This window comes from Aeromonas sp. 600282 (genome assembly GCF_049175755.1).
Taxonomy (GTDB): domain Bacteria; phylum Pseudomonadota; class Gammaproteobacteria; order Enterobacterales; family Aeromonadaceae; genus Aeromonas; species Aeromonas veronii_A.
In genome coordinates this window covers 57,672-115,342 of sequence record NZ_JAAKVR010000009.1, presented here as the reverse complement: position 1 = coordinate 115,342, position 57,671 = coordinate 57,672, and the positions used below count along the sequence as shown (strand labels likewise).

At 58.9% G+C, this 57,671-nt stretch carries 51 protein-coding genes, 1 tRNA gene and 1 pseudogene (2 of these 53 cut by a window edge); 25 read left to right on the top strand and 28 right to left on the bottom strand.

Annotation, left to right across the window (positions count from 1 at the left end):
- Both G5137_RS10565 and G5137_RS10560 read right to left on the bottom strand, forming a co-directional pair.
- A protein-coding gene (locus G5137_RS10565) for a chromophore lyase CpcT/CpeT (protein ID WP_421255351.1) crosses the window boundary here: on the bottom strand, positions 1-76 show its start. Its footprint begins 575 nt before the window's first position; the window shows 76 of its 651 coding nt (coding positions 1-76); its start codon is at positions 74-76; its stop codon lies off the left edge, out of view.
- Between the two features lie 122 nt (positions 77-198).
- Positions 199-2,052 carry a methyl-accepting chemotaxis protein gene (locus G5137_RS10560; RefSeq protein WP_270905941.1) on the bottom strand — a complete coding sequence of 618 codons (1,854 nt, stop codon included), beginning with the start codon at positions 2,050-2,052 and terminating at the stop codon, positions 199-201.
- A 146-nt stretch (positions 2,053-2,198) separates the two neighbouring features.
- Between G5137_RS10560 and rraA the strand changes: the two genes are divergently transcribed.
- Positions 2,199-2,684: a ribonuclease E activity regulator RraA gene (rraA, locus tag G5137_RS10555; protein WP_005340678.1), complete on the top strand. Its 486-nt coding sequence runs from the start codon at positions 2,199-2,201 to the stop codon at positions 2,682-2,684.
- 270 nt (positions 2,685-2,954) lie between these two features.
- Here rraA and G5137_RS10550 read toward each other — a convergent pair whose 3' ends face one another.
- The 3 genes from G5137_RS10550 to G5137_RS10540 all read right to left on the bottom strand — a co-directional run bounded on the left by G5137_RS10550 (position 2,955) and on the right by G5137_RS10540 (position 5,514).
- Positions 2,955-3,629, bottom strand: a complete 675-nt coding sequence (locus G5137_RS10550) for a 7-cyano-7-deazaguanine/7-aminomethyl-7-deazaguanine transporter (protein ID WP_005340680.1) — start codon at positions 3,627-3,629, stop codon at positions 2,955-2,957.
- Positions 3,630-3,788: 159 nt separating this feature from the next.
- Complete coding sequence (locus G5137_RS10545; protein WP_139399965.1) at positions 3,789-4,076, bottom strand: DUF3630 family protein; 288 nt, start codon at positions 4,074-4,076, stop codon at positions 3,789-3,791.
- A 10-nt stretch (positions 4,077-4,086) separates the two neighbouring features.
- Positions 4,087-5,514: a protein adenylyltransferase SelO gene (locus tag G5137_RS10540; RefSeq protein ID WP_421255350.1), complete on the bottom strand. Its 1,428-nt coding sequence runs from the start codon at positions 5,512-5,514 to the stop codon at positions 4,087-4,089.
- A 105-nt stretch (positions 5,515-5,619) separates the two neighbouring features.
- Between G5137_RS10540 and G5137_RS10535 the strand changes: the two genes are divergently transcribed.
- A complete protein-coding gene (locus G5137_RS10535; protein WP_236342032.1) occupies positions 5,620-5,922 on the top strand; it encodes a c-type cytochrome in 303 nt (100 codons plus the stop codon).
- 67 nt (positions 5,923-5,989) lie between these two features.
- Here the strand turns inward: G5137_RS10535 and recQ are convergent, their stop codons facing one another.
- Positions 5,990-7,825, bottom strand: a complete 1,836-nt coding sequence (gene recQ / locus G5137_RS10530) for an ATP-dependent DNA helicase RecQ (protein ID WP_216949968.1) — start codon at positions 7,823-7,825, stop codon at positions 5,990-5,992.
- A 133-nt stretch (positions 7,826-7,958) separates the two neighbouring features.
- On the opposite strand from recQ, the gene G5137_RS10525 reads away from it, so the two are divergent.
- Complete coding sequence (locus G5137_RS10525; RefSeq protein WP_005355465.1) at positions 7,959-8,423, top strand: thioesterase family protein; 465 nt, start codon at positions 7,959-7,961, stop codon at positions 8,421-8,423.
- A gap of 124 nt (positions 8,424-8,547) precedes the next feature.
- Positions 8,548-9,075: a hypothetical protein gene (locus G5137_RS10520; RefSeq protein ID WP_005342628.1), complete on the top strand. Its 528-nt coding sequence runs from the start codon at positions 8,548-8,550 to the stop codon at positions 9,073-9,075.
- Positions 9,076-9,283: 208 nt separating this feature from the next.
- Here the strand turns inward: G5137_RS10520 and G5137_RS10515 are convergent, their stop codons facing one another.
- The 10 genes from G5137_RS10515 to G5137_RS10470 all read right to left on the bottom strand — a co-directional run bounded on the left by G5137_RS10515 (position 9,284) and on the right by G5137_RS10470 (position 21,005).
- Entirely contained in the window at positions 9,284-11,437 is a 2,154-nt protein-coding gene (locus G5137_RS10515) for a nuclease-related domain-containing protein (protein ID WP_421206252.1), read from the bottom strand.
- A gap of 262 nt (positions 11,438-11,699) precedes the next feature.
- Positions 11,700-11,776 (bottom strand) — tRNA-Pro (locus G5137_RS10510).
- 155 nt (positions 11,777-11,931) lie between these two features.
- The gene (locus G5137_RS10505) at positions 11,932-12,636 is read right to left on the bottom strand and encodes an MOSC domain-containing protein (RefSeq protein WP_201990884.1); all 705 of its coding nucleotides are present in this window, start codon (positions 12,634-12,636) and stop codon (positions 11,932-11,934) included.
- Between the two features lie 49 nt (positions 12,637-12,685).
- On the bottom strand, positions 12,686-13,531 hold the full coding sequence (locus G5137_RS10500) for an ABC transporter permease subunit (RefSeq protein ID WP_374995764.1): 846 nt from the start codon (positions 13,529-13,531) through the stop codon (positions 12,686-12,688).
- Positions 13,528-14,433, bottom strand: a complete 906-nt coding sequence (locus G5137_RS10495) for an ABC transporter permease subunit (protein ID WP_216952653.1) — start codon at positions 14,431-14,433, stop codon at positions 13,528-13,530. The genes G5137_RS10500 and G5137_RS10495 overlap by 4 nt, the downstream gene beginning before the upstream one ends.
- Entirely contained in the window at positions 14,430-15,584 is a 1,155-nt protein-coding gene (potA, locus tag G5137_RS10490; protein WP_216952652.1) for a polyamine ABC transporter ATP-binding protein, read from the bottom strand. The genes G5137_RS10495 and potA overlap by 4 nt, the downstream gene beginning before the upstream one ends.
- Positions 15,585-15,662: 78 nt before the next feature.
- Positions 15,663-16,748, bottom strand: coding sequence for a polyamine ABC transporter substrate-binding protein (locus tag G5137_RS10485; RefSeq protein WP_201937656.1), 1,086 nt, complete (start codon positions 16,746-16,748; stop codon positions 15,663-15,665).
- A 118-nt stretch (positions 16,749-16,866) separates the two neighbouring features.
- Positions 16,867-17,964, bottom strand: coding sequence for an extracellular solute-binding protein (locus G5137_RS10480; RefSeq protein WP_201937706.1), 1,098 nt, complete (start codon positions 17,962-17,964; stop codon positions 16,867-16,869).
- Between the two features lie 53 nt (positions 17,965-18,017).
- Positions 18,018-19,379, bottom strand: coding sequence for an aspartate aminotransferase family protein (locus G5137_RS10475; RefSeq protein WP_421209216.1), 1,362 nt, complete (start codon positions 19,377-19,379; stop codon positions 18,018-18,020).
- 294 nt (positions 19,380-19,673) lie between these two features.
- Positions 19,674-21,005, bottom strand: a complete 1,332-nt coding sequence (locus G5137_RS10470; RefSeq protein WP_005342613.1) for a glutamine synthetase family protein — start codon at positions 21,003-21,005, stop codon at positions 19,674-19,676.
- 467 nt (positions 21,006-21,472) lie between these two features.
- Between G5137_RS10470 and G5137_RS10465 the strand changes: the two genes are divergently transcribed.
- The 9 genes from G5137_RS10465 (at position 21,473) to malZ (ending at position 29,744) form a co-directional block, all read left to right on the top strand.
- Complete coding sequence (locus tag G5137_RS10465; RefSeq protein ID WP_216952650.1) at positions 21,473-21,859, top strand: TraR/DksA family transcriptional regulator; 387 nt, start codon at positions 21,473-21,475, stop codon at positions 21,857-21,859.
- Between the two features lie 145 nt (positions 21,860-22,004).
- Entirely contained in the window at positions 22,005-22,862 is an 858-nt protein-coding gene (locus G5137_RS10460; protein WP_227341601.1) for a hypothetical protein, read from the top strand.
- Between the two features lie 62 nt (positions 22,863-22,924).
- Positions 22,925-23,371: a DUF962 domain-containing protein gene (locus G5137_RS10455; protein WP_421255349.1), complete on the top strand. Its 447-nt coding sequence runs from the start codon at positions 22,925-22,927 to the stop codon at positions 23,369-23,371.
- Positions 23,372-23,392: 21 nt separating this feature from the next.
- The gene (locus G5137_RS10450; protein ID WP_421251032.1) at positions 23,393-23,887 is read left to right on the top strand and encodes a CreA family protein; all 495 of its coding nucleotides are present in this window, start codon (positions 23,393-23,395) and stop codon (positions 23,885-23,887) included.
- Positions 23,888-23,961: 74 nt separating this feature from the next.
- On the top strand, positions 23,962-24,951 hold the full coding sequence (locus G5137_RS10445; RefSeq protein WP_421251031.1) for a 2-hydroxyacid dehydrogenase: 990 nt from the start codon (positions 23,962-23,964) through the stop codon (positions 24,949-24,951).
- Between the two features lie 92 nt (positions 24,952-25,043).
- Entirely contained in the window at positions 25,044-26,405 is a 1,362-nt protein-coding gene (yegD, locus tag G5137_RS10440; protein ID WP_421209213.1) for a molecular chaperone, read from the top strand.
- Positions 26,406-26,570: 165 nt separating this feature from the next.
- On the top strand, positions 26,571-26,990 hold the full coding sequence (locus tag G5137_RS10435; protein ID WP_270905936.1) for an META domain-containing protein: 420 nt from the start codon (positions 26,571-26,573) through the stop codon (positions 26,988-26,990).
- Between the two features lie 88 nt (positions 26,991-27,078).
- Positions 27,079-27,909 carry an HDOD domain-containing protein gene (locus G5137_RS10430; RefSeq protein WP_227341605.1) on the top strand — a complete coding sequence of 277 codons (831 nt, stop codon included), beginning with the start codon at positions 27,079-27,081 and terminating at the stop codon, positions 27,907-27,909.
- A gap of 5 nt (positions 27,910-27,914) precedes the next feature.
- Positions 27,915-29,744, top strand: coding sequence for a maltodextrin glucosidase (gene malZ, locus G5137_RS10425; RefSeq protein ID WP_421206255.1), 1,830 nt, complete (start codon positions 27,915-27,917; stop codon positions 29,742-29,744).
- Positions 29,745-29,845: 101 nt separating this feature from the next.
- On the opposite strand, the gene G5137_RS10420 is transcribed toward malZ, so the two are convergent.
- Complete coding sequence (locus G5137_RS10420) at positions 29,846-30,379, bottom strand: ATP--cob(I)alamin adenosyltransferase (protein WP_075116198.1); 534 nt, start codon at positions 30,377-30,379, stop codon at positions 29,846-29,848.
- Positions 30,380-30,469: 90 nt separating this feature from the next.
- On the bottom strand, positions 30,470-31,612 hold the full coding sequence (locus G5137_RS10415) for a DUF5610 domain-containing protein (protein WP_421255348.1): 1,143 nt from the start codon (positions 31,610-31,612) through the stop codon (positions 30,470-30,472).
- A 170-nt stretch (positions 31,613-31,782) separates the two neighbouring features.
- Here G5137_RS10415 and trmA point away from each other — a divergent pair, with 170 nt between their 5' ends.
- Positions 31,783-32,916 (top strand): tRNA (uridine(54)-C5)-methyltransferase TrmA, encoded by a 1,134-nt coding sequence (trmA, locus tag G5137_RS10410; RefSeq protein WP_421209209.1) that lies wholly within the window; start codon positions 31,783-31,785, stop codon positions 32,914-32,916.
- A gap of 67 nt (positions 32,917-32,983) precedes the next feature.
- Here trmA and G5137_RS10405 read toward each other — a convergent pair whose 3' ends face one another.
- From G5137_RS10405 to G5137_RS10380, 6 genes are all read right to left on the bottom strand, one after another.
- Entirely contained in the window at positions 32,984-34,717 is a 1,734-nt protein-coding gene (locus tag G5137_RS10405) for a methyl-accepting chemotaxis protein (RefSeq protein WP_368208602.1), read from the bottom strand.
- A gap of 51 nt (positions 34,718-34,768) precedes the next feature.
- On the bottom strand, positions 34,769-35,779 hold the full coding sequence (mglC, locus tag G5137_RS10400; protein WP_005342585.1) for a galactose/methyl galactoside ABC transporter permease MglC: 1,011 nt from the start codon (positions 35,777-35,779) through the stop codon (positions 34,769-34,771).
- A 16-nt stretch (positions 35,780-35,795) separates the two neighbouring features.
- On the bottom strand, positions 35,796-37,316 hold the full coding sequence (gene mglA, locus G5137_RS10395) for a galactose/methyl galactoside ABC transporter ATP-binding protein MglA (protein WP_041234376.1): 1,521 nt from the start codon (positions 37,314-37,316) through the stop codon (positions 35,796-35,798).
- Between the two features lie 53 nt (positions 37,317-37,369).
- Complete coding sequence (gene mglB / locus G5137_RS10390) at positions 37,370-38,356, bottom strand: galactose/glucose ABC transporter substrate-binding protein MglB (RefSeq protein WP_005340747.1); 987 nt, start codon at positions 38,354-38,356, stop codon at positions 37,370-37,372.
- A 276-nt stretch (positions 38,357-38,632) separates the two neighbouring features.
- The gene (locus tag G5137_RS10385; RefSeq protein ID WP_421255347.1) at positions 38,633-41,692 is read right to left on the bottom strand and encodes a beta-galactosidase; all 3,060 of its coding nucleotides are present in this window, start codon (positions 41,690-41,692) and stop codon (positions 38,633-38,635) included.
- Positions 41,693-41,881: 189 nt separating this feature from the next.
- The gene (locus G5137_RS10380; protein WP_041915397.1) at positions 41,882-42,889 is read right to left on the bottom strand and encodes a substrate-binding domain-containing protein; all 1,008 of its coding nucleotides are present in this window, start codon (positions 42,887-42,889) and stop codon (positions 41,882-41,884) included.
- Between the two features lie 201 nt (positions 42,890-43,090).
- Here G5137_RS10380 and galE point away from each other — a divergent pair, with 201 nt between their 5' ends.
- The 4 genes from galE to G5137_RS10360 are packed head-to-tail and all read left to right on the top strand — an operon-like array spanning position 43,091 to position 47,339.
- Positions 43,091-44,104, top strand: coding sequence for a UDP-glucose 4-epimerase GalE (gene galE / locus G5137_RS10375; RefSeq protein WP_421255346.1), 1,014 nt, complete (start codon positions 43,091-43,093; stop codon positions 44,102-44,104).
- 60 nt (positions 44,105-44,164) lie between these two features.
- Positions 44,165-45,223, top strand: coding sequence for a UDP-glucose--hexose-1-phosphate uridylyltransferase (locus G5137_RS10370; RefSeq protein ID WP_421255345.1), 1,059 nt, complete (start codon positions 44,165-44,167; stop codon positions 45,221-45,223).
- Positions 45,220-46,371 carry a galactokinase gene (galK, locus tag G5137_RS10365; RefSeq protein ID WP_421255344.1) on the top strand — a complete coding sequence of 384 codons (1,152 nt, stop codon included), beginning with the start codon at positions 45,220-45,222 and terminating at the stop codon, positions 46,369-46,371. The genes G5137_RS10370 and galK overlap by 4 nt, the downstream gene beginning before the upstream one ends.
- Positions 46,368-47,339, top strand: coding sequence for a galactose-1-epimerase (locus tag G5137_RS10360; protein WP_323913392.1), 972 nt, complete (start codon positions 46,368-46,370; stop codon positions 47,337-47,339). Before galK ends, G5137_RS10360 begins: the two co-directional genes overlap by 4 nt.
- 297 nt (positions 47,340-47,636) lie before the next feature.
- On the opposite strand, the gene G5137_RS10355 is transcribed toward G5137_RS10360, so the two are convergent.
- Positions 47,637-48,677 (bottom strand): LacI family DNA-binding transcriptional regulator, encoded by a 1,041-nt coding sequence (locus G5137_RS10355; RefSeq protein WP_216949955.1) that lies wholly within the window; start codon positions 48,675-48,677, stop codon positions 47,637-47,639.
- 291 nt (positions 48,678-48,968) lie between these two features.
- Between G5137_RS10355 and G5137_RS10350 the strand changes: the two genes are divergently transcribed.
- From G5137_RS10350 to bacA, 5 genes and pseudogenes are all read left to right on the top strand, one after another.
- On the top strand, positions 48,969-50,063 hold the full coding sequence (locus tag G5137_RS10350) for a cellulase family glycosylhydrolase (protein ID WP_139408884.1): 1,095 nt from the start codon (positions 48,969-48,971) through the stop codon (positions 50,061-50,063).
- Between the two features lie 65 nt (positions 50,064-50,128).
- The gene (locus G5137_RS10345; RefSeq protein ID WP_216952636.1) at positions 50,129-51,475 is read left to right on the top strand and encodes an MFS transporter; all 1,347 of its coding nucleotides are present in this window, start codon (positions 50,129-50,131) and stop codon (positions 51,473-51,475) included.
- A 261-nt stretch (positions 51,476-51,736) separates the two neighbouring features.
- Positions 51,737-52,060, top strand: coding sequence for a SemiSWEET transporter (locus G5137_RS10340; RefSeq protein WP_421221976.1), 324 nt, complete (start codon positions 51,737-51,739; stop codon positions 52,058-52,060).
- Positions 52,061-52,094: 34 nt separating this feature from the next.
- A pseudogene (locus G5137_RS10335) lies at positions 52,095-52,226 on the top strand (galactose-1-epimerase); the annotation flags it as partial.
- A 114-nt stretch (positions 52,227-52,340) separates the two neighbouring features.
- Positions 52,341-53,156, top strand: coding sequence for an undecaprenyl-diphosphate phosphatase (bacA, locus tag G5137_RS10330; protein WP_227341615.1), 816 nt, complete (start codon positions 52,341-52,343; stop codon positions 53,154-53,156).
- A gap of 66 nt (positions 53,157-53,222) precedes the next feature.
- On the opposite strand, the gene G5137_RS10325 is transcribed toward bacA, so the two are convergent.
- The 3 genes from G5137_RS10325 to G5137_RS10315 all read right to left on the bottom strand — a co-directional run bounded on the left by G5137_RS10325 (position 53,223) and on the right by G5137_RS10315 (position 55,182).
- Positions 53,223-53,912: a ChrR family anti-sigma-E factor gene (locus G5137_RS10325; RefSeq protein WP_227341616.1), complete on the bottom strand. Its 690-nt coding sequence runs from the start codon at positions 53,910-53,912 to the stop codon at positions 53,223-53,225.
- On the bottom strand, positions 53,905-54,474 hold the full coding sequence (locus G5137_RS10320) for a sigma-70 family RNA polymerase sigma factor (protein ID WP_227343139.1): 570 nt from the start codon (positions 54,472-54,474) through the stop codon (positions 53,905-53,907). The genes G5137_RS10325 and G5137_RS10320 overlap by 8 nt, the downstream gene beginning before the upstream one ends.
- 141 nt (positions 54,475-54,615) lie before the next feature.
- A complete protein-coding gene (locus tag G5137_RS10315) occupies positions 54,616-55,182 on the bottom strand; it encodes an LON peptidase substrate-binding domain-containing protein (protein WP_279011232.1) in 567 nt (188 codons plus the stop codon).
- A 299-nt stretch (positions 55,183-55,481) separates the two neighbouring features.
- Here G5137_RS10315 and argS point away from each other — a divergent pair, with 299 nt between their 5' ends.
- Both argS and G5137_RS10305 read left to right on the top strand, forming a co-directional pair.
- Positions 55,482-57,227, top strand: a complete 1,746-nt coding sequence (gene argS, locus G5137_RS10310) for an arginine--tRNA ligase (protein WP_227341618.1) — start codon at positions 55,482-55,484, stop codon at positions 57,225-57,227.
- A 3-nt stretch (positions 57,228-57,230) separates the two neighbouring features.
- Positions 57,231-57,671, top strand: the 5' portion of a protein-coding gene (locus G5137_RS10305) for an SPOR domain-containing protein (protein ID WP_227341619.1). It continues 402 nt past the right edge of the window; only the first 441 of its 843 coding nucleotides appear in the window; it begins with the start codon at positions 57,231-57,233; the stop codon falls past the right edge of the window.

Sequence of the window (57,671 nt, the reverse complement as noted above, 5' to 3'; positions counted from 1 at the left end):
TAGCCTGAGGCGCCGAACCTGCCAACACCAGACAGGAACAGAACAGCCCGAATACGGCCACCAGCAACTTTGCCATCGAATCCTTCCGAATCATCATAGTGGCGGCGATTATATGAGCGAATTACCCCAATAACAGCCATTACGATCAAATCATTGCCACTCTGGTGCAAAAACCTCACAAGGATGCCAGTCTGCTCACTAAACCCGATATTTTGCCACCGCCTTGTTGAGCAGCTGGGCCTGCTCGTTGAGGCCCTCGCTGGATCTCGCATTTTCCTCCGCCATGATGCTCGACTCCTGGGCGATGTCGCGGATGTTGTTGACGTTGCGGTTCACCTCGTTGGCCACCAGACTCTGCTGTTCGATGGCGGCGGCAATCTGGGTGCTCATATCCATGATGTGGGTAACATCCTGAGTGATCTGCCCCAGCAACTCCCCTGCGGTACTGGCCTGATCCGAGCTGCGGTTGCCCTGCTCGCGGCAGGTCGCCATCACCTCGACGATGCTGCCGGTCTGTTTCTGTAGGGAGCTGATGATGCCGGCGATCTCCTGGGTCGATTTCTGGGTACGGATGGCCAGATTGCGCACCTCATCGGCCACCACCGCAAAACCACGTCCCTGATCCCCTGCCCTGGCTGCTTCGATGGCTGCGTTGAGGGCCAGCAGGTTGGTCTGCTCGGCAATGCCGCGGATCACGTCGAGCACGGAGCCGATGGTCTCGCTCTCTTTTTGCAGCTGGCTCACCTCGCGAGATGAGCTCTCCAGATTGCCCGCCAGCGAGCGGATCTGCTCGACAGTATTCTCGACCGCAGCCCGCCCCTCCATCGCCTTGTTGTTGGTCGCCTGTGCATTGTTGGCCGCCTGCTCGGTGTTGCGGGCGATCTCTTCGATGGTGGAGCCCATCTCGGTGGACGCGGTCGCCACCATATCGGTCTCCTGCAGCTGGCGCGCCGCCCCTTCACTGGTGCGTTTGACGTTGGCCGAAAGGTGATCCGCCGCTTCGGTCAGGGTGTGCACGCTATGCTTCACATCGCCAATCAGGTTACGAAACCCGCCCAGCATCACGTCGAGATTGCCTGCCAGCTGGGCCATTTCATCTGCCCCGCGCAGATCTATCTTCAGGCGCAGGTCATTATCCTTACGAATGCGGTTGACGGTATCATTCACCTGAGTAATGGGACGGTCGATGCTGCGCCCCAGCAACACGCTCATGATGCCGATCAGCACCACAATCACCCCGCCACAGACCAGCATCAGGCTGTTGAGGCGAGCGCTCTGCCGCTCCAGTTCAGCGACAATGTGCTGATCTACAGCAGCAAATCCCTGTTCGGTCTGATGCACCAGATCCCGCATCTGGTTGCGCAGCCCCTCATCCTCTTTCAGCCCCAGTACCTGCATCCCCTGCACCAGCGCCACAAAGTCCTGCCGGTACTGCTTGCTGGCCTGCTCCAACTTGCCGCGATCCGCCTCCGGCAAAGTGGCAAGACTATCCTGAAAACTCTTGTGCAAGGTTTCGAAACGCTCCAGATACTGGATATCGGAGCGCAGCATGAAGTCTTTCTCCGCCCGTCTCAGCTGCAACATGGTGATGAGCAGCCCCTGCTGATCCAGCTGCTTGAGCCCATTCTCCACCTCATGCACCGCCGCCCGCAGCTTGCCATAGAGCCCCTCCTCCGGCCCCAGACCAATCTTCTGCTGCTGAGCCACCAGATCGTTGAAGGCTTTGCCATAACCGCTGATCTGCTGATCCAGTCTGGTCAGCTCCCCCTCGACGGCAGCCAGATTGTCATCGGTCACCAGCTCCCGATTGTGCTGGTGAAAGTCTGACAACCCCTGATTGAAGCGCTCGACGAAGGTCATATCCTTACGGATCAGAAAATCCTTCTCGGCCCGCCGCAGGTTGAGCATGGCGATCTCCAGCTGGTCGATATTGCGCTGGGCTTCGGTCAGGTGACGGTGCACCTGGCTGGAGTAGATAAACAGGCCGCTCAGTACCAGCATGGCAACGGCAACCAGCACGGTATTCAGGATCAACTTATGACGGATAAGCACGATGGACCTCTCGCAAACTGGCAGTGAACTGCATTGAGCTTATGCAGAAAAGCGGCGACAGGTGATCTGTGCAAGGAATATTCATTGAAATGCCACACCCACTCCTTATACTGGTTGCACCTGTTTCCAGCCGTGGATTTGACACTATGGAATACAATACTTCTGAACTGTGCGACATCTATCAGGACATGGTGGATGTGCTTGAACCCATGCTCTGCTCCTTCGGCGGCCGCGCCTCTTTCGGCGGCGTCATCACCACCGTCAAATGCTTCGAATCGAATGGTCTTATCCGTGAACTCGTCAAAGAGAATGGGCTGGGACGCGTCTTGCTGATCGATGGCGGTGGCTCCATGCGCCGAGCTCTGATCGACAGCGACATCGCCACCACGGCGGCCGAGAACGATTGGGAAGGGATTGTCTGCTACGGCTGCGTCCGCGAAGTCGATATTCTGGAAGATCTGGACATCGGCATTCAGGCACTGGCAGCCATTCCGGTCGGTGCCGACAGCAAGGATGTAGGGGAGACCGATCTGCCGGTCAACTTCGGTGGCGTGACCTTCCTGCCTGACGACCACCTCTACGCCGATACCACAGGGGTGATCCTCTCCCCCGAGGCTCTCGATATCGAGTAAGCCACAGACAGCGTGACGACGGGAGCCTTGGCTCCCGTTTTTTATGCCTGCAACTTGCTGAAAAATGACAAAAAAAGAGGGCCAGATAAACTGGCCCTTAACTGGAAGCAATGTGAGCAATGTCGTGCCTTCACAAGAAGTCCATCACGTTGGAACGAATGAAGTCTTTCCCGGAAAACAAGTTAACAATAATCATTCTCATTTAACTAGGCAAGCGCTATTTGCAGAAAGTGCAAAAAAATTGACCACCGCGAAGGGTGGTCAATCTCGTCAGGCTTGCCGGGTGGCCGTTTGCAGGCTGGATAATCCGGCCTCGCCCACCAGCTTGCGGCTGAGGTAGCGCAGCAAGACACCGTAGAGCGGCACGAACAAACCAAGGCTTATCAGCAACTTGAATACGTAATCGACGGTTGCGATCTCGACCCAGTGCTCTGCCATGAAAGGATCTGTGGTGCGCCAGAAGGCCACACTGAAGAAAGCGATGGTATCAACCAGATTACCGAACAGGGTGGAGGCCGCAGGTGCAATCCACCACTGCTTGAGCAGACGCAGGCGGTTGAACACCACCACATCCATGAACTGCCCCACCAGATAGGCCATAAAGCTGGCCAGCGCGATACGCGCCACGAACAGGTTGAACTCGGCCAGATGACCAACGCCCTGGAAGCTCCCTTCAAAGAAGAGTACGGAGAGCGCATAGGAGACCGCCAGTGCTGGCAACATCACGGTCTGGATAATCTTGCGCGCCAGACCGGCACCGAAGATCCGCACTGTCAGGTCGGTCGCCAGGAAGATAAACGGGAAGCTGAACGCCCCCCAGGTGGTATGGAAGCCAAACACGGTGATCGGCAGCTGCACCAGATAGTTGCTGCTGGCAATGATCAGAATGTGGAACAACGACAGGCGAACGAGCGCCGTTTGGTACTGCGCAGGGGTCAGATTCATCTTGTGACCTTTTTGGTTAATGGGGTTAGGGAACCCATATCGCCACCATTGGCGATAATCGAGGGGCGAGATTATACGCCCCCAAACCGATAGTTCAATCTTTATGCGATTACGCTTGTCCAGGTTGGCCAGCGGCAGAGCAAGCCTTGTGGGCGATAGTCACAGCTTGTGCTGTCTGGCGAGCCAGAGCAGCGCCTCCCGATCCGCCGGGCACACCGCCTCCAGCCAGCAGCCGCTGTAGTGTTCGTACTCCAGCCGAAACTGGCTCCCTTCAAACTCCAGCAACCAGCTATGGCGGTCAGCCCCCGCATCCTGCTCGAGCGGCTGCAGCTCCCACTCTCGCAGCAAGACCTGCGCCAACAGCGGAAACGTGTCCCAGTCGAGTGCTGGGCAATCCAGCGTCACCACGCCAGCTTCGCTATCTACCTGTTTGATTTGCCAACTCATTCCGTGTCTCTCAGCTACTGCAGGAGAGCTCACCACCGCAATACCATGCCGGAGTCGGGGTGGCGAGATCCTCATATTCGGGTTGTTCATCAAAGGGACGGTGCAAGGCGGCGAACAGCCGCTCGAACGGCCGCATATCCCCTGTGTCGGCGGCGTCGATCACCTGCTGGGCCAGCGTATTGCGCAGCACATACTTGGGGTTGATGGCATCCATCTGCACCTTGCGCACGGCATCCTCGCTGCCTTCGCGCATTAGCCGCGCCCGATAGCGCTCCAGCCACGCCTGCCAACCCAGTGGTTCAGGCAACAGGGCCAGCAGAGATGCAGGCCACGACCCCTCTTGCGTCACCTCACCGAGACGGCGAAGGAACAGGTGGTAATCCACCTCGTGGGCCGCCAGCAACCGGAACAGCTCGCGGAACAGCGCCGGGTCATCCTCCTCCCACACCGCCAGTCCGAGCTTGGCCCGCATCAACTCGGAGTAGTGCAACATCAGCTGCTGCTCGTACTGGGCCAACGCTGCAGCCAGCGCATCACCGTTTACATGGCCAGCCAGCGCCTGCGCCAGTTTTTGCAGATTCCAATAACCGACCGCGGGCTGCTGATCCAGTGCGTAACGACCCGCCGGATCCGAGTGATTGCAGACAAAATCGGGCACGTAGGCATCGATAAAGCCGTAGGGGCCATAATCCAGCGTCAGGCCGAGCAGCGACATGTTGTCGGTATTCATTACCCCGTGACAGAAGCCCGCAGCCTGCCATTTGGCAATCAACCGCGCGGTGCGGCGCACTACCTCGGCAAACAGTTCGGCACCACTCTCCAGTTCGGGGAAGTGGTGGCGCAGCAGATAGTCGATGAGTGGCGGGATCTTCTCCCCCTGCCCGCTCCAGGCGAAATACTCGATATGGCCGAAGCGCAGATGGCTGGGGGCGGTGCGCAGCACGGTCGCCCCGGTCTCAACCTGCTCGCGATAAACGGGCTCCTGACTCCCCACCAATACCAGCGCCCGGGTGGTCGGGATGCCGAGGGCATGGAGCGCCTCGGAGGCGAGATATTCTCGGATGCTGGAGCGCAGCACGGCGCGACCGTCACCAAAACGGGAAAACGGCGTCTTTCCTGCCCCCTTCAGGTGCAGATCCCAGCGCTGGCCATCCGGCGCCTGCTGCTCACCCAATAGCAGCGCGCGGCCATCCCCAAGCCGGGGGCTATAACCCCCGAACTGATGGCCGGCATAGACCTGCGCTACCGGCTGCATACCGGGCAGCACTTTTCCCTCGCCACAACAGGCGATCCAGTCAGCCTCACTGACGCCTCCCAGCCCCAACTCATCCAGTAAAGCCCGGTTGAGATGAAGCAACCGGGGTTGCTGCAGCGGCTGGGGGACCACGGGTTCACAGGCCCAAGGCAACTCGGTCGCAAAAGTGTTGATCAACTTCATGGTTGTGCCATTCGTCCCTGCGTATGCTCGTGTCACTCTTTATACTGCCGTCAGCCATGCTTGCGCTCACTGGCAACCATCATTTTTCAATTCAAGGAGAAGAAGATGCAAAAATGGGTATATGCCATGCCCTTGCTGGCACTGGCGTGGGGTCATCAGGCCAAGGCTGCCGATATTGAAGCCGGCAAAGCCAAAGCGGCGGTCTGTGCCGCCTGTCACGGCGTGGAAGGCAAGGCGATGATCCCCAACTATCCCCATCTGGCGGGTCAGAATGCCGCCTATCTGGTGAAACAGTTGAAAGCGTTCAAGGATGGCACTCGCAAAGAGCCCTTGATGGACCCCTTCATGGCGCCGCTGACCGATGCGGATATCGACAATCTGGCGGCCTTCTACGCCAGCCTGAAATAACCTCGCGTCTAACCCTTGGTTCTTCCGAGCCGCGCTTACCGTGGTCGATTAGGCTGCCTAATCGACCCTACCGCCGGCAGTAGTCGATGATCAGATCCATAAAGGCTTCGCCGAAGCGCTCCAACTTGCGGTGACCGACGCCGTTGATGGCCAGCATCTCGTCTTCGGTCATCGGCATCAGCTGAGCCATCTCCACCAGGGTCGCATCGTTGAACACCACGTAGGGCGGCACCTCCTCATCCTCGGCAATCTGCTTGCGCAGGCCGCGCAGCTCCTTGAACAACCGCTTGTCATAGTTGGCATTGTCGAGCAGACCGTTGCGCTTCTCCTTGCGGCTGGAGATAGGCTGCAGGCGGGGTACCGCCAGTTCCAGCTTCACCTCGCCACGCAGCACGGGGCGAGCCGCTTCGGTCAGCTGCAGCACCAGATTGCGGGTGATGTTCTGGGTCAGCAGCCCCTTGTGGATCAGCTGGCGGATCACGCTCATCCAGTATTCGTGGCTCTGATCCTTGCCGATACCGTAGGTCGAGAGCTTGTCGTGGCCATGATCCTTGATGCGCTGGTTCAGCGACCCGCGCAGCACCTCCACCACATAACCCACCCCGAAATTCTGCCCCACCCGCCAGACGCAGGAGAGCGCCTTCTGGGCATCTTCGGTGCCGTCATAACTTTTGGGCGGATCGAGGCAGATATCGCAGTTGCCGCACGGCTTGTCGTTGTACTCGCCGAAGTAGTTGAGCAGCACCTGACGGCGGCAGGTCTGCGCCTCGGCAAAAGCGGCCATCACGTTGAGCTTGTACTGCTCCACCTGCAGCTGCTGCGGGTTCTCGATGTTGTCGAGCAGGCGGCGCACCCGACCGATGTCGGCAGGATCGTAGAGCAGCAGCGCCTCGGCGGGAGTGCCATCGCGCCCGGCGCGACCGGTCTCCTGATAGTAGGATTCGATGTTCTTCGGAATGTCGTAGTGCACCACGAAGCGTACGTTGGGCTTGTCGATACCCATACCGAACGCCACCGTCGCCACCACTATCTCGATGTCATCCTTGAGGAAGGCATCCTGGGTCTGCTGGCGCAGCTCGAGCGGCAGCCCCGCATGATAGGGCGCCGCCTTGCAGCCGTGGCGGGATAACCGCTCGGCCACCTCCTCCACCCGGTTGCGACTGGAGCAGTAGACGATGCCGCAGTTGCCCTTCTGGCTCTGCACGTAGCGCAGCAGCTGCTCAGCCGCCTTGAACTTCTCCACCAGGCTGTAGCGGATATTGGGACGATCGAAGCTGGCGGTGTGGATGAAGGGATCGTTCAGCTCTAGGCGGTGCAGCATGTCGCTGCGGGTCGCCTCGTCGGCGGTGGCGGTAAGCGCTACCACCGGCACCTGCGGGAACCACTGCTTGAGTCGCCCCAGTGCCGCATACTCAGGCCGGAAATCGTGGCCCCACTGGGAGACACAGTGCGCCTCGTCGATGGCGAACAGCCCGAGCGGCAGCTCGGCCAGCCGATCCATAAACTCGTGCTGCAGCAAGCGCTCGGGGGAGACATAGACCAACTTGATCTCGCCGCGGCGCATGGCGGCGAAGTTCTGGATCATCTCCTCCCGACTGAGGGCCGAGTTGATGTAGACCGCCGCTACGCCGTTGGCGCGCAGGCTGTCGACCTGATCCTTCATCAGCGAAATAAGGGGAGAGACCACCACACCGAGCCCGGGCCGCAGCAGTGCCGGGATCTGGTAGCAGAGCGACTTGCCGCCACCGGTGGGCTTGAGCACCAGCGCATCGCGCCCCGCGACGATCTGCTCGATGATCTCGAGCTGACCCGGCCGAAACTGCTGATAGCCGAAGACTGCCTGCAGCAGGGCAAGCGGACTCTCTGGCTGAGGATCTGGCAGGGTTTCGGCAATCGCGGTCATGGGCTCTCCTTTGGGGTCGCCATTCTAAAGCAGCCGCCGCCCACAATAAACCTGCCATTGCGACTGTTAATGAACTGTTGCAGACTGGCTGGAGTTTTTACTCGGCTTTGATGACAAGGATTGGGATCAGAGAATGAAACAGATGCTCAAGAAGATGGCGCTCAGTGGCATTGCCAACCTGTTTGCCGAGAAGATGCCCTTCAACAAGCTGATTGGCATGCAGGTGACCCACTACGACTTCGACAAGGTGGAGCTGCGCATCAAGATGGATGAGAAGCTGATCGGCAACCCTTTCCACAACATCCTGCATGGCGGCGTCACCGCCACGCTGCTGGATGTGGCAGGCGGTATGATCGTCGCCGCCTCCTGCATCGACGAGCTGGAGGAGTTCTCCCCCAGCTATCTCAAGGAGCGCTTCGCCCGCCTCGGCACCATAGATCTGCGGGTGGATTACCTGCGCCCAGGGCGCGGCAACGAGTTTATCGCCACCGCCCACATCATCCGGGCTGGCAGCAAGGTGGCCGTCGCCCGGATGGAGCTGCACAACGAAGAGGGCACCCACATCGCCTTCGGCACCGGTACCTATCTGGTGGGTTGAACCAAGTTAGTGCATAAAAACCACGCGGCTAATCCACTTTTAATCATTAGATTCCTTACCCCCTCTAGCCGAACAAGGTCCATACTGAGAGTCGGGATTGTGTGCAGAGGGAGGATTGCAGGCGATGAGTGCGAAACTGGCCATCAAACCATCCAGAGCCTTGTTGACACAGCTCGAGTCCATGCTCGACGAGGTGCAGACACCCGAGTGTCGCCACTGGTTGGAACAGGAGCTTGAGGGGTATTCTCTCTCCTCACCCCTGCCTTGGTATCGCATCGTTCCCTGTCGGCAACGCGGTCACTTTCTGGATCTGAAAACGGGAAAATATTTGACCTGTCATATCAACAGTCAAACGCTATGCCAACGCGATCTGGCCCAAATTCAGTTCATTTATGCCCGTGAACCCGCCGCCCACTATTTGCTGCAACGCAATTCCGGTATTGAACCCTGGCCAGAACAGCTGCTGGAAGATTATCAGGAGCAGTTGATCCCCGGCCATTTATGCCTGCAAGCCTGGCATGAGCCCGTGATGTCACTACGTGAACAACTGATGGAGGGAATCGAACATTTCATTTGTGAGTACCCCAAGCACGCGGCCTTGCAACCTCAACACAGCTTGAAGGCTTTGCGGCATCAGCACTGGCATATCTGAAAACGCCTAGCGCGCAAGGAGGGCACCATAGACAAGACCCATAGCGAGATTGCCACAATCTAGAGTGCCGGAGTCAGGATCAGACTCCACCGATGGGCCACCGAGCGGTGGCCCTTTTAATGCCCACGGCTACTGCTTTATTGCCAAGCAGATAGCCATAATGTGGCGCCCCACACCTCATGAATCCCGCAAACCTACTTGTCACGTTCTACAGCACATCACGCCAGACCCCATCGGACTCGATCAACCTAACAAGAGCTTGTGCACTGAATCCGTCGGCATACAGTGTCTCTTCCTCATTCCCAACCTCAGCATCGCCCATCTGTTCAAACGCGCGCAGATAATGCGGTTCATCGCGCAAAGCGATCTCCATGATCTCGCGGGAGACGACGTGAAAACCATCGATGACCTCACCATCAAATTCAATCGAAGTATCTACAACCCAAGCATGCAAAGCTGGCAGAGGATTGAAATCACTCAGCAATAGAGCTGAACGCAACCCTTGGTCATTTTGCAGGGCTTGAAGCACAACCGGTTGCTTGCGCTTTAACTGCCTTGCCGCCTTGCGCAGGGTATTGGTTCGATGCAGCCAGACTTCATGACGAGTTGAACGGATGAAGCCCGACTTGACCTCCAGCAGCAACACTACCCCATCCAAGTGACAGATCAGGTCCACTTCACCAGCATCACGCTCATCACTCAATGGTGGTTGGTAGCCCACGACAACGCGAAACCCCCTCTGCCTTAGTGCTTCGGCAAGGGTATGTTCAATACGTTCCGTTTCGCTGCGCAAAGCAGGCCTGCGTTGCTCAACACGTCGCAGGTTATTCACCGCAGCGGTCAGATTGTTCTGTTGACCGGCAACCCAGGGGAACTGAAAGCTGTAGCAGCCAATCTTGTAGAACGGCCGCTCGTACAGACGTGGAAATGGCATGTTAGGTGTCAGCCTCATCTGCACGGACAGTGCCTGCAGGTCACTGGTCCAGAACTTCAGGATGGCCTCGGCCGCTTCGGGGTCGCCCTTGGGATGTTCGGGGCTGACGGTCCAACCACAGATACGACGGATCTTATCTTTCGGTTCCGACCAAGTGATGGGAAAGCGATTCTCGCCTTGTACAAGCCCTTCCAAAGCTAATTGACCAAGTGCTTTTGCTGCTACACCGGAGTCGCCCATATAGCGAAGAAAAGGCTGAAGAAACGCCTGCTCAAAAAACACTGTCGTCAGCTCACTGGCTAATATCGCGTGGTGCAGGATTACCTCCGCTCCGTCGTTCAGTCTGACGCGCTCACCCAGGCCGAATATCGTCTGCAGGTAAAGCTGACTGCGGATGGTTTTTATGTAAGCTAGCTGATTCGATTCGTGGTTTTCCGGTCTCCCGATGATTTTGCCAGCCATATCCGAAGCTGCGAATTGGTCAATTGCACGGTACATCCAGTAGTGCCAAAGCAACTTGCTTTTGCGCCCGGTACGCTGCCAGCGCTGTGAGCCCGTATCTGTTTTGTTGAATATGACCGGTTGTCCCGGTTTGAGCTGGTAACCACAATCATGGTCAAAACAGAACCAATTGATGGAATTCTCGTAGTCGATTCGCTCACGCATGGCGACAGTAAGCAAGGCGACCGATCCGAGGTTGGCAACATTCTCTCGCCCCAAACCTGACTGTGGAAACAGGATTGGCGACAAATGACGCTTAATAGAGCGGCCAATAGCTTCCTCTGTCAGCTGAAAATCACACTCAGAGCAATTCGACAGCTTGCGCGCAATTAACCGATCATAGACATCCCAATCTTCCGCAGAACTGTCCTTACCCTGAGAGGCGCCAAGTTGCCCATATGCGATCACGCTCAAATAGGAAAGCAGCTCTAGTAACGAAAGCGACTTCAGGTGGGTCTCAGCCAGTGCAATTGCTTCGTCGAATGGTTCAAGTTGCTCAAGTAGACGATCACAGACGCCGAAAAATTCGTACCAATCTCCGCTACCGAGATTGTCTCGGAGATGCCGCCAGAGCGGTGAATCGCTGCGTGTAAACAGCTTCGAGTAACGAATCGCCCAACGCAATACATCTGGATGACGAGCGGCCAGATGATCCAGCAGCGCAGTGCTAATAGCATCCTCAGAATGCAAAATACGTCCCAGTGCCAAGCTTGCCAGTTGAGCACCGTCCAAGTTGGCGGGCTCCCACCAGAAGGTCGCGGCAGCCAGTCCAGCAGCACGATTGCGCGCGGTATATTTGCCGCTCGGGCGTTGATCTAGAAAGTCGTGAAGGCACTCATCAAGTGCGGCGAATGGGGCAAGCTGCTGAGCATATCCAGCAAAGAGAGTCTGGTAAAATTCCTGGCATTGCCGTTCCTGGCCTTGCATATCTGGTCATCCTTTTCCTGCAGTCGAACCTTGATATTCAAAGAGATTAAAATCAGCTGTTCATTTAAGGCCCACAACGAGTCTGGCAATCTGTATGGAAGGAAATAGTTAACACGTTTCCAAGAAGGGGGAAACAACTGATGAGGAGTCAATAGCTAGCAATTGCAGATGTAGTAAACAGGGCAGGAAATCAAAATGCCCCACAGAACTGGAAGGCCAGAAATGCACAAGGGCCTAGCCGAAGCTAAGCCCTTTTTGAATTTGGTCGGTGTGAGAGGATTCGAACCTCCGACCCCTTCGTCCCGAACGAAGTGCGCTACCAAGCTGCGCTACACACCGATGTCTGCGGGACGGGAATTTACCGAAAGCCCAGACCTGACACAAGCCTTTTTTGCATTTTGCAGGAAAAAAAGTGCTGTTCGCTCAACTATTCAGCACTCTTTTCATCCGTTTACCGGGCTGCAGCCAGCTGGTGACATTCCGGTAACCGACTGTCAGGCCAGGCGCAGGGATGCCGGTCCCAGCAGACGGCGCTGCCAGTCAGCCACAGTGCCATGCTCCAGCCAGTCGGCTGCATGCTGGCGCCAGTTGGGGGAAAGGGCCGGATTCTCCAGCAACATCAGCAGATCCGCTTCATTGCGCACCTGATTGAATAGGATATCCGCCGTGCGCTTCACCGTCAGTTCGGGATAGGGTCTGTCTACCAGCTCCATGGCCGACTCCGGCGACACCCTCCCCTCCTCCAGCACCCGCAGCAGCCAGCCACAACGGCCATTCAGTTGTATCACCTGCGACATCTGGCCATAGCCAAAGCGCTGGTTGAGCTTGAAACAGGGGGATCTCGGCTGGCTGATCTGGATCAGCGCCTCGCCGAGTCGATAGACATCGCCAATGCAGGCTTGCACCTCGGTCAGCCCGAGACCGGAGAGGTTCTCGCCAAAGGCGGCAGGTTGCCAGGCTGTACGTGGCGCAGGCAAGCCCAGCGCGGTTTGCCAGGTCTGCCACCAGAGATAGTGATCGGCCGGATAGTAGTGGAGCGCCCGATCCGGGCCACCGTGGTGGCGCGTGTCACACTGCTCATCCCCTTCCAGACCGGCAAAGGTACAGCGAACTGGTGCAGAGATCGGTTGCTTGTGAATGGCGCTGGTGAGGCCGGGCACCAGCTCGGTGCCACGACCACTGAAAAAGGAGATCCGCATACTCATCCTCCGGATTGACGAGAGTAGGCGGATCTTATCATCTGACGAGTCAGGCGACTGCCTGCATCTGGTTGCTCATGGCGATCTCGGCGCGACGGCGCTTCTCCGCCTTGGCCATCAGATACCAGCTGCCGAAGGTAAAGAGCGATACCGACAGCAGGATCAGGCTGGCTACCGCGTTGATCTCGGGTTTCACCCCGAGCCGTACCGCCGAGAAGACCTCCATCGGCAAGGTAGTGGAGCCCGGGCCGGAGACGAAGCTCGCCAGCACCAGATCATCCAGCGACAGGGCGAACGACATCATGCCGCCTGCTGCCAGCGAGGGGGCGATCATCGGGATGGTGATCAGGAAGAACACCTTCCACGGCTTGGCGCCAAGATCCATGGCCGCCTCCTCTATGGAGAGATCCAGCTCCCGCAACCGCGCCGACACAACGATGGCTACGTAGGCGGTACAGAAGGTAGTGTGCGCGATCCAGATGGTCAACATGCCCCGCTCGGCGGGCCATCCCACCAGCTGGGCCATCGCCACGAACAGCAGCAGCAGCGACAGACCGGTGATCACCTCGGGCATCACCAGCGGTGCCGTCACCATGCCACCGAACAGGGTGCGACCACGGAAGTGGGGAATTCGGGTCAGCACGAATGCCGCCACCGTCCCCAGCGCCACCGCGGCGATCGCGGTGTAAAAAGCGATCTCCAGCGAGCGGAACACGGATCCAATCAGCTGCTTGTTGTCGAGCAGGCCGAAGTACCACTTGAGTGACCATCCGCCCCACACCGTCACCAGCTTGGAGGCGTTGAAGGAGTAGATCACCATGATGATCATGGGCAGGTAGATAAACAGCAGCCCAAGCCAGAGCATCAGCTTGGCAAAACCGAAACGTCTCATCATGCCTTGCCCTCCAGCTCTTTGGCCTGGTTACGGTTGAAGAGGATGATCGGAATGATCAGCACCGCCAGCATCACCACCGCCAGTGCAGAGGCGACCGGCCAGTCGCGGTTGTTGAAGAACTCCTGCCATAGCACCTTACCGATCATCAGGGTCTCCGGGCCACCCAGCATTTCCGGAATAACGAACTCCCCCACCACCGGAATAAACACCAGCATGCAGCCGGCGATAATGCCGTTTTTGGAGAGCGGCACAGTGATCTGCCAGAAACGGGTCAGGTTGCGGGCCCCTAGGTCGGAGGCCGCCTCCAGCAGGCTCTGATCGTGTTTGACCAGATTGGCGTAAAGCGGCAGCACCATGAAGGGCAGATAGGAGTAAACGATGCCGATATAGACCGCCAGGTTGGTATTGAGGATCTGCAGCGGTTCGTCAATCAGCCCGATCCCCAGCAAGACGCTGTTGAGCAGGCCGTTGTTACTGAGGATCCCCATCCACGCATAGACCCGGATCAGAATGGCGGTCCAGGTCGGCATCATGATCAGCAACAGCAGAACGGTCTGGGTCTCCTTGTTGGCCCGAGCGATGGAGTAGGCCATCGGATAGCCAATCAACAGGCAGAGCAGGGTGCTGACGAAGGCCATCTTGAGGGAGCCCAGATAGGCTGCGATATAGAGCTCATCCTCCTGCAGCAGCAGGTAGTTCCCCATATTGAGCAGGATGGTGAGCTGATTGTCGGCCCAGCTCACCACGTCGGTGTAGGGCGGGATCGCCACATCCGCTTCCGCAAAACTGATTTTTACCACTATGACAAAGGGCAGCAGGAAGAAGAGGAACAGCCAGAAGAAGGGGATGCCGATCACCAGCCGGCGCCCTCCGCCCCGCTTCAGTCGTTGCAAGATCTTCATGATTGCAGCACCACGCCGCTGTCATCTTCCCAGTAGAGGAACACCTGGTCATCCCAGGTTGGCCGCTTGCCGTGGCGTTCGGCATTGGCGATGAAAGCCTGAACGATTTTGCCCGAGGGCAGCTGGATGTGGTACACCGAGTGTCCGCCCAGATAAGCGATGTCATAGACCTCGCCCTTGGTCCAGTTGAAGTCCGGATGCTCGATTTCGGCCGGCTTTTGCAGGCTCATCAGCAGCTTCTCCGGCCGCAGGGCGTAGGTCACCTTCTTGTTCTCGGCACGGGAGCTGATCCCGTGGCCCACATAGATGGGCTGCTCCAGATCGGCACAGGCGATGATGGCGTGGTCCTGCTCATCCTCCACCAGCAGGCCGTCGAACAGGTTGACGTTGCCGATGAACTCGCACACCAGCCGACTGGCCGGGGTTTCGTAGATATCCATCGGGCTACCGATCTGCTCGATACAACCGTGATGCATGATGGCGATCCGCTCCGCCATGGTCATGGCCTCTTCTTGATCGTGGGTCACCATGACACAGGTAACCCCGACCCGCTCGATGATCTCCACCAGCTCCAGCTGCATCTTGGAGCGCAGCTTCTTGTCGAGCGCCCCCATCGGCTCATCAAGCAGCAGCAACTTGGGACGTTTCGCCAGCGAACGGGCCAGCGCTACCCGCTGGCGCTGGCCACCGGAGAGCTGGTGAGGCTTGCGACGGGCATACTGGGTCATCTGTACCAGCTTGAGCATCTCTTCGACACGGGCGTCGATCTCGGCCTTGGGCAGGCCATCCTGCTTGAGACCGAAAGCAATATTCTGTGCCACCGTCATATGGGGAAACAGGGCGTAGGACTGGAACATCATGTTGATGGGGCGTTCATAGGGGGGCATATCGGTGATATCCACCCCGTCGAGGAACAGACGCCCTTCGGTCGGGCGCTCGAACCCTGCCAGCATCCGCAGCAAGGTCGATTTACCGGAACCGGATCCTCCCAGCAGGGCGAAGATCTCCCCCTTGTGAATATTCAGGGAAACATTATCGACCGCCAGGGTTTCATCGAACTGCTTGCTAACCCTGTCTATTTTTACCAGCACTTCTTTGCGTTGCTGGCTGCCCTCAAGGGCTTTCTTGTAGGCACTGGAGGCTATCGCCATTACCAAACTCCCTAACGTGATACTGGCCTCACGGCCAATCCATAAAAGCGATTTGGCGCCCCAGAGCGGGCACCAAGGTCAGGTACCGGACTTGATCTTGCTCCAACTCCGGGTGATTTGACGCTGTACCGCGCGGGAATGTGCCTCCTGCACATAGAGCCGCTCCAGCACAGCCTGAGGCGGATAAACCCCCTCATCATTGCGCACCGTCTCATCCATGAACTCGCCAGCCTTGGCATTGGGGTTCGCATAGCCCACATAATTGCTGACCTTGGCGATCACCTCGGGCTGCAGAACATAGTTGATGAGAGCATGTGCCTCTTTGACATTGGTGGCATCAGACGGGATCGCCATCATGTCGAACCAGAGATTGCCCCCCTCTTTAGGAATGCTGTAGGCAATCTTCACCCCCTTGCCTGCCTCGTCGGCACGGGCTGCCGCCTGCAAGATGTCGCCGGAAAAGCCCGCTGCCACACAGATATCGCCGTTGGCGAGATCACCTATGTATTTGGAGGAGTGGAAGTAGGCCACATAGGGGCGCACCTTGAGCAACTGCGCCTCGGCGCGCTTGATATCGGCCGCGTCCTGGCTGTTGGGGTTCAGTCCAAGGTAGTTGAGGGCAGCCGGGATCATCTCGTCTGCCGAGTCGAGGAAGGCGACGCCGCAACGGGAGAGCTTCTCCATGTTTTCCGGCTCGAAGATGGCCGCCCAGGAGTCGATCTTGTCGACCCCCAGCACTGCCTTGATTTTGTCGACGTTGTAGCCGATGCCGTTGGTTCCCCACAGATAGGGCACTGCGTACTGATGGCCCGGATCCACCTTCTCGAGCTGCTTGAGCAGCACGGGATCCAGGTTGGCCAGATTGGGCAGCAAGCTCTTGTCCAGCTTCTGGAAAGCCCCCGCCTTGATCTGCTTGGAGAGGAAATTATTTGAGGGCACCACCAGATCGTAACCGGTCCGTCCGGTCAGCAACTTGCCTTCCAGGGTTTCGTTGGAGTCAAATACGTCATAGACGGTCTTGATCCCGGTCTCCTGCTGGAAATCGCTGAGGGTGGTCTCGCCGATATAGTCAGACCAGTTGTAGAAATGGAGCACAGGGGCTGCCTGGACTGCATTCGCCAATCCCATGGTCAGCGCTATGGTTAGCAATCTGGTTGTATTCACGGTGTCAGTTCTCCTGTTCAGTGGTTGACCGTCTGCGCATCCATTCGCGCGGCCCATCCGGATGGATGGCATCACTACCCTCCCGGCCGAACTGCGGACCGGGAGGGGTATTCGTTACTTACTTACCGGACTTGATCTTGGTCCAGCTGCGGGTCATCAGACGCTGCACCTTGGCCGGCAGATCCGGGAAGGTGTAGATCTTCTGCAAGGTTGCAGAGTCCGGATAAACCCCCGGATCGGTACGGATCGCCTCGTCAACCAGCGGGGTCGCCGCCTTGTTGCCGTTAGGCGCCTGCACCTGATTGGTGATGTTGGCGATCACGTCGGGCTTCATCAGATAGTTGATGAAGGTGTGGGCCGCCTCGACGTTCTTGGCATCCGCCGGGATGGCGATCATGTCAAAGAAGCTGCCAGCCCCCTCTTTCGGAATGGTGTAGGTCAGTGCCACGCCATTTTTGGCTTCCGCCGCCCGCGCCTTGGACTGCTGCAAATCCATGGAGTAACCGACAGCAACACACAAGTTGCCGTTGGCCAGATCCGAGATGTACTTGGAGGAGTGGAAATAGGCGGTATAGGGACGGATGGAGAGGAACAGCTCCTCGGCCTTCTTCAGCTCGTCCGGCTTCTGGCTATCCGGTTTGAAGCCCAGATATTGCAGGGCGGCCGGTAACATTTCGGTCGGCGAGTCGAGGAAGGAGACGCCGCACTCCTTCAGCTTGGCCATGTTCTCCGGCTTGAACACCAGATCCCAGGAGTTGAGCGGCGCATCGGCCCCCAGTACGGCCTTCACCTTCTCGGCATTGTAGGCATAACCGATGGTGCCCCACAGATAGGGGATGGAGTACTGGTTGCCCGGATCGCTCGGGTCGAGCGCCTTGAGCAGGTCGGTATCCATATTTTGCCAGTTGGAGAGCTTGGACTTGTCCAGCTTCTGGAACACGCCAGCCCTGATCTGTTTGGCCAGGAAGGGGTTGGACGGCACCACGATGTCGTAGCCGGATTTACCAGCCAGCAACTTGGCTTCCAGTACCTCGTTGCTGTCAAACACGTCATAAACCACCTTAATGCCCGTCTCCTTCTGGAAGTTTTCCAGGGTATCCGGGGCGATATAGTCGCTCCAGTTGTAGACGTGCAACACCTTCTCTTCAGCCATTGCTCCGGCACTTGCCATGACCAGAGCCACAGAGGCAGCGATCACTCCCGTTTTGAAAGACATCATCCTTGTCTCCTAAGCAAATTGTATGCGCATGCCAACCTGCCTGGCGGCAGCTATCCCTTCAGCTTTGCAGCCGTCAGATCCAGACTGAGCCTGGCTAGCTTGACCAATTCATCAACCTGTTCCTCGGTGATCACCAAGGGGGGCGATATGATCATGGTATCGCCTACCGCCCTCATCACCAAGCCATTGTTAAAACAGAATTCCCGGCAAGTCATCCCGGCATTGGCATGGGCCGGGAAACGCCGGTTGGTCTGCTTGTCCTGGACGATTTCCAGGGCGGCGACCAGCCCGCGGCCACGGGTTTCACCCACCAGCGGGTGGTCAGCCAGCTCTGCCCAGCGGCGCTGCAAATAGGGGCCGATGGTATCATGCACTCGCTTAACTATGCTCTCCTTTTGCATAAGCTGGATATTGGCCACCGCCACCGCGCAAGAGACCGGATGGCCCGAGTAGGTGAAGCCGTGGTTGAACTCGCCCCCCTCTTCCACCAGCCCCTTGGCAACCCGGTCACTCACCATCACAGCGCCGAGCGGCAGATAACCGGAGGTAATCCCCTTGGCCAGACACATCAGATCCGGCTTGATGCCAAACCCTTCGCTGGCAAACCAGTGGCCGGTACGGCCAAAGCCGCAGATCACCTCGTCGGCTATCAGCAAAATGCCGTAGTGATCGCAGATGCGCTGGATCTCCGGCCAGTAGCTGTCAGGCGGAATGATGACACCGCCCGCCCCCTGGATCGGCTCGCCGATAAAGGCGGCCACCTTGTCCACCCCCAGCTCCAGAATCTTCTGCTCCAGCTGACGGGCCCTCTCCAGCCCAAACTCGTGGGCACTCATCCCCTGCCCCTCACCGAAGTGGTAGGGCTGGTCGATGTGCACTATGCCGGGAATGGGCAGACCACCCTGGGCATGCATCCCTTTCATGCCACCCAGACTCGCCCCCGCCACGGTGGAGCCGTGATAGGCGTTGTGGCGGCTGATGATCACCTGTTTTTCCGGTTGCCCCTTGCTGGCCCAGTAGTGGCGCACCATCCGCAGCACGGTGTCGTTGCACTCGGAGCCGGAGCCGGTAAAGAAGACATGGTTGAGATGGGATGGCGTCACTTCGGCCAGCAAGGTGGCCAGCTCGATCACCGGCGGGTGCGCGGTCTGGAAGAAGAGGTTGTAGTAGGGCAACTGCTGCATCTGACGGGTGGCGGCATCCACCAGCTCCTGCCGACCATAGCCCATATTGACGCACCAGAGCCCCGCCATGCCGTCCAGAATGCGCTTGCCTTCGGAGTCTTCCAGATAAACGCCGCTGGCTTTGGTGATGATACGGCTGCCCTTCTTGTTCAGGGCCTGAAAGTCGGTAAAGGGGTGCAGGTGGTGGCTGGCATCCTGCTGCTGCCACTCACGGGTAGTCTGTTGCATTGTTAGCTCCTCGGTTCCTTCGATTTAGCTGGTTCTGTTCGTCAATCATCAGGAGGGCTGCCACTCCCGCAATCACTGCCACTTTCGCGTGGACTGCGGCACGGCCTGCTCCTCACATCCTTCAATTCGAGCCAAAAACTGTTATCAACCATGCAACCAGAGCGGTGGCGAGCCAACTTCCGCTCACAACCATCCTCAGGCGGAGGCACTCCTCCATCCCGTATTACCGGTTACAGGCAGGGGAGGCAGCCTGCCTCCCCGATTCGGACGATGCGTGGCCGGCACGCATCCGGGTCAGACGTTCAGCAGCAGGAACTCTCGCTCCCAGCGGCTGATCACCCCGAAGTAGGTCTCGTACTCTTTGCGTTTGACCGCGACAAAGGCGCGTGTGAAGCGCTCCCCCAACATCTCCTTGATCGGCTCGCACTGTTCGAGATGGCTGAGCGCCTCCTCCAGCGAGCGGGGCAGACTGTAGGGCAGGTCGTAGGCGCTGGATTTCATCTCCTGCATGGGCTCCAGCTTCTCCATCATGCCAAGATAGCCGCACGCCAGGGTGGCGGCCAGCGCCAGATAGGGGTTGGCATCGGCACCGGCGAAGCGGTTCTCCACCCGGCGGGCACTCGGGTCGGAGAAGGGTACCCGCAGACCACAGGTGCGGTTCTCGACACCCCACTGGACGTTGCGTGGCGCGCTCTCACCGAAGGTGAGGCGGCGGTAGGAGTTGACATTGGGAGCCAGCAGGGCTGTCACCGCCGGGGTGTACTTCTGCAGACCTGCGATGAAATGCATGAAGAGTTCGGAGTTGCCGCCATCCGGGGTACCGAACAGATTTCGACCGTTCATATCCTCCAGACTCTGGTGGATGTGCATGGCGGAGCCCGGCTCGTTGCTCATCGGCTTGGCCATAAAGGTGGCGTAGATGCCGTGGCGATGGGCCGCCTCACGCATGGTGCGCTTGAAAAGGAACACCTGATCCGCCAGATCGATGGCATCCCCGTGCAGGAAGTTGATCTCCATCTGGGCAGCACCGGACTCGTGGATCAGGGTATCCACCTCCAGCTCCTGCGCTTCGCAGTAGTCATACATGTCTTCGAAGATGGGATCGAACTCGTTGACCGCATCGATACTGAAGGACTGGCGAGCTGTCTCCGGACGGCCGTTGCGCCCTACCGGCGGCATCAGCGGATAGTCGGGGTCTTCGTTGCGGGTGACCAGATAGAACTCCAGCTCGGGCGCCACCACCGGCTTCCAGCCCTGAGCCTCGTAAAATGACAGAACCCGACGCAGTACGGAGCGAGGTGCAATGTCGATCAGCTTGCCGTTGACGTCGTAACAGTCATGGATAACCTGAGCGGTAGGTTCCAGCGCCCAAGGGACGAAACGGATGGTGTTGGGGTCAGGATAGAGCTGCATGTCCCGCTCCAGCGGATCGATCATGCTGTCGTCATCCGGATATTCACCGGTCACTGTCTGGGTGAAGATCACCTCGGGCAGACGCATGCCCCCTTCTCGCAAAAACTTGTTGGCTGGGATGATCTTGCCCCGGGCGTTGCCGGTGAAATCAGGGAAGAGACACTCCACTTCCGTGATGCGATTGCTCTCCATCCAGCCCTTGATACTGTCCATGTTAAACCCCGACTCTACGGTTGCCATTGGCAAGGGTGTCTAATATATGGAACACCCTTGTTATCAAATTGTAATCAACACCACCATAAAAGCCCGCTATCAGGGGTAATGTCAAGCAGTGGTGTTTAAAAAACTATAAATAACGGCGCATATAATGACCAAGTCGGCACCAAATACTAAACACTCGTGGTCTCGCCTCTCCCCAGTGCAAAGCCGGTGCCAACCGGCCAAAACCAGATGTCAGATCCCGTCAGATCAGCCGCTAAAGGGGCCATTTTTTTGCAAAGGCGCACAATCCCTGTCCTATTTGCTTTGCTTGGCTGCTTTTTTTTGGTACAAGGCCCGCCCTGATTTGCACTCTCTTGCATGAAAACGGTGCAAATCAGACGAGAAGGGCTTGGTCTGCAGGCAGACAGCCCCCATAAACAGGGATAATTGGGTTAGTAAACTGACTGGTAGTAAATCGTATGTGTGATTTCATGACTGAAGACCAACTGGCCTTTTACAAGGGGCAGATCGAGCGGCAGATCGCCGAGCTCGAAGAGCGCCTGAACTCCCAGGCCAGCCAGGCCATCGCCACCGACACCAACGAGATGGCCGATGAAATTGACCGTGCCAGTATCGAGGAAGCCCGCCGTCTGGAGCTGAACCGCATCGAGCACGACAAGCTGCACCTGCGCAAGCTGAGGGGCGCATTGAAGCGAATGAACGATGGAGATTTCGGTTACTGTGAATCTTGTGGTGACGAGATCTCTCTCAAGCGGCTGCAAGCTCGTCCAGAGTCCCGTTTCTGCGTCGAATGCCAGAGCACCAAGGAATTTAACGATACCCACGTGTTCCGCCGCGTCGCCTGATTCTTCGAAGAACCGTCACCATTCAGGTGCAACAGACGCCAACAAGGCTGGGCCCGCGCTCAACCTTGCACAACGCCTCGCAGCAAGATGGTGACAAGTTCTGTTAGACTCCGGACACCTTCCGGAATCTACAGGAGAATAGAGAGTGAAATGGCTCATCAAACTGTGTTTGTGCCTGCCACTGCTGGCACAAGCACAGGTTCTGACGGTCAAGGTTCCCAGCCGTCCCGTCAACAATCTTGATCAGGAGTACCAGCTCAAACTGCTGGAACTGGCCCTGACCCGCTCCGGACAACCCTTTCGCATCCAGCCTGTCGAACTCGACCTCAACCAGTTCACCCTTCAGCAGCAGCTGAGCAAGGGCAAGACCATCAACGTCTTCTGGATGGGTACCTCCAGCGCACTCGAATCCTCCCTGATTGCCGTCCCCATTCCGCTGTTTCGCGGACTGGAAGGATTGCGGCTGTCGTTCATCCACGCGGATGCCCAAGAGAAGTTCAACCAGATCAATACCCTGGCCGACCTCAAACAGCTGAAGGCGGCACAAGGGGTCGGTTGGGCCGATAACAAAATTCTGGAAAATGCGGGCATCCCGACCTTCTCCGGCCGATACAGCAGTCTGTTTCGCCTTATCAACGACGGCGACAAGATCGACTTCTTCCCGCGCGCCCTGGTGGAGATCTTCGCCGAGCGCAGCGAGCTGGTGGCGCAGTATCCCAACCTCGCCATCGAGCAGCATCTGCTGATCCGCTACCCCTTCGCCCAGTTCTTCTTCGTCAGCCCCGAATACCCCAAGCTGGCCAAGGCGATTCAGACCGGGTTGGAGCGTGCCTATGCCGATGGCAGCTTTATGAAGTTCTTCCATGACAACCCCAAGATCCGCGAAGCGCTCGCCAGCGCCAACCTCGATCAGCGGGTCACCATCGCCCTGCCCAATCCGGATATGACCCCGTTGCTAAAATCCATTCCGGCCCAATATTGGGAGTATCCACCGCAAGGATAAGCATCACGAACGCCTGACCACGAAGGTCAGACTGCGAGAACACAGTGCGCCAGGGAGGTGCCATGAAGGGAATCCAGGAGTGGTTTGAGGAGTACGGCCAGAGCCATCGCCATCCGGTCAACGTCGCCATCCACAAGCTGGCGGTGCCGGGCATCTATTTCTGCTCGCTGGCGCTGCTCTGGTGTCTGCCACACGGGCCCTTGCCAGAGCCCCTCAACTGGGCGGCAGTGGCAGCCATTCCGGTGCAGCTGTTCTATCTGCAACTGTCGTTTTCGCTGTTCGCGGGGATGGCGGTGCTGACCGCGCTCGGGCTGGCCTTCTGCCACCAGTGGCAGGGGCCGCTGCTGTGGCCCTCGGTGGCAGCGTTCGTGCTGCTCTGGATAGCCCAGTTTGTCGGCCACAAGATCGAGGGCAAACGCCCCTCCTTCCTCGCCGACCTGCAATTTCTGCTGATCGGCCCCGCCTGGGTGCTTGCCAGCCTCTATCGTCACGTGCGCCTTCCCTACTGAGGAGGACCAACAGGAGAGACCATGACACATCGCCACACGAGCAATAACACCCTTCGCCGCGCCCTGCCCCTGCTGCTGGGAGCCCTGTTTGCCGGCCCGGCGCTGGCCGACAAGGCCGACCCGGTCGGTGAAGTGAGCACTGCCTTCAAGCTGTTTGGCCCGAACCACAAGATCCTGGTCGAGGCGTTCGACGACCCGCGCATTAACGGCGTCGCCTGCTATCTGGCTCGCCCCAAAACCGGTGGCGTCAAGGGCGGGCTGGGACTGGCGGAAGATCCCTCCCACGCCTCCCTGTCGTGCCACCAGATCGGCCCCATCACCCTGCCCGAGAAGCTGAAGGCAGGGGAAGAGGTGTTCGATGTCAGCACCTCGCTGGTGTTCAAGGAGCAGAAAGTGGTGCGTTTTTACGACAAGAAACGCAATGCGCTGGTTTACCTGACCTACAGCACCAAACTGGTGGATGGTTCGTACAAGAGTGCAGTCAGCGCCGTTCCCATCATGCCGTGGGGACAATAACCAGTCGGTTTGTCCGGTGATGGCCGACCCATTTTGTTGTAATTTGACGACACACATACTACGGAGCACATACCATGAAAGTCGCCGTATTCAGCACCAAGAGCTATGACAAAGAGCATTTCAACCAGGCCAACAGCCAGTACGGTTTCGACCTAGAGTTTTTCGATGTGCGGCTGGAGGCCAAAACGGCCCGACTGGCTCACGGCTTCCCGGTGGTGTGTCTGTTCGTCAATGACGACGCCGATCGCGAGGTATTGACTGAACTGGCTGCCAACGGCACCCGGGTGATCGCCCTGCGCTGCGCCGGTTACAACAACGTGGATCTGGCCGCCGCCAAAGAGCTGGGGCTGAAAGTAGTGCGGGTGCCTGCCTACTCCCCCGAGGCGACCGCCGAGCACGCCATCGGCATGATGATGTGCCTCAACCGCCGCATCCATAAGGCTTATCAGCGCACCCGCGATGCCAACTTCTCGCTGGAAGGGCTGGTCGGCTTCAACATGCATGGCAAGACGGTCGGTGTTATCGGTACTGGCAAGATCGGTCTGGCCGCCCTGCGCATCCTAAAGGGCTTCGGGGTTCGCCTGCTAGTGAACGACCCGTACCAGAATCCGGCAGCCATCGAGCTGGGGGCCGAGTACGTGGATCTCGACACCCTGTTCCGCCAATCCGACATCATCAGCCTGCACTGCCCGCTGTTCAAAGAGAACTACCACCTGCTGAACAAGGAGGCGTTCGCCAAGATGAAGGACGGGGTGATGATCATCAACACCAGTCGTGGCGGTCTGCTCGACTCCAACGCCGCCATCGAGGCGCTCAAGACCTCCCGCATCGGCGCGCTGGGGCTAGACGTCTACGAAGAGGAAGAGGATCTCTTCTTCTCCGATAAGTCCAACGAAGTGATCACCGATGACGTGTTCCGCCGTCTGTCCGCCTGCCACAACGTGCTGTTCACCGGCCATCAGGCATTCCTGACCCGCGAGGCACTGCACGCCATCGCCGATACCACCCTCAGCAATATCCGCGCCATCGAGAGCCAGGGCCGCTGCGACAACGAAGTGGAATAAGGGCTCGCCCTCTCTTCGTCACGCGCCGGGTTGTGAGACCCGGCGCCTTCGGGTAGGCTAGCCCCCCTTTTTTATTCAGGAGTCTGGCGCCCATGTTTATCGGATTTGATTACGGCACCTCCAACTGTGCCGTGGCCGTGATGGAACAAGGTAGCCCCAGGCTGCTGAATCTTGGTGCATCCCGCTATCTCCCCTCCACCCTGCATGCCCCCCACCGGGATGCTATCGCCGGTCTGTTGGCCGAAGGGCTGGCCCCCGCCCAGCAGGCGGAGTACCTCAAGCTGCGTGGCCCCGTGGTCACCCGTGCCCAGATGGTTCGCCGCCAGATGCGCGAAGAGGGACTGATCGACGAGCTGAGCTTTGGCGGCGCTGCACTGGAGCGCTATCTGGAAGAGCCGGACGACGGCTACTACATCAAATCGCCGAAATCCTTTCTCGGCGCCTATGGCCTCAAGGCCCCCCAGATCGCCCTGTTTGAAGACATCGTCTGCGCCATGATGCTCCACGTCCGCCAGCAGGCGGAGCAGCAGCTCGGTGCCCCGATCCGCCAGGCGGTGATCGGCCGTCCGGTCAACTTCCAGGGGCTGGCGGGGGAAGAGAGCAACCAGCAAGCTATCGCCATCCTGACCGAGGCAGCCCGTCTGGCCGGTTTCGAGCAGGTGGAGTTCCTCTATGAACCGGTGGCCGCCGGGTTTGAATTCGAGGCGCGCCTCACCGAAGACGCCGTGGTGCTGGTAGTGGATATCGGCGGCGGTACCACCGACTGCTCCATGCTGCGGATGGGTCCCAGCTACCGCGATCAGCTGGATCGCAGCGGCGATCTGCTCGGCCACAGCGGCCAGCGGATCGGCGGCAACGACTTCGATATCCGCCTGACGGTGGAGGGGATGATGCCGCTGCTCGGCATGCACGAGACCCTCAAGACCGGCAAGCCGCTGCCCCACCCGCTGTTCTGGGATGCGGCAGCCATCAACGACGTCAGCGCCCAGAGCCGCTTCTACAGCCTCGACACCGCCCGCCAGCTGCAGGATCTGCAGCTCGACAGCCAGCCCGGCAGCAAGTTGGGGCGTCTGGCCAGCCTGCGGGCCCACAAGCTGAGCCACCAGCTGGTGTGGCGTGCCGAGCAGGGCAAGATCGCCCTCTCGGAGCAGGAACTCAATCACCAGTCGCTGGCCGAGCTGGAAAAAGGGCTGGAAGCGGAGCTGACCCGCGAACAGCTGGCCAACGCCTCGGCCCTGCTGCTGGAAAAAATTGGCGAGCTGATGGACGAAGCGATTGCCGCTGCCGGAGTGCAGCCTGATCGCATCTTCGTCACCGGTGGTAGCGCCCGCTCGCCGCTGATCGCCAGCTTTATCCGCCAGAAGCTCCCCTCCATCCCGCTTGAGGGTGGCGATGACTTCGGCTCGGTGGCTGCCGGTCTTGCCCGTTATGCCGAGCGGCTGTTCGTCAACTGAGCCCTGAGATAGCGTAAATCGATGGCAACATAACCAAGGTGTTGCCATTAAGCGACAGTCACGCGGGACAAGGGACGACAGAAGCGGTCGGTCGTCCCCTCTCCCGCCCTGCTCCCGACTGCCCAAAAAGGGTATTCTTGACGCTCCCCCAACCGGAGCCCCCTCATGCCCAGATTGCCCTTTTTGTTGCTGATCCCCCTGTTACTGCTCGCTGGCTGCAGCTCGACCGCCTTTGTTCAGCAAGATCTGCAACACCACCACTGGGTACTGAGCAAACTGGATGGCGAACCGATCGAGGCCCCCCGCGACAATCCCCCCGATTTCGAGATCGGCGAGCACTTCACCGTCAACGGCATCGCCGGTTGCAACCGCTACTTCGGTCAGGGCCATCTGGAAGATGACAAACTGTGGGTCACCAGTCTGGGCAGTACCGAAATGGCCTGCATGCCGCCGCTGGACGCCATAGAACAGGCCGTGCTGACCACCCTGACCGAGGGGGCGACTTTGAGCGGCACCAGCCAGAGCCTGATCCTGCAGGGCAAACGGCACCGTTTGGAATACACCTTGCGCGACTGGGTGTTCTAGCGCTCACAAAGCCGCATCACAAACAGGAACATGTTGTCCGGCTGTGGCACAATATGAGGCAGAGTTCGCAACGGAGGCTGCCTCAGCCATGTCGATGGATCGCCTGTTTGACAAGATCAAACAACTCCCCACTATTCCCAAGCTGCTGCACGAGTTGATGCAGAGCTTCAACGACGAGAATGCCCGCATCGACCAGATTGCGGCCAAGATCGCCATGGACCAGGTGATCAGCGTCAAGGTGCTAAAGATGGCCAACTCGGCCGCCCTGCGCCGTGGCAACGAAGTGACCTCCATCGAACAGGCGGTGATCCGCCTCGGCTTCAACCGACTGCGCTCTGTGGTGGTCGCTTCCGGCATCATCGGCACCTTCAAGGCCCCGCCCAGCTTCGACAAGAACAAGTTCTGGACCGAGACCTTCCAGGTCGCCACCATCGCCAAAACCCTGGCCCAGGAGGCCAAGGTGCTCGACCCCGAGACCGCCTTCACCTGTGCTCTTATCCACAACATCGGCGAACTACTGATCCAGAGTACCTTGCCGGAAGAGGCGGAGCTCATCAATCTGGCGATCCAGAAGGGGAGCAGCCGGGTCGAGGCCCAGCGGGAGATGCTGGGTTACGACTACGCCCAGCTCGGTGCCGAGCTGGCGCGGCGCTGGAACCTCTCCGAGGCCTTCGTCGATGCCATCTCCCAACAGCTGGATCCCCTCTCCCACGATCCGGTCAGCAAGGAGGCGGTGCTGATCCGCCTCGCCGTGTTTATCTCCTTCGCCTGGAACGCGGGAGTGCCTGCCCAGGCCATCATCGCCCGCTTCCCCAAACCGCTCGCCGACCAGTTGGGACTGGATCCCAAGTCGCTGGCAGGCCAGCTCGAAACACTGCATGAACAGGGTAATGCCCTTGCCGATCTTCTGACTCAATAAGCATCATGACCCATCCGTTTCTGTTTCATCCCCAGGTGGCGCCCTGGTTCAAAGAGAGCGCCGACGCACTGCAATTGACCCTCTTTAGCGATCTGGATGCACCGATCCGCGAGGTGTGGCTACGCCACGAGCCGGATAACGAGGAGTACCTGATCCCGATGACGGCGGTCTCCACCCGCGATCGGCTGCAGGTGTGGCAGGCGACCCTGCCGCTCATCAAGGGACAGGATATCCACCTCTACAGCTTCAAGTGCCTCACCGACGAGGAGCAGTGGTGGCTGCACGGGGCGGGCGTCAGCGCGTCCATGCCGCCACGGGAGCAACATTTTCGCTTCAACAGCCTGCACCAGCCACCGGCCTGGGTGCAGGATCAGGTGTTCTACCAGATCTTCCCCGACCGCTTCTGCAACGGCGACCCGTCGCTGAGCGTCAAGCATCACGAGTACGAATATCGCGGCAAAGCGGTCATCAGCAAGGCGTGGGGCGAACCGGTCAGTCGCCATGAAGAGGGCCACGGCGCCTGCGAGTTTTACGGTGGCGATCTGGCGGGGATCGATGCCAAGCTGCACTATCTGCAATCTCTCGGGGTGACGGCGCTCTACCTCAACCCCATCTTCGATTCGCCGAGCAACCACAAGTACGACACCCAGGACTACTTCAAGGTCGATGCCCACCTCGGCAGCAACGCGCAGTTCGCCGAGCTGACCCGCAACCTGCACCAGCGCGGCATGAAGATCATCCTCGATGCGGTGGTCAACCACACCTCTACCGAGCACCCCTGGTTCTGCCCGCCACTGGGAGCCCAGAGCAACCCGGACTCCCCGTGGCGCAGCTTCTACACCTTTGATAAAGAAGGGGATTACGTCAGCTGGAAGGGCATTCGCAGCCTGCCCAAGCTCGACTTCTCCTGCGAGAAGGTACAGGACGCCGTCTATCGGGCCGATGACGCCATCCTCCGTTACTGGATGCGCGCCCCCTACCAGATCGATGGCTGGCGCTTTGACGTCATCCACATGTTGGGCGAGCGCGGCACCGCCGAGGGCAACAGTGGTCACGTGCGCGCCATTCGCGGGGCAGTGAAGCAGGAGAACCCGGACGCCTATGTGCTCGGCGAACACTTCTTCGAGGCGAGCCAGTGGCTGCAAGGGGATCAGGAGGACGGCGCCATGAACTACTACGGCTTCGCCCACCCGATCCGTGCCTTCCTGGCTGGCAAGGATATCGCCTACCACCCCATCAAGATCAGCGCCGAAGAGCTGGATCGCTGGCTCAAACTGGCGCGGGCCCATATCCCGTTCAAGAACCAGCTGGCCCAGTTCAACCTGCTGGACAGCCACGATACCGCCCGCTTCCTCCATCTGCTGGGAGAGGACAAACAGCGGATGCAGCTGGCCGCCACACTGCTGCTCACCTATATCGGTGTGCCGTCCATCTACTACGGCGATGAAGTGGGGCTCTCCGGCGGCAACGACCCGGACTGCCGCCGCTGCTTCCCGTGGGATACCACAGACTGGGATCATGTGCTGCACGACCACTATCGTCGGCTGATCCAGATCCGCCGCCAGCGCCCCTCCCTGCGCCGTGGCGATATCCAGACCCTCTACGCCGGGCCCCACAGCTATGTGTTCGCCCGAACCCTGCAAAGCGATCAGGTGGTAGTGGCTTGCAACCGCCACCCGAGCGAGCCGCGCACCATCAGCCTGCCCCTGTGGCAGACCGCCAGCCCCGCCAGCCGCTTCACCGACGCCTTCAACGGCGAGAAGTTTGAAGTGGTGCAGGGCGAGGTGCAGCTGACCATTCCGGCCAACTCGGCCCGGGTGCTGATCTCCAGCTGAGCGGGCAACTGACGCGCTGAAAAACAAAACCGGAGCCCAAGGCTCCGGTTTTTTTTATTCCGTTCAATCCACCATGACGTCTGGCCCCTAACCAGCCGCCATCAGTAGTTGATGCTGACGTAGGGCACTTCCGGCACCTGCCAGCGCTGCTTGAGGTAGACGGTGAGCACGAAGAAGAAGTTGGCCAGCAGGTTGGCGAAGCGATAGAGAATGGGATCGAAGGCCACCCCGCTCTCTTCCAGCCTGACCAGCAGCCGCACCACCTTCTTGCTGCCGCAGCGGCACAGATGGAGGGTGGGAATGGGCTGTGGCCCCTGTGGCAGCACAAAACCGGTGACGCTGCCGCGACTCGCCTCGTTGTAGTGGTCGTAACGGGCCTTGAGCCACTCAAGATCTGCGTCGAAGATCCCCAGCTTGCCGCGTACCGAGCCGTTTAGGTTGTAGATAAGTCGCTGCAACGCCGCGAGATCCGCCAGCATGGGCTCGGTATCCGCATCCGGCGCAAGGCGTGACAGCACGGCCCCAACCTGACAACAGAGCTCGTCAGTAGCGATCTCAAAATCACATTTGAGCGAGGTTTCGAAGATAAAGGGGTAGCAGAGCTCGCGCTTGTCTCTTGGCTTCTTGGGGTTCATGGGGCAACCGGATTGGAAAAAAGGCCAGTTTGCCAGCCCCCACAGGAGCTGGCAAACGGCAGGTTATGGCTTGGGCTGCGCGCTGGCGGCTCAGACGCTCCTGCCGGCGGGCTCGGTGGAGGGCTGGAACTGGCCGATCATCCGCAGCGCCTCCAGCATCCGCTGGTTGAAGTTGGTGAAGCTGCTGATCTTTGCCGGATCGCTCTGACCGCGAGCGGCCAGCACAGCCGGGGTCAGCGCCTGTTGCTGGGATGGTGGCAGCAGGGTATCTGCCTGTTTCTGCACCTGCTCCAGCTTGGGCAGGTAGTCGGCAAACGGCTTGAGCAGATCCTGCAGGGAGTGCGCTCCCTGATAGGTCTGACTCAGCTTGACGCTCTGCTTGAGCTTGAGGGAGTAGGAGGCCAGCTGACTGTCGTCCAGTTTCAGTTCGTTCGCCTTATCCAGCAGATCCTCGAAGTTGCCGGAGAAGAAGTTCCCCGCCAGCTCGTCGATCCCCTTGACCAGCTTGCCGATGGACTCCATCTCCTCACTGCTGAGATCCCCCTCCAGCGAGAAACTGAAGCTCTGGCTCGACTTGAGGCTGAACTGGCTACCGCTATCATCCTTCTGGGACTTGGTCTGCCAGCTGTCGTTGAATCGCAGCACCACCTTGTCGCCATCCTTGGTCTGGATCTCCAGATACCCCTGCTGGCGACTGGCCATCTCGGCCTGTCCCATGTCGGTCGGGGAGACCTTGCCGAAGAACTCCTTCTCGAACTCCTCGAGCCCTTTCTGGATCAGCTTGTAGCTCTGATCGATACCGGTTTTGATATCGTCGTTGTCAGTCGCCCACTTGCCGAGCTGCTTCTTTGCCTCCTCAAAGCCCTTGTCGACCCCCTTGCGGGCCTGCTCCATCATCCCGGTCAGGTCGTCGTCGGATTTGCCATCGGCGCGCGCGGCACCAAGCCGCCCGGTCACGAACTGCAGCACGTTGTCCGCCACCGACTGGAAGTCGAACAGGGTCTCCGGGGTGATCTCCTCGGGCTCTTTCACCTTCGGCGCCTGATAGCCCTGGCCGTTGATCTCCAGCGAGAACTGCAATGCCTGCTGGATCAGCACCTGCGCCCACTTGGGCGGCTTGTGCAAGGAGACCTCCTCCTCGCTCTTGACCTGTTTCTGCTCCGCCTGTTGCGGCGATTTGGGAGAAACACCCACTCCCTTGGGTTGGGCTGCGCCCACTCCTTCGATCTGCATAATGTGTCCTCCCACCATGCCTGTAGATCAGCTATCGGCCTGACTGAACACTTCTTGACCACAAAATGCTGGACAATCTGCGGCTGGCTTTTAAAATCGGGCCCCTTTGGGTGGCCTGTTGCCTTCCCCCGATTTCGACCCGGCCCGGCCGGTGTGCATGTGAGGTATTTATGACCCAATCCCAACAGCCTTCCGCGAACGCTCCGGCGCCTAGAACCGCGGCCGACTATCAGGCCCAACTCGACGAAAAGCACGCTCGCCTCACCGAGCTGTTTGCCGGCTTCACCCTCCCGGCGCTGGAAGTGCACAGCTCACCGGCGGAGTACTACCGGATGCGCGCCGAATTTCGCATCTGGCACGAGGGGGACGACCTCTTCCACTGCATGTATGCCCCGGCGACCAAAGAAATTATCCGGGTCGACCACTTCCCCACTGCCAGCCGCCTCATCAACCAGCTGATGCCGCTGCTGCTGGAGGGGCTGCGTCCCCATCAGGTGCTGCGTCGCAAGCTGTTCCAGATCGACTACCTCTCCACCCAGTCCGGCCAGATCATCGTCAGCCTGCTCTATCACCGCAAGCTGGAGGCCGAATGGCAACAAGCCGCCGAAGCGCTGCAGGCCGCTCTGCGCGCCAAAGGGTTCGAGCTGCAGCTGATTGGCCGCGCCCACAAGCAGAAGATCTGTCTGGGGGATGACTTCGTCATCGAGCAGCTCAACGTGGCGGGTCGCCAGCTCACCTACAAGCAGGTGGAGAACAGCTTCACCCAGCCCAACGCCGCCATCAACGAGCAGATGCTGGCCTGGGCGCTGGATGTGACCAAAGAGAGCGAAGGGGACCTGCTGGAGCTCTATTGCGGCAACGGCAACTTCTCCATCGCGCTGGCGCAGAACTTCCGCAAGGTGCTGGCCACCGAGATCGCCAAGCCGAGCGTCGACTCCGCCCAGTTCAATATCGCCGCCAATGGCGTCGACAACCTGATCATCCTGCGCATGTCAGCCGAGGAGTTCACCATGGCGATGCGTGGCGAGCGGGAGTTCAACCGCCTCAAGGGGGTCGACCTCAAGAGCTACCAGTGCAACACCATCTTCGTCGACCCGCCCCGCGCCGGTCTCGATGATGCCACCGTCAAGCTGGTGCAGGAGTACGACAACATCCTCTACATCTCCTGCAACCCCGAGACCCTGCAGGCCAACATGGCCGTTCTGGGCGAAACCCACGAGATCGCCCGTTTCGCCCTGTTCGACCAGTTCCCCTGGACCCATCACATGGAAGCCGGGGTCTATCTGCGCCGCAAGGCCGGTTGATTCAGGCAGACAGGAAAACAACAACAGGGCCGGATGGCCCTGTTTTGTTAGTGACTGAACACCGGCCTCACTCCAACCGGAAGTGGCCCACGATCTCCCGCAGCCGGTCGTAGGTCTGCTGCATCGCCGCAGAGCTGGCGACCGTCGCTTCGCCATTGTGGGTCAGCTGGCGGATCACCTCGGCGATGGCGCTCATGTTGCGATTGATCTCTTCGGCCACCGCGCTCTGCTGCTCCGCCGCCGTGGCGATATGGCTGATGAGATCGTTGATCTCCACCACTTCTCCCGCCATCAGGTCCAGCGACTCGTTGACCCTGGTGGTGTTCTCGGCCGCCCCCTGACAGCTCTGCTTGGTATTGCCCATGGCATCCACCACAGTGCGGGTGCCTCGCTGCAGACTGGCCAGCATGGTCTGGATCTCGGCTGTGCTCTGCTGGGTGCGGGCCGCGAGGGAACGCACCTCGTCTGCCACCACCGCAAAGCCACGCCCCTGTTCACCAGCGCGGGCCGCCTCGATGGCGGCGTTGAGGGCCAGCAGGTTGGTCTGTTCGGCAATGCTGCCGATCACCCCCAGCACAGAGCCAATCTGCTGCACATCCTGCTGCATCGCCTCGATGGAGCGAGCAGTGGCTTCCACTTCGTCCACCAGCGCCATCACGCTGACCATCGCCTGATCCACCACCTGACGGGACTGGCTTGCCAGCTGCTGGCTCTGGCCGGTGAGCCGGGCAGTGCTGGCCGCACTCTCGGAGACGGAGACCGCGGTGCGGCTCATCTCGTTGATGGCGGTCACCACCTGCTCGGTCTCGCGTACATGGTCCGCCAGCAGGGACTGGGCGGCGCCGGTCTGACTGGCCAGCCCCTCGATACCGCTGTTGAGCTGGCCGCTCGCCTGTCGCACCTCCCCCATCATCTCCTGCAGCCGCTCGATAAAGCGGTTGATCCCGGCCGAGATCTGGCCCAGATCATCGGTACTGGTCACCGCCAGCCGGCGGGTGAGATCGCCACTGCCGCGAGAGAGCTCCAGCACCAGATCCCGCAGCGAGAGGATAGGGCGATAAGCCACGTTGAGTGCCAGTATGGCAAGCACCATCACCACCACGGCGACACCGAGCAGCGCCATGATGATCTGGCCGTTGAGTGCACGGGTCATCGCCTGGATGTAGTCGAGGTCGATGTAGCCAGTCAGCGTCCAGCTGCTGCCGCGAATATCCAGCTGGTTGGGGCGCGCTTCGCTCTCCCCCTGCGGCTTGCTGTTATAGAGGCTGTTGCCCTGACTGTCGGCCAGCGAGAAGTAGCGGCCATCGCCACTCATCTTCTCCAGCAGGCTTTTGAACTCGCTCATGTCGAGGTAGTAGAGATATGCGGAATCGGCACCGCGCGGCACCAGAATGGTGATGACCGGCTTGCCATCCACCTGTTGCAGCGGGCTGACGGTGATCTGGTTATTGGCGGCGGGGATCAGCTTGCGCAGCGCATCCACTTTGGCGCTGTCGTTGATGACCCCGCTCACGTCGAAGGCCATGTCGCCGATCACCTTGACGATGTTGTGAAAACCGGTCTCTTGCAGGGTCTTCTTGACGTTGGTCACCCCGAAGTTGAGGTTGGCGGCCAACAGGATTTTCTGATTGATGTCGCTGGCCAGCTTCTCTTTGACCAGGGTGATCTGTTCGTTGATGTTGTGGGTGGCCTGAGTGCGAATGTAGCCACTGATGAAGTGGTTGACGCTGAGCCCGGCGGTGCCGATGGTGACCAGAATGGCCAGTAGCAGCAAGAGGTAAATCTTGACCTTGAATGGCATGGGTTCCCTCCAGAAGAGAGGGCTGGCAGCGCCAACCCTCCCTGCCAATCGTTATTTCTTCTTGGCGTACTTCATGGAATCCAATGCCACCGCCAGAATGATGATGCCGCCCTTGATGATGAACTGCCAGTAAGGGCTGACCCCGATATAGGTCAAACCATAGTTGATCAGGGTGAAGATAAGTACGCCGGTGATCACACCCGCGACCGTTCCCACCCCGCCGGCAAACGACACGCCGCCCACCACGCACGCCGCGATGGCATCCAGCTCGTACATGAAGCCGAGGTTGTTGGTGGCGCTACCGATACGGCCTGCTTCCAGCATGCCGCCGAAGGCGTAGAAGACCCCCGCCAGCGCATAGATCATTACCAGATTGACCGCCACATTGACGCCGGAGACCTTGGCTGCCTCGGGGTTGCCGCCGATGGCGAAGATGTTTTTGCCAAAGCGGGTCTTGTTCCACAGCACCCAGACAAAGACGCTGGCGATGGCCGCATAGAAGGTGAGATAGGAGAGTTTGAATCCTCCTATCCGGATAAACCCTTGGGCGAAGCTGGAGAAGCGGGGGTCAAACCCGGCCACCGGCGAAGCCCCTACCGAGTCAAAGTAGAGGGAGTTGATACCGTAGACGATGATCATGGTGCCCAGGGTGGTAATGAACGGGGTAACGTTCAGGTAGGCCACGATCAGACCGTTGACCAGACCAATCAGCGCCCCCACCACACAGACCAGCAGGATCACCGCAGGAATGGGCACCTCCCCCAACGTCGGGAACACCTTGTTGACGTTGGTCAGCGCCTGCAACATGGTTGCCGCGATGAGTGCCGCCAGACCGACCTGACGACCGGCCGAGAGATCCGTCCCCTGAGTGATGATGATGCCCGCCACCCCCAGCGCTATGATGACCCGCACCGAGGACTGGGTCAGGATGTTGCTGAAGTTGGTGAGGCTCAGGAAGGAAGGCTCCTGGATCACGATGACCATGAGCAGCACCAGCAGCACCAGATAGATGGCGTTTTCCTTGAGCGCCTGCATCAGATTGAAATTTTTAGCCGACTCCATAAATGTCTTCCTGTCTCTAGAGGTACAGAGATGCCAGGCGCAGTATCTCGCTCTGGTCAGTTTCTTTGGTATTGACGATCCCGGCGACCCGGCCATTGCTCATCACCATGATGCGGTCGGTGATCCCCAGCAATTCCGGCATCTCTGACGAGATGATGATGATCCCCTTGTCCTTCTTCGCCAGCTCCAGGATGAGCTGGTAGATCTCGAACTTGGCCCCGACGTCTATGCCGCGGGTGGGCTCGTCGAGCATCAGGATCTCCGGCTGGGTCAGCAGCCAGCGACCGATGATCACCTTCTGCTGGTTGCCCCCGGAGAGGGAACCTATCTGGGTCTGCTGGGTCGGCGTCTTGACCCGCATGGAGTCGATCACCCACTGGGTATCGCTCTTCATCTTGTTGTCGCTGAGCAGCCCCATGGAGCCCTTGTAGCTGTCCATGTTGGCGATCAGGGAGTTGAAGGCGATATCGAGCCGGGAGTAGATACCGGTGGAGCGGCGCTCTTCCGTCACCAGCGCAAAGCCGTTGCGGATCGCTTCGTGGGCGTTGTGGTTGGCCACCTCTTTGCCGTGCAGCTTGATGCTGCCCTGACTGCGATCGCGAATACCGAACAGGGTCTCGACGATATCGGTGCGCTTGGCCCCCACCAGTCCGGCGATGCCGAGGATCTCCCCCTTGTGCAGGTTGAAGGTCACATCCTGAATGGAGGGCTGGTTTTTCGCCGTCAGGTGTTCGATCTCGAGGATCACCTCTTTCGGCTGGTTGGTCTTTTCCGGGAAACGCTGGGTCAGTTCACGGCCGACCATCATCCCGATGATCTGATCCATGGTCATGCCCTTGAGCGGCTGGGTTGCCACCCACTGGCCATCCCGCAATATGGTGATCTCGTCACAGAGCTGGAAGATCTCCTCCATCTTGTGAGAGATGTAGACGATGCCGCACCCCTTCTCCTTCAACTTGTTGATGATCTTGAAGAGGTGGTTCACCTCTTTCTCGGTCAGGGAGGAGGTGGGTTCATCCATGATGACGATCTTGGCGTCGTAGGAGAACGCCTTGGCGATCTCGATCATCTGCATCTGGGAGACCGACAGGGTCGCGACCTTCACCTTGGGGTCGATGTCGATATCCAGCTCATCGAAGATGCGCTTGGTGTCGTCATACATCTTGCCGTGGTCGATAAACCACCCCTTGGTGGGGTAGCGGCCGAGCCACATGTTGTCCATCACGGTACGCTGCAGCACCAGGTTGAGCTCCTGATGCACCATGGAGACGCCATTTTCCAGCGCCTCTTTCGAGGAGGTGAAGTTGATCTCCTGCCCCTTGAAGAAGATCTTGCCCTGATCCTTCTCGTAAATGCCGAACAGGCACTTGAGCAGTGTGGATTTTCCCGCTCCGTTCTCGCCCATCAACGCATGCACAGAATGAGGACGGACCCGTAAATTGACATTATCGAGTGCCTTGACGCCGGGAAAGCTCTTACTGACGTCAATCATCTCCAACAGCCATTCTGATTGTTGCTGTGTTGTCATATCAGCCATCACATCTGGTTGAAAAAAGGGCAAGGGGATCTCCCTTGCCCTGGAGGAGGGAATTACTCGAATTGGGACAGGTTGTCTTTATCCACACCGACGTAGGCAACACGTACAACCTTGTCGACGATATTCCACTTGGTGCCTTCACCGGCCGGTTTGCCTTCAGCCAGGTTCTTGGTCAGCTCGAAGGTGGCTTTGGCCTGGTTGGCCGCATCGTTCAGCACGGTACCCGCCATGGCACCGCTCTTGACCATGGCCAGCGCTTCCGGCAGCGCATCGACGCCGAACACCGGAATGGCAGTCTTGCCCTGTGCTTTCAGTGATTCGACTGCGCCCATTGCCATGCCGTCGTTGTTGGCGATGACCACTTCGATCTTGTTGGCGTTGGGGCCGGAGATCCAGGCGTCCATCTTGTCTTTCGCCATGGCGGTATCCCACATACCGGTATCCATATGCAGTTGTTCAGTCTTGACGCCGCCATCGTTCAGGGTCTTGACCACGTAGGAGGTGCGCGCTTCGGCATCCGGGTGGCCCGGCTCCCCTTTCAGCAGCACGAACTGGATCACGCCATCCTTGTTCAGATCCCACTCCGGATGGGCTTTCCAGTGTTTGGCAATCAGCTGACCCTGGATGATCCCTGACTCCTTGGAGTCGGTGCCCACGTAGTAGGCCTTGTCGTAGCTGGCCAGATCGGTAGCGCTTGGCTCCTTGTTGTAGAAGACCACCGGGATATCTTCGCCACGGGCTTTCTCAATCACCACCGGTGCCGCAGCTGGGTCAACCAGGTTGATGGCCAGCGCCTTCACCCCTTTGGCCAGCAGCACGTCGATCTGGTCGTTCTGCTTGGACTGGTCGTTCTGGGAGTCGTTCATCAGCAGTTCCACCCCCGGAGTGGCTGCCGCCTCCTTCTCGATGGCCTTGCGCACGACCGCCATGAAGTTGTCGTCGTACTTGTAGACGGTTACCCCGATACGGGTGTCAGCCTGGGCATTGGCTCCAGCCATCATGCCCATCAGCAGGGCGGCAACTGTGGTCAGTTTTTTCATTATGTGTGCTCCGATGTGTCTATCTGTGTTGTAGGGTGGCGAGCAATTGAGCAAGCGCCAATCAATGTAATCAGTTTGTTGTCATTTCTTCTGTGATCATGACGACAAAATGAAAACGATTACACTCTGTTACATTGAAACTTTGTTTTTATTTTTCAAATACATATAAATTTAAATCAGATTTGAGACTCAATCTTTCCCACAGCATTGAGGCTAGTCGTTACTGGTCTGTTGTCAAAATGGCGCACTGGCCAGGCAGTCCCCTCAATAGCTGGCTTAACGGAGAGTGCAGCCCCAACGGTAACGACGCTCGAGCAGCTGATATTCGGGACGCACGCTCTGGCTCCAGGAGTCATCCCCGCCCACCCCCATGTGGGCGCCATCGAGACAGACCCACAACCCCTCTTCGGCCACCAGATCGCTCTGGTGACGAGCAGCGGCGAGCTGTTGCTGACTGAAGCGGCTGGCACTGAAATGGAAGCAGCCGTTTACTGTCGTGCTACCCAGCTGCAACTGGCGGGTATCGCAGCGCAAGCCGTTGTCGCTCGGGAAGATGTAAGGGGTATGCATGGCCTCCAGCGGCAAACTCCAGCGCCCCAGATCGGCGCCCAGCAGGCGATCCGGATAGTTTTCGTGCGGGCCACGCCCCAGCCATTCGGCTCGCGCTGGCACCTCGGCCAGATGAAGCAGCAGGCCAATCCGCGGCAGCGACGGCAGCACCTGTGCCAGCTCGGTCTCTATCTCGAGGCTCATGGCGCCATCGTCGGTAAAGCGATGATGCCAGTGACTCACCAGCAGCAGCTCATCACGGTGGAAGTAGCCATGACTGACCCGGATATCCCCTCCGGCGACCGCGAGCCCCAGACAGCGGTGCTGCCACTGACCGAGACCACACGCCTGCCAGCGGGCAATCCAGGAGTTGGGGTCAGCGTGATCCGCTTCACTGGTGCCGATGTCGTTGTCGAGCGGCGCCCGGTAGAAGTGATCCATGATCGGCGCCAACAACTGCTCCTGCCCCGATTTTTGCCAACTGGTGATACGGCCGCTCTGCTTGTCGAGCCACCACTGGCTGTTTGCGGCGGTGATCCGCCAGCCATCCGGCTGCTCGCTCAGGGTGGCGGCAGCGACCGGCGCTGGCAGGGCAAGGGGGGTCGGCAGGGTGAACTGCTGACGGGCGACCTTGTGATCCGCCTGCGACCAGGGGGTAGCCTGCGGCTGAACGATGGCAAGATCGAGCCAGGCCAGTGAGCCTGCCGCAAAGGGGGGCAACGCCTCGCTCAGAGTCAACTCGATCACCCCTTGCGGCACCAGCTCAAGGGAAACCTCCCCCTGCTGCTGCACATGGCCGTTCTCACACAACTGCCAGCAAAGCCGCTCGTTATCGGTTTCCCGAAACAGGTATTCGCTCTCGATCCGCACCCGCAGCGGGGTGTGCTCGAGCAGGGCAAAACGGAACGGCTGTTGGGCGCGCTTCGCCTCGCACAGGGCGGGATGGGGGGTGCGATCCGGGAACAGCAGGCCGTTGCAGCAGAACTGGCGATCATTTTGCACATCACCAAAGTCGCCGCCATAGCCCCAGTAGTGGCGACCATCGATGGTGTATTTGTCGAGCCCCTGATCGACCCAATCCCAGACAAACCCGCCTTGCAGACGTGGATGATCGCGAAACGCCTGCCAGTAGTGGGCGTAGCCCCCGAGACTGTTGCCCATGGCGTGGGCATATTCGCAGAGGATCAGCGGCCGGTGCTCGCCGGGCAGGCCGATCCACTTGGCCAGCGCCCACTTGGGCACCGCCGGGAAGGGCTGATCCTGATGGGTTCTGGCATACATGGGGCAGATGATGTCGGTGGCCGGGGTATCGGCCCCGCCCCCCTCGTACTGCACCGGACGGCTCGGATCGCTGCGCTTGATCCAGCCATACATGGCATCGTGGGCCGGGCCGTAACCCGACTCGTTGCCCAGCGACCAGATGATGATGGAGGGGTGGTTGAAATCCCGCGCCACCATGCGGGTCGCCCGCTCCAGAAAGGCATTGCTCCAGGCGGGATCCCGCGCCAGCCGCCCCATCGGAGTCATGCCGTGGGTCTCCAGATTCGCCTCGTCCACCACATAGAGACCGAGCCGATCGCAGAGGCGATAGAAGTCGGGGTGGTTGGGATAGTGGGAGCAGCGCACCGCATTGAAGTTGTGGCGCTTCATCAGCAGCAGATCCCGCTCCATGGTGGCGCGATCGATGGCATAGCCCTTGGCGGGGTGATGCTCGTGACGGTTGGCACCGCGAACAAGCAGCGGCTGACCGTTGACCCGCAGCAGGCCGCCACGGATCTCCACCACCCGAAAGCCCACATCACATGCCTCGCTCTCGATAACCTGGCCCTGTTCGTCCAGCAGGGTCAGGGTCAGGCGATAGAGATGGGGCGTCTCGGCGCTCCACTTGCGCGGCGCAACCACGTCGAGCCAGCACTCGGCGCGATCGTCATACGCCCCTTTTTCATCAATGGTTTGGGTGCCGATCGGCTGGTGCAGGGCCGCGACCCGCTCGCTGCCGTCATAAAGATTGGCCTCCACCGACAGACCGGCCCCATTGGCCACCTGCAGTGCAATCTTGAGACGACCATCCCGATAGCAGGCGTCCAGCTCGGGGGCCACCCGCATATCCATCAGATGGCGGGACGGTTTGTGCAGCAGGCTGACGGAGCGGAAGATCCCCGACAGCCACCACATATCCTGATCTTCCAGATAGGAGCCGTCGGACCAGCGCAGTACCAGCACCGCCAACCGGTTGCGACCGGTGTGCAGATAAGGAGTCAGATCGAACTCGGCGGGCAGGCGGCTGTCCTGGGAGTAACCGACCCAGCGGCCGTTGCAAAAAAGGTGGAAGGCACTGCTCACCCCGTCGAAGATGATCCGGCTCTGGCCGCTTGCCAGCCAGTCGGCGGGCAATTCGAACTCGCGGGAGTAGCAACCGGTGGGGTTCTCTGCCGGCACCCGGGGCGGATCGCAGGGAAAGGGGTACTTGATATTGGTGTAGATGGGGCCATCGGTGAGCGGCCGCGCAGCCGGATAGGCGGCATCCAGCTGCCAGTTGCCCGGCACTGTAATGGGGCAAGCATCCACCAGATCCTGCGCCAGCCAGCTCTCGGGCACCAATTCGGGAGCGGCAAAGAAGGAGAAGCGCCACTCGCCATCGAGCAAGAGACGGGAGGAAGAGGCCAGATCCCCCCTGGCATCCGTTTCGCTGCGCCAGCTAAACATGGGGCTATGGGCAGCCAGCCGGTTTACCGACGTAATGGCCTGAGTCTGCCAATCCTGACGCGCCACTATCTCCCTGAGCATTCACTCTCTCCCTGCTGATTGGAAAACGTATTCAGTCTAGAGAAGTATGACGCAGGGAACGGCGATCTCGCTCACACAGATGTAAACGATTACACTGTTTTTGTTAAGTAAAGCGGAGTAAAAATGATTAAAAATAGGTAAAACAATAACTGTGCAAGAAACGGCCCCGAACAGGGCCGCAAAAGGGGGCTATCCGGCCCGAACCGGTGCCACCGAGTGGCGATTGATCAGGGTGGGGGTATAGATCCTGCTCTGGGTCGCGTCACTCTCCCCCGCCGCCAGCTGAATGGCCAGCTTGGCTGCCTGGGCCGCCATCAGCTCGATGGGATAGCGCATGGTGGAGAGCTTGGGGCGCAAATATCTGGCATAGATGATGTCATCGAAGCCCACCACCGAAACCTCCTCCGGCACTCGCAGGCCGTTGTCCGCCAGCACAGAGATGGCGCCCGCCGCCATGGCATCGTTATAGGCCACCACGGCGGTCACCTTGAGCCCCTTGGCCAGCAGGTTGAGCATGGCGCGCTCGCCCCCCTCCTCGTTCGGCGTGCCGCTCTCGATAAGCTCGGGATCGGCAGCCAGACCAGCCTCCATCAGCCCATCCTGATAACCCTGCAAACGCAAGGTGGCATCCTCGATGGCGTGATCCGAGCTGATAAAGGCGATATGGCGGTGACCCAGTTCGATCAGGTGGCGAGTCGCCGTAGCCGCACCCAACCGGTTGTTGAGGGCGATGCAGCGCCCCTTGAGGGCAGGAATATCACGGTTGATCAGCACCATACCGGGCACCCGCATGGCGTAATCGTAAAGTTCCTCGTCGCTCAGCGCCTTGCTGTGCACCACCAGCGCCTCGCAGCGCTTGCCGATCAGCAGCTCGATCGCTTCACGCTCCTGACGCGCCTTGTGAAAACCGTTACCCATCAGCAGGTGGAGGTTCTGCTCGACGGCGATGCCGGAGACACCCTTCACCAGTGCACCGAAGAAGGGATCGGCCACGTCACCGACCACCACCCCCATGGTGTCGCAAGTCTGGCTCACCAGTGCCCGCGCGTTGGCGTTGGGGGTGTAGCCCAGTTCGGCCATGGCCTTCTGCACCACTTCGCGAGACGCGGCGCTGGCCTTGGGGGAGTTGTTCATCACCCGTGAAACCGTTGCCACTGACACATTGGCCAAACGGGCGACATCCTTGATGGTGCTCATACTGTTTTCACTTATTTCACTGTGCAATAGAGCGCCATTATACCCAGCAAACCCATTGAAAACAGAGGTGAAACGCATATCTGCCGTCAGGATGACCACAGAAACGGTGTAATCGTTTACACTGTTTTGCAAGCAAGCTCACAGTTTGGTCGCCACCCCCTCGGCTAGACTGCTTCCAGACACTTTTCAGTGGAGAGCAAGATGAACGTTCTGGTCACCGGCGGTTGCGGATATATCGGCAGCCACACCTGTCTGGCCCTGCAAGCGGCAGGCATGAATCCCGTGGTGGTCGACAACCTCTGCAACAGCAAGCGCAGCGTATTGACTCGAGTCGCGGCTATCAGCGGCCAACAACCCGTTTTCTATCAAGGGGATATTCGCGATGCCGCCCTGCTGGACCGGATCTTCGCCGAACAGCAGATCGACGCAGTGATCCACTTTGCCGCCCTCAAGGCGGTCGGTGAGTCGACTCGCATTCCACTGGATTACTACGAGAACAACCTCGGCGGCACCCTCACCCTGCTGCAGGCGATGAAACGGGCCGGGGTGCACAATCTGGTGTTCAGCTCTTCGGCGACCGTCTACGGTGATCCCGCCAGCCTGCCGATCCGCGAGGATTTCCCCCGCAGTGCTACCAACCCCTACGGTCGCTCCAAGCTGATCATCGAGGAGATCCTCGAGGATCTGCAGCTGGCCGAGCCCCACTGGAGCATGACCCAGCTGCGCTACTTCAATCCGGTCGGCGCCCACGAATCGGGCACCATGGGTGAAGACCCGCAGGGGATCCCCAACAATCTGATGCCCTATATCACCCAGGTCGCCATCGGCCGTCGCGACTGCCTGTCGGTCTTTGGAAACGATTACCCCACCCCGGACGGCACCGGTGTGCGCGACTACATCCACGTGATGGATCTCGCCGAAGGGCATGTCAAGGCGCTGCAACACTGCGCCGGCAAGGGTGGCGTGCACACCTACAACCTGGGCACCGGCGAGGGCCAGAGCGTGTTGCAGCTGGTCGCCGCTTTCTCTGCTGCCTGTGGCAAGCCGTTGCCATTTCGCATCGAGCCGCGTCGCCCGGGCGACATCGCCGCCTGCTGGGCCGATCCAGCCAAGGCCGAGCGCGAGCTGGGCTGGCGGGCGACCCGCAACATCGACGCCATGTGCGCCGACAGCTGGCGCTGGCAATCCGCTAATCCGAACGGTTACGAAGAGTAGGCCTGCCTGCTCCCCAGCAATAAACGACTTTATTTTTCAATACATTATTCAGGAGAGATGATGTTCAATCCCGTCGATCATCCCCATCGCCGCTTCAACCCGCTGACCGGCCAGTATGTGCTGGTCTCCCCCCACCGGGCCAAGCGCCCCTGGCAGGGACAGATGGAGAAGGTGAGTCAGGCCCCCAAACAGGCACACGATCCCGACTGTTTCCTCTGTGCCGGCAACACCCGGGTCACTGGCGACATCAACCCCGACTACAAGGGCACCTTCGTCTTTACCAACGACTTCGCCGCCCTGATGCAGGATACCCCGGCCGCCGATAGCGCCAGCGATCCCCTGCTGAAACTGGAAGCCGCCCGCGGCACCAGCCGGGTCATCTGCTTCTCGCCGGATCACGGCAAGACCCTGCCCGAGCTGCCGCTGCCCGCCATCGAGGGGGTGATCACCACCTGGATGGATCAGGTCGCCGAGCTGTCGGCCCAGTGGGAATGGGTGCAGGTCTTTGAAAATAAAGGGGCCGTTATGGGCTGCTCCAACCCGCACCCCCACGGCCAGATCTGGGGCAGCGACTTCCTGCCCAACGAGATCGCCCGCGAAGAGCAGCACCAGCGCGACTGGCTGGCCGAGCAGGGCCGCCCCATGCTGCTGGAATATGTCGAGCGGGAGCTGGCGGATCGCTCGCGCATCGTGGTGGAGACCGAGCACTGGCTCGCCATAGTTCCCTTCTGGGCCGCCTGGCCGTTCGAAACCCTGCTGCTGCCCAAGGCGCACGTCCCCTCCATGCTCAACCTGACCCAGGCCCAGCAACAGGATCTGGCAGTGGCGCTCAAGGAGCTCACCAGCCGCTACGACAACCTGTTCGAGTGCAGCTTCCCCTACTCCATGGGTTGGCACTTTGCCCCGCCCAAATCGGATTGCCCCGAGGCGTGGCAGTTGCATGCCCACTTCTATCCGCCGCTGCTGCGCTCCGCCACCGTGCGCAAATTTATGGTGGGCTTCGAGATGCTGGCCGAAACCCAGCGTGACCTTACCCCCGAGCAGGCTGCCGAGCGGCTGCGCGCTCTGAGCCCCATTCACTACAACCAGACCAGTCACACCAATGAGGAGGCCCTATGACCCCCAGCCAACGCGTCAGCACCGTTTTTGCCGAGCAATTTGCCAAAGCGCCCGATCTGCTGGTGCGCGCCCCCGGCCGCGTCAACCTCATCGGTGAACATACCGACTACAACGACGGCTTCGTGCTGCCTTGCGCCATCGACTACGAGACCTGCGTCGCCATTGGCCTGCGCGATGACCGGCAAGTGCAGGTGATCGCCGCCGACTACGACAACCAGCGCGACCAGTTCGACCTCGACCAGCCCATCGAGCACCACCCGAGCCAACGCTGGAGCGACTACATCCGCGGCGTGGTGAAGTATCTGCAGGAGCGCGGTTATGCCCTGCGCGGCCTCGATCTGGTGGTCTCCGGCAACGTACCGCAGGGGGCGGGGCTCTCCTCCTCTGCCTCGCTGGAAGTGGCCATCGGTCAGGCCTTCAAGGAGGCGCTGGGGCTCGACATCAGCCAGGCCGAGATCGCCCTCAACGGTCAGCAGGCGGAGAACAAGTTCGTCGGCTGCAACTGCGGCATCATGGATCAGATGATCTCCGCCAGCGGCAAAACAGACCACGCCCTGCTGCTCGACTGTCGCTCGCTGGAGACCCGCCTCATCCCCATGCCCACCGATCTGGCGGTGCTGATCGTCAACTCCAATGTGCGCCGGGGTCTGGTGGATAGCGAATACAACACCCGCCGCCAGCAGTGCGAAGCGGCCGCCCGCCACTACGGGGTCAAGGCGCTGCGCGATCTCGATCTGACCGGACTGGAAGCGGGCAAGGCCGGGCTGGATGAGGCCTGCTATCGTCGTGCTCGCCACATCGTTGGGGAAAATGCCCGCACTCTAGCGGCCGCCGATGCACTGGCGAGCCACGATCTGACCCGACTCGGCGAGCTGATGGCCGAATCACACGCCGCCATGCGCGACGACTTCGAGATCACAGTACCCGCCATCGATGGTCTGGTGGAGATCATCAAGGCTAAAATCGGCACAGATGGCGGCGTGCGGATGACCGGCGGCGGCTTCGGTGGCTGTGTAGTCGCCCTGCTGCGCCCGGAGAAAGTGGCCGAGGTGATTGCCGCCGTCGAGGCGGAGTATCCGGCCATCTCGGGCCTCAAGGCCGACTGCTACGTCTGCTCTGCCAGCGCCGGTGCAGGGGGCATCGCATGAAAGAGTTCCATCTGCAAAATGCAGCCGGCCTGCGGTTGAGCGTACTCGATTTCGGGGCAACGCTCACCGCCCTCGAGATCCCGGTCAATGGCATCTATCGCAATGTGCTGCTGGCTTGTGATCCGCTGGATTACCCCAATCAACGCTCTTATTTGGGGGCGATAGTAGGACGTTTTGCCAATCGTATCGGCAACGGCCGCCTAGAGCGAGCAGGGCAAGAGTGGCAACTAGACGCCAACGAGGGCACCACCTGCCTGCACGGGGGCTGTGACTCTCTGCACAACCGGGAGTGGCAACTGGACGGGCTGGCGGAAGATCGCATCCGTCTGCAAACTCGGCTGGCCGATGGCGAACAGGGTTTCCCTGGTAATCTGGACGTCACCGTAGAATACCGGCTGGAACAGACCGATCTGGTGATCGAGCTGAGCGCCACCACAGATGCTCCGACCCCGGTCAATCTCACCAGCCATGCCTATTTCAACCTGGATGGTGGTGATGTGCGTGATCACCACATCATCATTAATGCAGACCGCTATCTGCCAACCGATGAACACTCGCTGCCGCTTGGCATTGCGCCGGTCGAAGGAGTATTCGATCTACGCCATGGCAAGCGGGTCGGAGAACAGTGGATGGCCCATGCGCAGCAAAAAAAATGTCTGGGATTCGACCACTGTTTCTTGTTTGTTGATGCCTCGCCCTCACCACAAGCCACCCTGATGGCAGGGGATGGCAGCCTGTGTATGGAGATGTACACCAATCAGCCAGGCGTCCAGCTCTACACCGGCAACTGGTTGGCTGGCACCCCAAAACGCGGGGGGGGACATTGGGGCAACTATCAGGGGCTCTGCCTGGAAGCACAGCAAGTGCCAGATAGTCCGAACCGTCCAGAATTAGGTAACCCATGGTTGGAGCCAGGAGAACGCTATCAGCACATAACCCGTTATCGGCTCATTCCGGTTATGGCTTGACCCACTGAAGGGGCGCGTCAAGGCGCCCCTTTGTCGCATCTCTCCCGCCCGGCTTATTCAACACAACCAAGAAAGAAGCATGCTACGGCTTGGCATCATTACGATATCAGCCACCGCGTGCAGTGCTGATGGGTGTATGGCTTTCAGAGTGACGTTGACCTGCTCGTGTCGGGTAAAGTCATTGAGTACCCATTTACATTCTTACCGCCAACCACACAACTTGGCAGGCATGACGGGAACATATGGGCACGCCCTGTGGCATAAGGAACCACTACGCAACAGGTTTTCGAGAGAGGATCAAATTTTGTTAACTGGCTGACCCTTGGTCGAGGCACGGATCAGCAACTCCCCTTCCAGCTTCATCAGTAAAGCGATGGGCTTCTCTCCTTGGGCCAGTTGCAACAAGGTGTCCACCGCCAGTTTACCCATCTCGTCGTAAGGTAGTTCGATAGAACTCAAAGGGGGCTCCATTTCGCAGGCCAGCATCTGGTTATCATGGCCCGCCACCAGAATGTCTTCCGGGATGCGCAATCCCGCCTCGGCTATCGCCTGGTAACAACCCTGAGCCATGTAATCACTGCAACAAAAGATACCATCAGGCGGCTGAGGCAGCGCCAGCAGTTGCCGAGTCTGTTCATAAGCCTCATGTAGCGACCAGTTGCCCACACGCACCCATTGTGGATCCGGTATCAAATCGTGATTGATCAACGCCTGACGATACCCCTCCAGCCGCAGACTATTTGCCTCCATCCATGGCTCCCCCTGAATAAGAGCCACTCGTTTGCAGCCTTGCTCCAACAGGTGCGCCGTCACCTTGTAACCCGCCAGCTTATCAGCAGGCAGGATGGAATAACTCTCGGACGAGCCACTGCCCTCCAGGTAGCAGTTGAGCAAAACGGTAGGCACCTGCGGGGAGAGCTCCATCTCGGCAAGTTGTCGTGTCATGGAAGAGGCAAAAATCATCCCCAGATAATCCCCCTGATTGATCTCCTGCTCGATCAACTTGGTGAGCTCCGCGCTGTTGCGATAATCGAATGTAACCAGCATGCGATCTGCCTCCCAAGCGCGTTCATTGCAGGCATTGATCGCATCCAGAAAAGGGTCATATGGAGTCAGACCATTGAAAACAAAAGCTATTTTTCTAGCAGATGGTCCCTTGGGTAGATGTTCAGCTCGCTTATGCTGGTAACCCAGTTCGGCCGCTTTTTCAAGCACTCTACGCCGCGTTTCCTCCGCCAGTTTGATGGTGGTTGAACCATTGAGCACCAGTGAAACCGTTGATTGGGAGACACCTGCAGCTGCTGCGATGGCGCTCATGGTGATGCGTTTACTATTCATTGATATGGCCATAGTTTGAGCAGTACCGCCCAGATAATAATATTAATTATTTATCTTTTATCATGACTCATGATTACGGACATGAGCAAGCAGCACAACAGCCCACAAGGACGATAGAGGGTTTTCGGTTATCGTCCCGAGTACAGATGGCTCGCCAGCTATGCCTGTTAACCCCCTAAATTTGTTCATTTTGTGACTAATCCCTGAATTCTATCCTTCATGATTTGCAACTAAAGATATTAGCTAATATTAATTGCTGTAAGCTTAAATAATTAGTTGCAAGGATATCCGATGGCGATACAACAGTGGTCAACAGAACGAGCTTGGCAATGGTGGAACAAACAACCTTGGCTATTGGGCTTCAACTATCTCCCCCGCACAGCGGTCAACTGGACCGAAATGTGGCAGGGAGAAACCTTCGACCCAGTCACCATTGACCAGGAACTGGGTTGGGCCAACAAACTGGGCTACAACACCCTGCGAACCAATCTGCCCTTTATCGTCTGGCAGCATGATCGGGATGGCCTGCTCGCGCGCATTGAGCAGTTCCTTGGCCTGTGTAGCAAGCACAATATCCGCGTGATGATGACCTTGATGGATGACTGTGGCTTCTCCGGCGATCACCCCTATCTGGGCCGCCAGCAACCACCTCGGGAAGATGTACACAATAGCCAGGCGGCGGCCAGTCCCGGTCGGAATGTCGTCATTGACCCGACCCAATGGCGCGAAGTGGAACACTATATTCGCGACCTGATACGTACATTTGCACAGGATGAGCGGATCTTTATCTGGGATCTGTACAATGAGCCGACCAACCGGGGCATCTTTTCGGAAGGCGATGTCGAGGTGCGTTTCGATGAGTCGCTGGAGACATATGCCCACTATCTGATGGAGTTGGCTTTTGTCTGGGCCCGAGAAGAGAACCCCTCCCAGCCACTCACCGTCGGCGCGTGGCATGCACCCTACAGCATCGGTCAGGGGGATTCGGAATTTACTCCGGAAAACACCTTTACTCATCCGACCGACCTGCGCGCTATGGAGCTATCGGATGTCATCACTTTCCACTCCTATCAGCGTATGGAGGGGCTGAAAATCTCTCTGGATGTGGTCAGCAAATATCGCCGCCCGCTCCTCTGCACAGAGTGGCTGGCCAGGCATGTCGGCAGCGTGATGGAACAACAACTGCCACTCTTCAAAGAGTTAAAAATAGGTGCCTATCAATGGGGTCTGGTAAAAGGGAAGACGCAAACTCACTTGCCATGGCCTTTCGTTCGCAATATCGACCCCGATTTCCGCAGGGTCTGGTTTCACGACCTGCTGGAGGAGGATGGTACCCCCTACTCTGCCAGTGAAATAGAACTGCTCCGCACATTGACCCGTTCATAACGCAAAAGAGGACGCCACCCTAGTGGCGCCCCTCACAACACATTCATGTTGGGAAAGGTTGGCAGATGACAGATCAAAAGATACACAATAGAGAGCTGGTGGGATATTTCAGCTATGCCGTCGGGCAATGCCTCAGTTTCGGCCTGGTGGGATCATTTATCCTCTATTTTTACACCGATATCCTTGGAATATCGCCCGCTGCAGCTGGGGCTATTTTCCTCATTGCCAGAGTATGGGATGCCATCAACGATCCTATTATCGCTGGTTATATGGACACTCTTAATTTCAAACGTGGCAAATTCACGCCATATATGCTTTTCGTTCCCTTCTTGATTGCCGGGATCACCTCTCTCAGCTTCATTGGCATGGATTTACCCATGACCACCAAGGTAGCTTATGCAGCAGTCACCTATATCGCGTGGGGGATGATATACACCTTGTCTGATGTACCTTTCTGGACCATGTCATCGGTCATGAGCCAAGAGCCACAGGAGCGAGCCAAGGCCGTAACCGTCGCCATGTTGGGCGTCAATATCGGCATTGGCAGTGCTTCCATCATATTCCCGAAGCTCACCGAACTGTTTGCTGCAACCAGCAGCACCAAGGGCTACATGGAAGGTGCCATCTGCCTGATGCTGATCGCCCTGCCACTGATGGTGCTCGGAGCAAGCCAGATGAAAGAGCGCATCAAGCCCAATCCGAATGACAAGATCACCATTAGGGACTCTTTCCGCGTCCTGCGTTCCAACAAACCGTTGGCGTATGTACTTGGCGCCTTCTTCTGTAACGTGTTCTTTAATCTGGCCACCGGGCTCTACATTTTCTTCTTCACCTACAACATGGGTGATGCCGGGCTGCTCTCGGTGATGGGCTCTATCGGTGTGGCAACCTCTATGGCCTGTATGCTGATGCCGATATTGACCAGCAAGCTCAGGAAACGTGATCTCTTCCTGCTACTCACTCTGCTGGAGATTGCATTACGCATCGGTTTCTATACGACAGGCTACGACAGTCTGATAATGGTGTTCGGCTTCCTCGCCTTGATCCATGCGGCCAACGTCATCACCAATCCGCTTATCTCGGCCATGTTGAGTGAGACCATCGAATATGCAGAACTAAAGTCTGGCCGCCGTTGCGCTGCCATCGCGTTCTCGGGGCAGACCTTTACCGGCAAACTGGCTTGGGCCATCGCAGGTGGTATTTCCGGTACCCTGCTGATCTGGCTTGGCTATCAACCGAATGCGGCACAGACTCAGGCTACGATGGACGGACTATTTATCTGTATATCACTTGTGCCGATATTGGGTAGCATATTACGGGTGATGATCATGACCCGCTACAATTTCACCGAAGATAAGCACGCCAAAGTACGTCATGCTCTAAATAAATGGCGATCCATTTCGTCTCTTTAACATAAAAAAATGAATGCTTTACCATAAAATATACGCCAGTCGAATTGAGCGCCTCTATCCATTCAACTTGACTGGCAAATTCCATTCAAGAAAATGAAAACTACAATGATTGATGAATTATTTTTTCGTTGCATTGCGCATAGGAAAAGCAATCAACATAAGTTACATGAATCATCGAAAGCCACTGGGTAAACTTTTGCTGAAGTATATTACACGATAATAAATATCCATTGCCTCCATTGGTCTTTGAGGAGTTCAAATTTGTCGGTTTATTTCTGGCACAATATCGTTATTGTGCCAATCGCTCTCTGCGTTCTGGTTTTCTGGCTCGACACCGCCAACCTCGGTCTCTGTGCAGCCTTTCTGACCACAGGATCTTTTGCCTTGCAAGTTATACACATAATAAAGACCCAAGAAACCAGGGCCATCTCAACCAATATGTATCTGGCCTTCAGCTGTGGCGTACTTCTATGGTTGATCTACGGCCTGCGCACTAACGACATGCCCATCACCATAGCAAACAGCATCACTCTCGCTCTGGCCTGCGCCGTCCTGATGCTCAAGCTACGTAACGAAAGGAACTGATGAGCATTCATACAACCTGGGGCTGGCACTCGGGGATCACGACGGCTTCTGTCTTGAGGCGCAACAACTGCCGGACAGCCCCAATCGGCCCGAGCTGGGCAACCCCTGGCTGCTACCGGGCGGGCGTTATCACCACCAGACCCGCTACCGTTTTATCCGCGACTGACTTAAAGGTTTCATGATTTTTACATAGCCTCAGCAGTCACTATCGAGCAAGATAAGCCGCCCCGAGACCCTCCCGGGGCGTTTTACATCAACGAAGTTAAGGATTGTTTGTTCGATGACTGACACCTATAGCCTGCTGGTCGCCTTTATTCTGGGCGTCGTCGAGGGGCTGACCGAGTTCCTCCCCGTCTCCTCCACCGGCCACATGATTATCGTCGGCCATCTGCTGGGCTTTGAAGGGCCCAAGGCTGCCACTTTCGAAGTGGTGATCCAGCTTGGCTCCATCCTCGCCGTAGTCGCCGTCTTCTGGCGCCGCCTGTTTGGCCTGATTGGCATCCACTTTGGCCAGAAGCCGTCCCGGGATCATGCCACCCTGTCGCTGATCCACGTCATCCTCGGCATGCTGCCCGCCATCGTGGTCGGTCTGGCCATCCACAGCTGGATCAAGGCCAACCTGTTTGGTCCACAGACCGTAATGTACGCGCTGGTCGCGGGGGGCATCCTGCTCATCATCGCCGAGAAGTTCCGCCCGGCCGTCACAGCTGAAACTCTGGATGACATCAGCTACAAACAGGCGTTCGGCATCGGTCTGTTCCAGTGTCTGGCGCTGTGGCCAGGCTTCTCACGCTCCGGCGCCACCATCAGTGGTGGCATGCTGATGGGGATCAGCCGTCACGCCGCCGCCGAGTTCTCCTTCATCATGGCAGTGCCCATGATGGTGGCGGCCAGCGGGCTTGATCTCTACAAGAGCCGCGATTTCCTCTCGATGGCCGACTTCCCGATGTTTGCAGTGGGCTTTATCACCGCCTTCGTGGTAGCGATGTTTGCGATCAAGACCTTCCTGACATTGATCCGCCGCATCGACTTTATCCCGTTCGCCATCTACCGCTTTGTCGTGGCATTCGCCGTCTATCTGGTGTTTGTCGCCTGACCGGCCACCAGCAATGAAATGACAAAAGGGACCAAACTGGTCCCTTTTTCTATTGGCTCACACCGTTTAGTAGAGGTGCTGACTGATGCCATTGAGCAGCCGTGACAGCCCCTTGGTGAACTGCACCGGCGCATCCTGCACCGTGTAGCAGAGGCAACCGTCCGGCGTATGCGGACTGTGGGAATGGCTGGCATCGCGCCAGATGAAATCACCCGCCTTGTAAAGGGTATCGCCATCCTGAATATTGCCCGCCAGCAGCAGGGTCAGCTCATAGCCCTGATGGGTGTGCTCGGGGATACGGCCGCCCGCTTCGATATGGAGCAGACTGGCGCGTGTCCCCATCTCGTCCAGCGGCAAACTCTGCTGACGAATGGCCCCGATATGGCGCCACTTGGGCGAACGGTAGCGGGCCAACACCCGTGGCAAACGATAGGCGTGACCGGCCACTTCGAGCTCGGCCGGCTGGGCTCGGGGCAGATCGGTAACGGGTGCGGCAACCGGTTCGGGCTGCGCCAGAATATCCGCCAGCATGGCGTCAAACCCGACGTCCAGCGCCACTTCATCGTGGGAGGCCAACTCAGGCTCTGCTAGCGAGGCAAGATATTGCTGCGCCAGCTCCTCCTCAAATGCTTTCAATCGGGCAGCACAATCGGGGCAGAGCTCGCAGTGAGCGGAGAGCCCGACCGCCAGCGGCAGAGGGAGCTCGTCGGCGGCGAAGGCGCGCAGCATAGGGTCGGTTGGATGGGCTTTAATCATGGCCTTGCTCCACTTGCTCTTTCAGTTTCTGTAGCGCCAGTCTGAGGCGGGACTTGATAGTACCGAGCGGCACGCCAAGGCGCTCCGCCAGCTCCTGCTGGGAGAACTCCTGCAGATAGATGCCACGTACCACCTGCTGTTGCGGCTCAGGCAGGGTGCCCAGATAGTGGGCCATCTGACGGGTCAGCACGGCATCCTCCCCTCCACTCAGATGCTCCTCTTCGGCCTGAAACTCCAGCACCGGCCACAGCTCCTCGGCACAGAGATCCTCCTTGCTGGCACGGCGCCGGCGCAGCAGATCGAAGCACTGGTTGCGCATCACGGTATAGATCCAGGTGGTCGGCGCCCCCTTCTCGGGGTGGTAGAGGCGCGCCTTCTGCCATACCAGCAGCATGGTCTCCTGCACCAGCTCCATGGCGTTGGCCTCGCTGCCGAGATGGCGCAGCCCATAGCTGCGAATGCGCGGCGCAAAGTGTTGGAACAGGCGGGCAAAAGCAGCCTTGTCAGCCTGCTCTGCCACCCTGATCAGCAGAGATTTGAGGTCGCCATCCGAGTTATCCATCACGGGCGAAGTCCTGCGTATGGTCGAGTGTGGTTGGCCAGTATATGCCATTGCGCCATCCCTTTGGTGTGCTGTCGAACATGCTGTGGTAATGACTAATACGGCTCTGCGGCGCTGGCAGATCAGCAGTTCAGAAAAAAATCAGTGACTGGCCACCAGCACTCCTTTGAGCAGGGCGATGGCGGGCTGATTGTCGGCGGCGGCCAGCAGCAGCTGCTTCTGCTCGGGGGGGATCGGCAGCACCTCCAGCCAGCGCTGTGCCACCCAGTTGCCATCGTCCCAGCGGGGGGCGGGATAGAGGGCGGCATAGTCGGGATAGTCGGCAAACACCTCCCGCAGCGCATCGGCCAGTGGCAGCTGATCGGGATGGAGCCGCCGGGGCGGCCATGCCGGCAGCGAGGTTACCTCACCGATGCGCAGGCCATCCTGCTCCTGCCACAGATCCTCTATCTGCAGCCGCTCCACCCCCTGCACCGTGATCCCCAGCATGCCGTCCGGCAGCCGGTCGAAGTCGATGACGTTGACCCGGGTGGCGATGGGCAGCATGTTGCGCAGGGCGTCAGGCTGGCGCGGATCCACCATGCAGAGGGCAAAGCCCGCCTCCCCCGCTTCGGCCACCATCCGCAGGTATCTGGGTTCGAAGATCCGCAGCGGCATGATGCCGCCGGGCAGCAGGTGGGCTGATAGGGGAAACAGTGCCAGTCGCATCACAAACTCCTTGCTGGGTTACGACTCTAGGTACGTGCAACAGCCAGCGGGAGATCAGTGTCGGGAAAAACCCTTAACAATCAGGGGAAATAGCCTGGACAAGGCGCTTCGATATGCAGTAGAAATGGATAAGCACCATAATTTCCGTCCAATATTCTGGAATATGGCGCCAAACGCAGTGAAATATCCGCCCGACAGCGAGCGGCGGGTCATCCCTATAGTTTTCTCGAGCCGATGCGGGTAAAATTCACGCCCTTATATATCAGTCATTTTTCGACGCGCAACCTTGGTGGTCAGTTATGAAAGAGCATATTCATCATCTACTTGAACAAACGGTAGCCAATCTCAAGTCAGCAGGCGTCCTGCCGGCGGACCTGGAAGCCCGCGTGCAAGTAGACCGATGCAAGGAAAAAGCTCACGGTGACCTGGCCACCAACCTGGCCATGCTGCTGGCCAAGCCGGCCCGCAAGAATCCCCGTGAGCTGGCGGCGGCCATCATCGAGCACCTGCCTGCCTCCGACCTGATCGCCAAGGTCGAGATCGCCGGCCCCGGCTTCATCAACTTCTTCTTCGACCAGCGCTGGCTGGCCGGTCAGGTCGAGGCCATGGTGACCTCTGCCAACGCCAACGTACGGTTGCCCACGCCACAAACCGTGGTGGTGGACTACTCCGCCCCCAACGTAGCCAAAGAGATGGCGGTGCACCACATCCGCTCCACCGTACTCGGTGACGTAGCCGCTCGTGCGCTGGAGTTCCTCGGCCACAAGGTGGTGCGAGCCAACCACATCGGTGACTGGGGTACGCAGTTCGGCATGCTGATCGCCTATCTGGAGAAGATGGCCAACGAGAACGCCTCCGACATGGAGCTGCGCGACCTGGAAGCCTTCTACACCCAGGCCAAGCGTTGCTACGACGAAGACGAAGCCTTCGCCGAGCGCGCCCGTAACTACGTGGTGAAACTGCAGGGTGGCGACGAGTACTGCCGTACCATGTGGAAGAAGCTGGTCGACATGACCATGGAGCAGAACCAGCGCAACTACGACCGCCTGAATGTCTCCCTGACCAACAAGGACATCATGGGCGAGTCCATGTACAACGACATGCTGCCGGAGATCGTTGCCGACCTGAAAGCCAAGGGGCTGGCGGTCGAGAGCGAAGGCGCCACCGTTGTCTTCCTGGACGAGTTCAAGAACAAGGATGGCGAGGCCATGGGCGTCATCATCCAGAAGAGCGATGGCGGTTTCCTCTACACCACCACCGACATCGCCTGTGCCAAATACCGTTACGAAACTCTGGGCGCCGACCGGGTGATGTACTTCATCGACTCCCGTCAGCACCAGCACCTGATGCAGGCCTGGACCATCACCCGCAAGGCGGGTTATGTGCCGGAATCCGTGCCGCTCGAGCACCACGCCTTTGGCATGATGCTGGGCAAGGATGGTCGTCCCTACAAAACCCGCTCCGGTGGCACCGTCAAGCTGGTCGACCTGCTGAACGAAGCGGAAGAGCGCGCCGCCGCCCTGCTGGAGAGCCGCAACAGCGACCTCTCTGCCGAAGAGAAAGCCCAGGTGGTCAACGCCATCGCCATGGGCGCGGTCAAGTATGCGGATCTCTCCAAGAACCGCACTACCGACTACATCTTCGACTGGGATCTGATGCTCTCCTTTGAAGGCAACACCGCCCCTTACCTGCAGTATGCCTACACCCGTATCCAGTCCATCTTCCGCAAGGCTGGCGTCGATGCCGCTACCCTTACCGGCAATGTGACCCTGAACGAGGAAGCCGAAGAGGTGCTGGCCCAGAAGCTGATCCAGTTCTCCGACGCGGTCAACGGCGTGGCCGACAAAGGCATGCCACACCTGCTCTGTACCTACCTGTACGAGTTGTCCGGCAACTTCATGACCTTCTATGAAGCCTGCCCGATCAACAAGGATGGCGTGGACGAGGCAACCCGTCAGAGCCGTCTGCTGCTGTGCGCCGCCACCGCCAAGGTGCTGAAACTGGGCCTCGGCGTACTGGGCATCCATCCCCTGGAGCGCATGTAATAGATGGCAACCCGGGATTATGTCGGCAGCCGCCCACGACGTCGGGCGGGTGGCCGCAATACCAAGAAAGCGGCTCCGCGCCGCTTTCCTGTTATTCCAGTGCTGCTGGTCGTGGCACTGCTGGCAGGCTTTGGTGGCTTCCTTTACATGATCAATGGCAAGGGCAGCGACGCCCCCACCATCGAAGAGCAGGTAAAGGCCAACAAGCCAAAACCACAGAACAACGGGTTGCCACAGGAGAAGTGGAGCTACATCGAACGGCTTGAGAACAAGCAGGTCGATGTTATCGAGCCACCGCCCCAGCCGGGCGTGCTGCCACCGCCCCCCGCCGATACTCTGACCCTGCAGCCGGAAAAGCTGCCGCAACCGGTACCGACCGACATTCCCCAACCGGGGACGCCCATCGGCCAGTCCAAACCCTATCAGACCAATCCGGCGACCACG

Bases quoted from the DNA above. Each gene is read 5' to 3' on its own strand.
- rraA (WP_005340678.1), top strand. From the start codon at position 2,199: ATGGAATACAATACTTCTGAACTGTGCGACATCTATCAGGACATGGTG.
- G5137_RS10550 (WP_005340680.1), bottom strand. From the start codon at position 3,629: ATGAATCTGACCCCTGCGCAGTACCAAACGGCGCTCGTTCGCCTGTCG.
- G5137_RS10545 (WP_139399965.1), bottom strand. From the start codon at position 4,076: ATGAGTTGGCAAATCAAACAGGTAGATAGCGAAGCTGGCGTGGTGACG.
- G5137_RS10540 (WP_421255350.1), bottom strand. From the start codon at position 5,514: ATGAAGTTGATCAACACTTTTGCGACCGAGTTGCCTTGGGCCTGTGAA.
- G5137_RS10535 (WP_236342032.1), top strand. From the start codon at position 5,620: ATGCAAAAATGGGTATATGCCATGCCCTTGCTGGCACTGGCGTGGGGT.
- recQ (WP_216949968.1), bottom strand. From the start codon at position 7,825: ATGACCGCGATTGCCGAAACCCTGCCAGATCCTCAGCCAGAGAGTCCG.
- G5137_RS10525 (WP_005355465.1), top strand. From the start codon at position 7,959: ATGAAACAGATGCTCAAGAAGATGGCGCTCAGTGGCATTGCCAACCTG.
- G5137_RS10520 (WP_005342628.1), top strand. From the start codon at position 8,548: ATGAGTGCGAAACTGGCCATCAAACCATCCAGAGCCTTGTTGACACAG.
- G5137_RS10515 (WP_421206252.1), bottom strand. From the start codon at position 11,437: ATGCAAGGCCAGGAACGGCAATGCCAGGAATTTTACCAGACTCTCTTT.
- G5137_RS10505 (WP_201990884.1), bottom strand. From the start codon at position 12,636: ATGCGGATCTCCTTTTTCAGTGGTCGTGGCACCGAGCTGGTGCCCGGC.
- G5137_RS10500 (WP_374995764.1), bottom strand. From the start codon at position 13,531: ATGATGAGACGTTTCGGTTTTGCCAAGCTGATGCTCTGGCTTGGGCTG.
- G5137_RS10495 (WP_216952653.1), bottom strand. From the start codon at position 14,433: ATGAAGATCTTGCAACGACTGAAGCGGGGCGGAGGGCGCCGGCTGGTG.
- potA (WP_216952652.1), bottom strand. From the start codon at position 15,584: ATGGCGATAGCCTCCAGTGCCTACAAGAAAGCCCTTGAGGGCAGCCAG.
- G5137_RS10480 (WP_201937706.1), bottom strand. From the start codon at position 17,964: ATGTCTTTCAAAACGGGAGTGATCGCTGCCTCTGTGGCTCTGGTCATG.
- G5137_RS10475 (WP_421209216.1), bottom strand. From the start codon at position 19,379: ATGCAACAGACTACCCGTGAGTGGCAGCAGCAGGATGCCAGCCACCAC.
- G5137_RS10470 (WP_005342613.1), bottom strand. From the start codon at position 21,005: ATGGACAGTATCAAGGGCTGGATGGAGAGCAATCGCATCACGGAAGTG.
- G5137_RS10465 (WP_216952650.1), top strand. From the start codon at position 21,473: ATGTGTGATTTCATGACTGAAGACCAACTGGCCTTTTACAAGGGGCAG.
- G5137_RS10455 (WP_421255349.1), top strand. From the start codon at position 22,925: ATGAAGGGAATCCAGGAGTGGTTTGAGGAGTACGGCCAGAGCCATCGC.
- G5137_RS10450 (WP_421251032.1), top strand. From the start codon at position 23,393: ATGACACATCGCCACACGAGCAATAACACCCTTCGCCGCGCCCTGCCC.
- G5137_RS10445 (WP_421251031.1), top strand. From the start codon at position 23,962: ATGAAAGTCGCCGTATTCAGCACCAAGAGCTATGACAAAGAGCATTTC.
- yegD (WP_421209213.1), top strand. From the start codon at position 25,044: ATGTTTATCGGATTTGATTACGGCACCTCCAACTGTGCCGTGGCCGTG.
- G5137_RS10435 (WP_270905936.1), top strand. From the start codon at position 26,571: ATGCCCAGATTGCCCTTTTTGTTGCTGATCCCCCTGTTACTGCTCGCT.
- G5137_RS10430 (WP_227341605.1), top strand. From the start codon at position 27,079: ATGTCGATGGATCGCCTGTTTGACAAGATCAAACAACTCCCCACTATT.
- malZ (WP_421206255.1), top strand. From the start codon at position 27,915: ATGACCCATCCGTTTCTGTTTCATCCCCAGGTGGCGCCCTGGTTCAAA.
- G5137_RS10420 (WP_075116198.1), bottom strand. From the start codon at position 30,379: ATGAACCCCAAGAAGCCAAGAGACAAGCGCGAGCTCTGCTACCCCTTT.
- G5137_RS10415 (WP_421255348.1), bottom strand. From the start codon at position 31,612: ATGCAGATCGAAGGAGTGGGCGCAGCCCAACCCAAGGGAGTGGGTGTT.
- trmA (WP_421209209.1), top strand. From the start codon at position 31,783: ATGACCCAATCCCAACAGCCTTCCGCGAACGCTCCGGCGCCTAGAACC.
- G5137_RS10405 (WP_368208602.1), bottom strand. From the start codon at position 34,717: ATGCCATTCAAGGTCAAGATTTACCTCTTGCTGCTACTGGCCATTCTG.
- mglC (WP_005342585.1), bottom strand. From the start codon at position 35,779: ATGGAGTCGGCTAAAAATTTCAATCTGATGCAGGCGCTCAAGGAAAAC.
- mglA (WP_041234376.1), bottom strand. From the start codon at position 37,316: ATGGCTGATATGACAACACAGCAACAATCAGAATGGCTGTTGGAGATG.
- mglB (WP_005340747.1), bottom strand. From the start codon at position 38,356: ATGAAAAAACTGACCACAGTTGCCGCCCTGCTGATGGGCATGATGGCT.
- G5137_RS10385 (WP_421255347.1), bottom strand. From the start codon at position 41,692: ATGCTCAGGGAGATAGTGGCGCGTCAGGATTGGCAGACTCAGGCCATT.
- G5137_RS10380 (WP_041915397.1), bottom strand. From the start codon at position 42,889: ATGAGCACCATCAAGGATGTCGCCCGTTTGGCCAATGTGTCAGTGGCA.
- galE (WP_421255346.1), top strand. From the start codon at position 43,091: ATGAACGTTCTGGTCACCGGCGGTTGCGGATATATCGGCAGCCACACC.
- G5137_RS10370 (WP_421255345.1), top strand. From the start codon at position 44,165: ATGTTCAATCCCGTCGATCATCCCCATCGCCGCTTCAACCCGCTGACC.
- galK (WP_421255344.1), top strand. From the start codon at position 45,220: ATGACCCCCAGCCAACGCGTCAGCACCGTTTTTGCCGAGCAATTTGCC.
- G5137_RS10360 (WP_323913392.1), top strand. From the start codon at position 46,368: ATGAAAGAGTTCCATCTGCAAAATGCAGCCGGCCTGCGGTTGAGCGTA.
- G5137_RS10355 (WP_216949955.1), bottom strand. From the start codon at position 48,677: ATGAATAGTAAACGCATCACCATGAGCGCCATCGCAGCAGCTGCAGGT.
- G5137_RS10350 (WP_139408884.1), top strand. From the start codon at position 48,969: ATGGCGATACAACAGTGGTCAACAGAACGAGCTTGGCAATGGTGGAAC.
- G5137_RS10345 (WP_216952636.1), top strand. From the start codon at position 50,129: ATGACAGATCAAAAGATACACAATAGAGAGCTGGTGGGATATTTCAGC.
- bacA (WP_227341615.1), top strand. From the start codon at position 52,341: ATGACTGACACCTATAGCCTGCTGGTCGCCTTTATTCTGGGCGTCGTC.
- G5137_RS10325 (WP_227341616.1), bottom strand. From the start codon at position 53,912: ATGATTAAAGCCCATCCAACCGACCCTATGCTGCGCGCCTTCGCCGCC.
- G5137_RS10320 (WP_227343139.1), bottom strand. From the start codon at position 54,474: ATGGATAACTCGGATGGCGACCTCAAATCTCTGCTGATCAGGGTGGCA.
- G5137_RS10315 (WP_279011232.1), bottom strand. From the start codon at position 55,182: ATGCGACTGGCACTGTTTCCCCTATCAGCCCACCTGCTGCCCGGCGGC.
- argS (WP_227341618.1), top strand. From the start codon at position 55,482: ATGAAAGAGCATATTCATCATCTACTTGAACAAACGGTAGCCAATCTC.